We start from the raw sequence: 56756 nt of genomic DNA on the forward strand, positions 1-56756 counted from the left end.
GGATCTTCAGGAACAAATGGATCAGACGGAAGCAGTGTTTTAAATGGAGCAGGCGTTCCCTTAGCAGGACTTGGAATAGACGGTGATTTTTATATTGATACAACCAATAATACAATTTACGGAGCTAAAACGGCAGGAGCTTGGGGCGCAGCAACGAGCTTAGTAGGAGCCACTGGAGCTACCGGAGCTTCTGGCACGCTTACAGGTGTTATAGCTCCTAATGGAGCGGTTACAGGAGCTGCAGGGCAATTGTATACCAATACTTCTAATGGTAATTTGTACAAAACGGTTGATGGTACTACATGGGTTTTAGTAGATGAAGATGAACAAGATATTTCTTTAAGTGGTAATACAATTAGTATAACAAAATCTAGTTCAACTGTAGATTTAAGTACTTCTACTCTTGCAGGTAATGTAACAACAAATACTACTAATATTAATACGAATACAACTAATATTACAAATTTAAGTAGGTTAAATAATATACGCGTTTTGACTGATTCAGCTGTTACAACTACGATTGATAATACAGATGGGACGGTTATTTTTCAAAATACAAGTCTTATTGCTATAAGTATAGGTGATGTTGAGTTGCCTGTACCATTCTTGGGGAATAAAGGCAATAAGATTACTATAGTGTATAGAGGAGGGCTTTTGAATTTAGGTTTGAATATTGGAGTTGTTGGAGGCGGAAATCAAATAAAAGGATCCCTTTTAAATGCAGTTGGTCTTTCAATTCTAGGAGTTAATTCATCAGTAACTTATCAATGTGGTGAAGATCCAGATACAAACTTTTATTGGTATGTTATTGATGGTGATATATAATAAATAATTAAAATTTATAATTATGAAAAAAACTTATATATTATTAATAATAGCTATTTGTATTATACACAATTTAAATGCTCAATTTGTTAATGAAGGTGATATTTACATCAACCCAAATATAACAGTAAGTATATATGAAGATATAGTAAATAGTAATGGAGCTGAATTAGTGAATAACGGCGATTTATATTTATTTAATAACCTAACAAACAATGGTACAGTTAGTTTTACTACGGCACAAAATACAAGTGTTTTAAACTTTGTAGGAAATCAAGAGCAAACTATTAATGGAAACGGAGTAACTAATTGTTACGATATAGAGTTTAATAATACTTTTGGTTCGTTTGCTTTTTCTTTAGATAAAGAAATTAACATAAATGGGACTTCATTTTTTCAGCAAGGTATTGTACATGAAACTGCACAAGGAGTATTGAATTTTCAAGCCAATGCAGATTATGAAAACTTAGGTAATCAAAGTTATGCAAATAATAAATCTAGAAAAATAGGGAACACAGCTTTTGTGTTTCCTGTGGGAGATTATCAAGCAGATACTTTTATTGTACGACCAGCAGCAATTAGTGCGCCAGCCGATGTTACGGATCAGTTTTTTGTAGCTTTTAATTGGTCGAATTCTGATGTAAATTTTTCGCATAGCAACAAAGAAGATTCTATTGGTTTAATAGATATGAATGAGTTTTGGGAAATTAATAGAGAAGTTGGCAACTCGGATGTTGCGGTTACTTTAACATGGAATGATATTACAACTCCCAATTTTATAAGATCTAAGCCTAATGAAATTATTATTGTTAGATGGGATGGTGTAAAATGGATAAATGAAGGAGGTGAGATTGATATTTTAAATAAAGAAATTACAGCAACGGTAAATGAATTTGGTGTATTTACTTTAGCGAATAAATCAAATAGTGATATTGTACCTGATTTAGATTTTTCTGATTCTTTTTCTCCTGATGGAGATGGTGTTAATGATGTATTTATGATTCCAGGATTAGTAGATGAATATCCTAATTTTAAAATAAAAATATATAATAGGTATGGAAGTATTGTGTATGATTATAAAAATAATGGAAATTTAAATCCTTTATGGTGGAATGGTAAATCTGAAAAAGGAGTTTCAATATCTGGAAATAGTAAAACGGCGCCTGCTGCTACTTATTGGTATATTATTTACTTTAATGATGGTGTAACTAAACCTTATCAAGGTTGGTTGTATCTAAATAAATAAAACATATGAAGAAATATATAACTAATATAATAGTACTTATTTGTTTATCTATAAGTACAAAAAATTTAGCACAACAAGATCCTCAATATACACAGTATATGTACAATATGGCAATGGTTAACCCTGCTTATGCAGGTAGTAATGAGGCCATAAATGTAGGTTTTTTAGCTAGAGCACAATGGGTAGGTGTTAATGGAGCTCCGAAATCTTTTTCAGCTTTTGTTCATAGTCCAATAGGAAACAATCTGGGAGCGGGAGTATCCTTAATTCATGATAAAACGGGGCCAGTTACCGAAACACATGCTTATGCTGATTTCTCTTTTACTATAAAAATGTCTCAAAAATCTAAATTAGCATTTGGTTTAAAAGCGGGCGCTACTTTTCAACAAATAGGATTGTTAAGTTTAACGCAGACCGAAGCCAATGACCCTAAGTTTAGTCAAAATGTAAATAAAACACATCCGAATTTTGGTTTTGGATTATTTTATTACAGAGAAAATTTTTACCTAGGCGCATCTATTCCTAATTTATTAGAGTCTTTACATTTTAAAAAATCAGCAAGAACAATTTCTAGAGCATCTGAAGAAATGCATAGTTTTTTAACAACAGGATACGTATTTAATCTAAAAAATCAATTTAAATTAAAGCCATCTATTTTAGCAAAATATGTAAATCAATCACCACTTTCGTTAGATGTTTCATTGAATGTATTATGGAAAAATAAATTTGAGGTTGGAGTTTCTCATCGTATAGAAGATTCATGGAGTGGTATTCTTAATTTTAGAGTAAACGATAGTTTACGAATTGGATATGCATATGATCATACAATATCTAATCTTAGCGAATTTAATTCAGGTTCGCATGAACTAATACTTCTTTTTGATTTTCAGTTAATTGAGAAAAAATATTTATCACCTAGATACTTTTAAATATGAATTTTATAAATAATAAAAAATATCCTATACTGTTTTTTACTTTATTGTTAACCATAATGGTTAAATCTCAAGACAGAAAATTTGATTCTATTGAGGTAAAAAACCTAGCTATTAATTCTAAATATTCAGATTTTGGAGCTTTAAAATATGATGATAGTACATTATTATTTACAAGTTCTAAAAAAACAAAAAGAAATCAAAAAATTTGGAAAGATAATATGCAGCCTTTTTTAAAAGTTTACACAATTAAGAATAAAGTAAAAGATGTTTACACTAACGAAGAATTATTTAATACTAACAACAAAATACAGCACCATATAAGTTCGGTTTCTTTTAATGCTAATAAAACTATAATGTACTTTACAACCAATAATTTAAGTACATCAACTAGTAAAAAAATAAAGCAATTAATAATATTAAAATTATATAGTGCTAAATTGATAGCAAATAAATGGAGTAATATAAAAGAATTACCTTTTAATTCATCAAAATATTCTACAGGACATCCTTGGCTTAGTAAAGATCAAAAAAAACTATACTTTATATCAGATATGCCTGGTGGTTATGGTTTAACAGATATCTATATGGTTAATATTTTACCAGATGGGTCTTTTTCTCCTGTTAAAAATTTAGGTCCAGAAGTAAATACAAATGGAAAAGAAATGTTTCCTTTTGTAGATGAAAATAATATTTTGTATTATTCCTCAAACGGATTTAAAGAAGGTATTGGGGGGTTAGATATTTATTATACTAATTTGAATAAGGATACCCTTATTGTAAAAAATATAGGTGCTCCAATAAATAGTGAATCTGATGATTTTGCTTTTTATAAAACGAAAGGATTCAATAAAGGTTATTTTTCATCAAATCGGTTAGGGGGTAAGGGAGGTGATGATATTTATTCGTTTAAGGCTTCGGGAGAGAAAAAAACATGCCAAGACTCTATTCAAATTGTATTTAAAGATATTAAAACTTTAGAGCCTTTAAATAATGTTAAAGCATTTTTAAAACCAGATAATGAAAAACTATTAAGAGCTGAAATAACTAAAAGTACAGGTGCTTTTATGTTTGTTAAAAAATGCAATTTAAAAAAGTTTGAACTTTCAGCATTTAAAAAAGGATATTCTGAGCTAAAAAAGGTTTTTAAAACAAGCGAAGGGGAAAGCAAATATGAGTTTTTTCTAGAAAAAGATATTTTATCAGAAAAAATAGTGAAAATTATAGATAATAAATTACAAATAATTGTAGGTAATATTTATTTTGGCTACAATAATTATAAAGTTAGTGAAGATAGTAAGAGTAAGTTAGATAAGTTGGTAGATATAATGTTAAGGTACCCTCAAATAAAAGTTAAAGTTAATTCACATACTGATAGTAGAGGAACGGATTTGTATAATTTGCAACTTTCTAAAAAGAGAGCCTTATCGATTAAGAATTATATTGTAAAAAAAGGTGTGTCAATTAAAAGAGTTTTCTATGAAGGTTACGGGGAAAACGCAATAGAAAACAAATGTTTAAATACTGTTAAATGTACTAGAGAAGAACATTTAATGAACAGGAGAACAAATTTTTTAATAATTAAATAAATTTTAACTGCAATAGAAACAGCAAGAAAGTTTCTATTGCAGTTAAAAAAAAATTATTTTTTACGATACCAATATGAAGTTCTACCAAAGGCAGCAAAACCAAGATAACCACGTACCTTTAATTTATTACTAGTTTCTAGCTGAATATAACACTTATATTCTTTTCCGTTTTTAGGATCTAGTATTTTTCCACCGCTCCATTCATCACCATCTTTTTCTAAACCAGTTAAAATATTCATTCCTAAAATAGGAGTATTTTTACGTTTACCACTACATTCAGTGCACAAAACATCTTGTTTATCTATATCGGTAATTTCTATAATTTTAGCAAAAGCCTTGCCGCCTTTTTCATAAACTTCAATTACCGAATCTACCTTATTGGTTTCTTCATCACGGTTTTCCCATTTACCAAAAATAGTTTGAGCACTTATAGAAGAGCTAATAATTAATAAAAAAATTAAAATAGTGTTTTTCATTTTTATTGTGTTTTTAAGATAATAATTAGTTTTCAAAAATTGTTCCATTTAATCGTACTGAGCATCAAAATTGTTGTTCCATTTTTCTTGAACCTTTAATACTTGTTCTATAATATCGCGAGCACAGCCATCTCCGCCATTTTTATCAGAGATATATTTAGATACTTGTTGAATTTCTCTAGCAGCATCATTAGGGCAACATGGCATTCCAACTAGTTTCATAACCGGATAATCAGGAATATCATCACCCATGTATAACACGTTTTCTGATTTTAAATTATACTTTTCTATAAGTTCGTTAAACTGTTTAACTTTATCATGCGCGCCTAAATAAATATCAGTAATACCTAAGTTAGCTAATCGAGTACGAACTCCTTCATTCTTTCCTCCAGAAATAATACAAACCTTAAAACCTGCTTTTACAGCTGCTTTTAAAGCATATCCATCTTTAATATTCATTTGGCGGACTAATTGTCCGTCAGGAAAAACGGTTACGATTCCGTTTGTTAAAACACCGTCCACGTCAAAAATTAAAGTATCTATTTGAGGTAATATTTCTTTATAGCTTTTTTCCATTATTTTGGATTGATTTTGTAATAAGTTGATACATTTCTTGTTGTTCTTTATTGAGTAATGCTAAATGATTCTGAATCGTTTTTTGATCGTTTCTCTTTGCGGGTCCAGTTTGAGCTTCTTCTGGATTTAAGGAAATGATTTTCTTGGCTGTTTCCTGAATTAAAGGTTGTAAAATTTCAAAAGGAACTTGATGTTCTTTGCAGATATCTTCACCAATTTTATAAAAGTGGTTTGTAAAGTTGTTTACAAAAACAGCGGCTACATGTATTGTTTTACGCTGTTCGGAATTAATAGCGTATATTTTTTTTCCGATAGCCTTGGCAATTGTTTTTAGCGTAGTTAAATCTTCTTCGTTTTCAGCCTCTAGGCAAAACGGAATTTCACTAAAATCAACAGCCTTGTCTTTAGAGAAACTTTGCAATAGGTAAAAAACACCTTTTCTACCTTTGTTTTTTAGTGAGTCTAATGAAGCGCTTCCAGAGGTGTGAACAATTAGGCTATCTTTTTTGTTAATTTTTGATGAAACTTCAGTTATAGCATCATCAGAAACAGCAATGATATAAACATCGGCATCTTTTAATAAGTCTAAGTTATCTGTTACGCTAACTTCTTGCTTTAAAAACGCAATTTGCTCAATATTTCTAGCATACACTTGTACTAAAGAAACTTCTTTAGTTTTATTAAAAGCACTCGCTAAGTGTGTTGCTACATTTCCGCCTCCAATAATGGCAATTCTAATCATAAGTACGAAGATATCGATATTTTATTTCAAAACGAAAATGGATTTAGTAAATTAGCTGCTAAATTTTGTAAAGATGAAAAAAACCGGTGAACTAGGTATAAATACTATATGTACGCATGTAGGAGAAATAAAAGACGAGCAATTTAAAGGAGCCATTTCGCCTATATTCATGTCTACATCTTATGAATTTGATGCGGTAGATGTAAAAAGATATCCACGTTCATTTAATACGCCTAATCAAGAGTATTTATGTAAGAAGATAGCAGCTCTAGAGAAAACAGAAGGAGCTTTAATTTTTGGATCAGGAATGGCAGCAATAAGCACAACAATGCTTGCTTTTTTACAAAAAGGAGATCATGTTATTTTGCAAGAAACATTATACGGCGGTACATATAATTTTGTTGTTGAGGAGTTTGATAAATTCGGAATTGAATATTCATTTACGAGTAGTTTAGATATAGCGGCGTTTAAAAAAGAAGTTAAACCTAATACAAAGGTTATTTTTATTGAAACTCCGTCAAACCCGTTATTAAAAATTGTTGATATAAAAGCAGTGGCTGATTTAGCTAAGAAGCATAATATTATATCAATGATTGATAATACATTTGCATCGCCAATAAACCAAACACCTGCTGATTTTGATATTGATATTATGCTGCATTCGGCAACCAAATATATGGGAGGACATTCTGATATTTTAGCAGGAGCCGTAGCTGCATCAGATAAGCATATTGATAGAATTTGGAATCTTGCCAAAAACTTAGGAGGAAGTTTAAGTGATTTTACAGTTTGGATGTTAGAACGTAGTTTAAAAACGTTAAATTTAAGGGTAAAGCATCAAAGTGAAAATGCTTTAAAAATGGCGACTTATTTAGAGAGTAATAAGCAAGTATCAAAAGTGTATTATCCGGGTTTAAAATCTCATGAAAATCATGAGCTAGCAGTTTCTCAAATGAAATACTACGGAGGGATGCTTTCTTTTGAGTTAAATGAAAATTTAAACGCGATAGATTTTATGAATAAATTACAATTAATAAAGCCATCAATGAGTTTAGCGGGTATTGAAAGCACGATGTTAAGTCCTTCTGAAACTTCTCACTCTTTATTATCATCCGAAGAAAGATCAAATCAAGGAATAAAGGATGGTTTAATTCGTTTTTCAGTAGGTATAGAAGAAACAGAAGATTTAATAGAAGATATAGAGCAAGCTTTAAAATAATAAAATAGATGAAATTAAATATATTGGCGTTCGGAGCGCATCCAGATGATGTTGAATTAGGTTGTGGCGCTACGATTGCGAAAGAAATATCATTAGGTAAAAAAGTAGGTATTGTAGATTTAACTAGGGGAGAACTTGGTACAAGAGGTTCTGCTGATATTAGAGATATAGAAGCTGCAAATTCTGCTGAGATTCTAGGAGTTTCCGTTCGTGAAAATTTAGGCTTTGCTGATGGTTTTTTTATTAATGATAAAGAGCATCAATTGGCAATTATAAAGATGATTCGCAAGTACAAGCCAGATATTGTATTATGCAATGCAATTGATGATAGACATATTGATCATCCGAAAGGAAGTAAAGTTGTTTCAGATGCTTGTTTTTTAAGTGGTTTAATGAAGATTGAAACTGAATTAGATGGTGAGCTACAAGAAAAGTGGCGACCGAAACAAGTGTATCATTACATACAATGGAAAAATATTGAGCCAGATTTTGTAGTTGATGTAACTGGATTTATGGATAAAAAAGAAGCTTCAGTTTTAGCATACAGTTCTCAGTTCTTTGATCCGACAAGTAATGAGCCAGAAACGCCAATAACAAGTAAGAATTTTACGGATAGTATAAATTATAGAGCAAAAGATTTAGGAAGATTAATAGGTGTAGATTATGCAGAAGGTTTTACCTCAGAGCGTTACGTTGCTGTTGAAAATTTAAGTAAATTAATTTAAAAAAAAGTTTTGCAGAAGTTAGAAACTGTTGTATATTTGCACCCGCAAGTTACATGGTGGTTGTAGCTCAGTTGGTTAGAGTATCGGTTTGTGGTACCGAGGGTCGCGGGTTCGAATCCCGTCTTCCACCCAAAAAGTCTTCTCATTTGAGAAGACTTTTTTAATTTACAGCAAAAAAAACTTCTCAATTATTTTTGAGAAGTTTTTCTGATTTTTAACCATTCGTCGTATTTGTCTTTATGTTTAAAGCGTTTGTGTGTCCATAAATAACACTCAGGTTGTTTATTTATATTTCTTTCTGTTATTTCTATAAATTTATCCGTTATTTCAAAATCATTAAAATCTTTAGGAGAATCTGTAATTAATTCAAATTCAGTCTCAAAATACCCTCGTTTAATCTTAGTCGTGTTCATGTTAACGACTATTAAATCGTATTTTTTAGCTAAGATTTCGGCACCAGTATGAACTGGAACTTTTTCATTTAAAAAATGAGACCAATATCTAGTTTTACGTACTTTAGGTGATTGGTCACTAAGTAAAATATAAAGAGTTTGTATCTTTTTTGCTTCTCTGCTACTAATAGTTTTATTAAATTCAATTGTAGGAACTCCTTCGAAACCAAATTTGGTTCTTGAGGCTTTTATCTTTTTTTCGAAATAAGGATTTTGTATTTTAGTATAGGCTCCGTAGCAATTAATATCTAAGAGTTTAGGCATTGCAAAAGCCCATTCCCAATTTGCTTGGTGGGCACCAACTAATGCGATGCTTTTTCCTTGTTTTGTTAATTCGTTTATAAGTTCAGGGTTTTTGTACTTATATCTTTTAAGTATTTCTTTTTCGCTAATAGTAAAAGATTTTATGCTTTCAAAAATTAAATCAACAAAGTGTCTAGTAAATTTTCTTGATAATTTATTTATCTCTTTTCTTTTTTTATTAGGGAAAGCTGTATTTAAATTACCTACAATAGTTTTTTTTCTGTAACCTATAATATGGTATAGAAAAAAAAAGAAAAAGTCAGAAATTAAATATAAGATCCCCATAGGTAATCTTGATAGTAACCATATAAAAGGGTAGGTAATAGCAAAAGTGAAAAACTTCATATTATAAATTTAAAAATGCAAATATCGTATTAAATTATCAATCATTAACTTTATTAACTTTTGATTATTTTTGTGACAATAAATATAAAATATGAGTCAAATTATTTTAATACTAATAGTCGCAAATGTTTTAATCTCTTATAAAGGTTTTAATGATCTTATTTTTTTTGATAGATATAAATTTCAAGTACAAAAAATACTAAGCGGAGAGAAATTACGAATGTTAACATCTGGTTTTTTACATGTAGATTGGATGCATTTGGGGTTTAACATGTATGCTTTGTATCTTTTTGGCAAAGTAGTGGTTGTTAATTTTGGAATTCCTTATTTCTTGTTGATTTACGTTGTTAGTTTGGTTGCAGGAAGTATGTATTCATTATATCAACATAAAAAAGAATTGTATTACAGTGCTGTGGGTGCTTCGGGAGCTGTATCTGGTGTTATTTTTTCATCAATAATGCTGTATCCAGGCATGGAGTTAATCATGTTGCCAATTCCTATTCCTCTACCAGGTTATATTTTTGGTATTGGGTATTTATTGTATTCAATATACGGTATGAAAAATCAATTAGGTAACGTAGGGCACTCTGCGCATTTAGGTGGTGCAATAGGAGGTTATGTATTAACAATATTATTAAAGCCGAGTGTGGTGGGGAATAATACTTTAATGATCGGAATTATCGGGGTGATTATAGTAGGCTTATTTTTGTTTGGAGATAAATTAAAGAAGTAAATAAAAAAAGCCGAAACAAATGTTTCGGCTTTTTGAGCGAAAGACCAGGTTCGAACTGGCGACATTCAGCTTGGAAGGCTGACGCTCTACCAACTGAGCTACTTTCGCATTGGTAAAGATTGTTGCAATTACTTGCTGTGCTTTTAAATAAAAACAAGTTCTATTGTAAAGCGGTTGCAAATATAAAATAGTTTCTAGAATTTACAATGGTTTTTTACATAAAATTAATAAAATTTTTGATCTTCTCTCATAACTTTCACGAAATGAAAACCATAGATATCAAATTTTTCATTATAATAAAATTTATGCGACTTTCTATTGCTTGTATAAGTGTTTAATTCGGCTGCTTCACATCCTTTAGCTTTTGTATATTCGTAAATCAATTCAAAAAAAGCTTTCCTAAATTTTTACCGCGGTATGTTTCATAAATTGAAACATGACCTGGTTCTATACTTTTTTCGAGATAATGACGCATACTATATCAAAGTCCAGAAATACCAATTAATAAATCATTATCAAAAATACCAACACACTCATAGGTGTTATAAGTAGCCATTTCTAACACACGTTCTTTTAAAACATGAGTAGGGGTAGTTTTATTTATCTTTTTTAGTAACGGAAGAATACTTAGTCTATCTTTTTTATCAATAGGTTTAAAGCTGATATTGATTAATAGTTTAAAATTTTATAGAATATAAATAAGAGTTTTGTTTTTTATAATTATATGGTAACTTACTTCTTGTAATTGCAAAGTGCGAAGTCCGTTAATAGTTGTGTATTTAAAATCAAAATCATGAAATTTAAAAAAGTAATAGTAGTAAGTTTATTAGGTGTATTTAGTTTAGGTGTTTTTTCTCAAAAAAAAGAAGTGAAAATTACTTCTGAAAAAATAACAGAAAATATTTATATGTTGCAAGGTCAAGGTGGAAATATCGGGATTTTTGTAGGAAAGGAAGGTGTTTTTATGATTGATGATCAGTTTGCGCCCTTAACAAATAAAATTATCAGTAAAATTAAAGAAATTACAAATAAACCAATAAAATATTTAGTTAACACACATTGGCATGGAGATCATACAGGAGGAAATGAAAATCTAAAAAAAGAAGGCGTTTTAATATTTTCGCAGGAAAATGTTAGGAAAAGAATGAGTATTGATCAAGTTATAAACGGAAAAAACAAAAAAGCAGTACCAAAAGAAGCATTACCTGTAATAACCTTTTCTAAAGATATGATGTTTCATATAGATGATGAAGAGATTTTAGTATCTCATGTTCATAACGCACATACCGATGGGGATTCTCATGTATACTTTTTGAATAGTAATGTAATACATATGGGAGATACTTATTTTCAAGGAAAATTTCCTTTTATCGACATAGAAACGGGTGGAAGTATTGATGGTTATATAGCGTCTATAAATAAGGTTTTGATGCTTGCAGATGATAAAACAAAAATTATTCCTGGGCATAGAAGTGTTTCTAGTAAAAAAGAGTTAAAAATTTATAAAAGCATGTTGGTTACCTTAAGAAATCGTGTGCAAAAAGCGGTAAATGAAGGAAAATCGTTTGATGAAGTATCTAACGATAATAATATTACCAAAGAGTATAAGGAGGAATACGGAGCGTGGTTTATCTCTGCTAAAAAAATTAGAGAAACTATTTATAAGAGTTTAAAAGAGAAGAAATGATTAATATTAAAGAAATAAAAGCAGAAGAAACATATGAAATTAGATTAGCTATTTTGCGAAATGAAATTGATTTACCTTATAAATTTAAAGAAGACTTTGATGAGAGTACTTTTCATTTGGGCGCCTATTATAAAAATGAGTTAGTGGGAGTTGCTACTTTTATTCAGAATAAAATGAATGGTTTTGAAGAAAATCAATATCAATTAAGAGGAATGGCAACAATCTTAAAAGTAAGAGGTAAAGGTTGTGGAAAAAAGATAATTAATGAAGTGAAAAATATTTTAAGAAAAAAAAATACACTTGTTTTATGGTGTAATGCTCGAAAAGAGGCAGTTTGTTTTTATGAAAAGCAATCTTTTAGTAAAATAGGAGCAGCGTTTAATGTTGATAAAGTAGGTGTGCATTTTAAAATGTTTACTAAAATTTAGGTAAAAAAAAACTCAAACCGTTAAGTTTGAGTTTAGTAGCGAGAAGCAGATTTTATAATACCTCTTTTTGTAAATATTTAGCACTGATATTCAATTGGTTACAGTTTTTATTTTTATGAAATCGATATCCTAATGGTGAGTTTTTGACACGCGTAAACCTCAAAAAAAACCTTTAAAATTAAAGGTTACAGGATATTTAGTTTTACTTTTTTATTGAAAAATCACATAGTTTATTATTTAAATCTACAGTTAAAACTCCTAATAATTTCAAGTATTATCAGTAAGCTATCACGAAAGTATCACTTTTTTATCATTTGCGACAAACGTCCACAATTTTAATTATTCCAAACATATATATTTGTGAAAATTAATTGAAGAAGAATGAAATTATTTTTAGTAGATGATCATCCAGTAGTTATAGAAGGCTATAAGGCAATGATGAATGCTGAAGGGATTAATGTTGTTGGTTCCTCCACTAACGGACTTGGTTTAATTGATTGGTTAGATAATAATTATTGTGATGTTTTGTTGTTAGATATTTCAATGCCGTATTATAATGGATTTGATGTTTTAAAACACCTAAAAAAAACAAAAAGCTCTATAAAAACAATAATGGTAACAAGTTATTGTGATTCAGAATCTATTGGCACATCAATTGAATTAGGAGCTAAAGGCTATATTTTAAAAGAAGAGGCTGGCTTTTGTATTACAGAGGCAGTAAAAGCGGTATATAATGGTAAAACTTACTTTTCTGAAGTCGTTAGAGATACTGTTATAGATATGAAATTAGAAAACCCGAATCAATTATTAATTACTGATGTGCTTTCTAAAAAAGAAACAGAAGTTTTAAAGTTTTTAGTTGAAGGTTTTGATCAGGACCATATTTGTGAAGAAATGGAAATAAAAGCTACAACATTTAGAAGTTACACTGAAAGATTGCGAAGAAATTTAGGAGTTAAAACAAACATACAGCTTGCTTTATTAGCTGTAAAACATAAAACCGAATTATTCTTAAAGAGGTAAAATTTAGACATATTAATTGCTAATATTTTAATTGTATTTTTAAAGCTTAATTTTTAAAGATATATAGGATATGAAAAATTTAGTTAGAGTAGTAGCATTAGTGTTTTTTTTAGGTTTTATCTCTTGTACAGATAACGATAAACTAGTACCAGAAAATGAAAAACAAGAGTTACACTCAATCACCAAAGACGGAGATACGCACGTTGGAGGCGACGATGAAGAAGAAGGGAACAACGACCTTTAAAGAATATTTTGTTTACATAGTTATTGTACTATGTGCAGTATCTTTTTATACACATCAGTTTATTGATAAGCGGAGTGAAGGTTATGATATTGCCTTAAATTTGCATAAATCTGCAAAAAATGAAAGAACAAAAATAAATAAAGAGATAATTAAAAACTCAGAAGGAACTGAATTATTTAACCAGTTTCAAGCTCAAGACAAAAAAACTAATTTGTTATGGGATGATTTTATGAAAGTGAAAAAAAATGAAAAAATTTTTGGATTTAAATCGTTAAGGTATTTTGTTGAACGATTTGGTTTAATATTTTGTTTTTTCATATACGCTTTATATAACTTGATTAAGTCTATTTATAATAACAAAGAAAACCCTGGTCATAAATTCACTCATGTATTTATTTTATCGGTTTGCTTTTTCTATTTTTTTTGGATCTTCCAGCAGTTCCAAGATTTTAGCAAATTTGCATATATATTTATGACATTACTTTCTGCATGTTTAGTTTTCATTGCGTTGTATTTTTTATTTAAAGATAAAAAGACAAAAGAGGAACGGTTAAAGACTAACTTAATGGAAGTAGCTGAATTTACCTTTAAAAATACTAAACCCGAAAAAAGAGAAGAAATGCTTGATTTAATTAAGCAGATTGCTAAAAACAAATAAGCTAACCCAGCTGGTACTTAAATTCCTTTATACACTTTTAATACTATACGATGTATTCGTATAAGATTACTATTACCTAAAATTAAGATGGATTTAAAAAAGTTGATTGAAATTAATAAAGAAATTAATAAAATAGAACAGAACCCAGCGCTAAATGACTTTGAAAAATATTACGAGCTACTTACCTTAAAAAATGAATTAGAAGAGTTAAAAGCAAAAAAAAATACCCAGAAAAAATCAGGGTACAATTTATTATTTGGGTTGAATTAAGTTTTAATTTTTATTTTTAATTGCATTCTCTAATTTCTCTGAAACCAGCTCTAAAAACTCATGTTTAAGTGTTGTAAAATTGTTACTAAGATTCTCTACTTTGGTATCTATAGAAGACAACTTAATGTTTTGGTATTTAGCTCCTTCAGTAGTAAGCAACATTTCTCCTTCATTATAAACCAACCAATCCATATTTAAATCCGTGCAGGTTTTTTTTATAGCAGGTAAGAAATCAACATTAAAACCACCATCACTTTTTAAAAAACTATCTGAAGCATTGATTAGTTTGTGAAGCTTTCTTTGCGAATACCCTTTATGTATTGTGTATTCTCGCAATCGTTGTTTAATTTCTGAGGTTTTAGAAGCCATTCACTTATTCTTTATCTTTAATAATTCTCTTTACTTTTTTATCTATTTATTAGTAACCATATACTAAACTATATTATTTTGAAGGGTTTGTCTATAGGCTCATCCGAATTCATTTCTAAGTTAATTATAAAATTGTTCCAAAAGTATTCACCTTTTTGAGTGAATTTATATGTATAATTTCCATTAACGAAATTATCTATACCTACTATATCATGTGCAATATATTTTTCTTTAACAATACTGTTTGTATGTCTTGGGAATTCTTGAATTTCTCTAATAGAAATACCTATATCTTGGAAATACTTATATATTGGAGAAGTTATAAATTCGATATAATCTGCTTTATATTTTTCAGCTTCTGATTGATTTTTTTTTTCTTTTAAGGTATTTAGATCATCTTTTATTTTCAGTGAAAGGTTTTTATGACTAATAATATTATTATTATTATTATTATTATCTGAACCTATTATATTGTCATCCAGAGCTCTGTTGTTAATTTCTAAAAATTCTTTTAATTGCTCTTCAAGATTAGACACTTCTTTTTGATATATAAGTTTAGATTTTCTCTCTTCTTCAATTTTTTTTATTAACGTTTCTTTTTCTTCTTCAAGTATTTTGTAATCACTTTTTAAAACTATACTACTCTTATTCGTTACCTTAGAAACTATTGGAGTAATAATGTTTTTGTAAAAGTCAGAAATTAATTTACTTAAAGCTAGGAGTATATATGTTGCTATTAATACACCAAACGTTATAGCAATACATTCTAAAAGGTTTAGTATAAATACGCTGGGATATAAGTAGTCATTTATAAAGGATACTTTATTATTTAAAGTTTTGTGGGATTCAAAATTAAAAATGGTGTAAACGAACTCCCAGTTATGTATAATCCAAACAATTATTAAAGCACCGAAAAATGGATTTGTTGATTTTTGTTTTATATTTTCTTTAACAGATAGAAAAACTTCTTTTAATTGCATATTCTAAATTTCTTTTTTCTTAATAGCTTGCACTAACTTTTCTTCAATCAATTCTAAAAACTCCCTTTTAAACGTTTTAAAATCTTTATCAAGGTTATCAACTTTTGTGTTAACGGCGAATAATGAAAGCTCGAAAAGCTTTTTTTCTTTCTCAGATTTAGTAGGGTTTTTATCTAATAATGTTTTTTCTTCAGGTGAAACAATCATTTCTCCTTCATCAAAAAGTAACCAATCGATGTTTAGATCTGGACAAATATTCCTTATTAGGATTAATTTATCCGCTCCTACTGCTCCGTTTCCTTTCAAAAAACCATCCGAAAGGTTAGCTTCTGTAGTAAATTTTCTTTTGGAAATCCCTTTAAAAACGAGGTATTGACGTATTTTTTCCTTTATGGTCATAAAAATAATGGATATATTTTCCTTTTAATGGATATATTTGTCTTATGTTTGTGTCACTAAACTATCACTAAAGTATCATAAAACTTTAGATAAAAAAATAGGGGGTTTATATGATTTCAAAAGGAGACAAAAACAGAATTATAAAGTTAATAGGAACTCGTTATGTGAGTGATGTTAAAAAGCATTTACGAGCAAACAAAAATTTTAATAGAAACGGCAATGAGCATTCAGCAAGTATGATAACTAATGTTATGAATGGTAAACCACATGAAGTTATTGAAGCAGCTATTTATGAAGTAGCAATCGAGAAAAAAGCTGCTAAAGATGCACGAAAAGCATTATTAAAACAATAAAAACAAATTACTGGCGAGTAAACAACCACGTGTTTCATAGTAAATTTTCTTCTCCGTTTTGGGGAACGGAGAAGTTTTAAAAAAACCATATAAGATGCAAGAACAATTATTAATGAAATTCAAGTTGCCTTTGATTGAAGACTTACATATAGTAAGCGCTATTTGTTCAATAGGTTATAGGGAAACCGGAAACAAGTTCAGTGTGAATTTTAATGGCTCTAAAGGCTATTTATCTAATATTGAAATTACATGTGAGGGATTTCAGACAGACAGAAATAATGTTATTTGGGTTGATAACCAAAGAACGCAAAAAGGAAAATTAAGAAGTAAAATGGTACATGTTTATCATAGTGATAAAAATGGCGTTAGAATCTCTATTTAAATATATCAAGAATGCAAAAACTTATAGATAGCCATAACGAATTACTAACCATAGTACAGGCATATGCCGCGGTTAATGATAGCGATTTGTCTAAATCAGTTTATTTAAAAAATAAAATAACAAATGCCATAAGTACTGGTATAAAAACAAAAAAATCCGCAGCTGTAACTACGGACTCTTAATTTTTTTTATTAATCACTAAATCTTACACCAATGATTAACAGTAGCAAATTTACAACATTTAACCAATTACCACAAATTGCAGGCGTAATGCCAAACGATAACAATATAGAGTTTGTTGGCGTACGAAAAACAAAACAAGTATTGTGGATTCAGAACGGATCTACCAGATACTTCACCGATTTACCTGTTCGTTTTTTCGAATTATTAAAAGAAGCTTATTTAGCAGATGCTAAAGCTATCGAGTTCTTATCAGCAATTACCAATAAGCTACACCATCAAATAGAATTATACACTTACTATATGTATGGCGAATTAGATTGTACTCCAGATATTGAAAATGGGAAACTTGCTTCTTCAGAAAATTTTAGAGATCAACAAAATTGCCCTTCTCTTTTATGGAATTCTAAAAACATAAATATTAACGAGCATATTTTAACGCCTCGTCAATTAATAATTATCGATTTAATTGGTAACAACGAACCAGATAAAGCAATTGCTTCTTTCTTAAATATATCGCAGAAAACTTTCGACTTTCATAAAGCCAAACTTTTTAAAGCTGTGGGAGCAGAAAGTAAGATGGACCTTCTTAAACTATCATTAAAACACAAAATTATAGCCTAATGAATACAGAACAACTATTAAATTATTTACAAAGAATATACGATCAGAAGGCTGTTTTAATTAAAAAGAAAGACACGCCCGAATACAACGAAGAGCAGTACAATAGCTTAATGACTTTTTACAATGGAAAAATCGAAGAACTTAGAGCCCGCGCACAAAAAGAAAATCCAGAAAGATTACTACAGTTCGACACAGATAGAGCAAATGAGAGTGAACTTACAGATGGAGTTGTGCTTATCTCAAAAGGGACAATTGTATAATGTTATTCCTATAGACATAAGGAGAAAGGCAGATAGGTATTTGTTAGAAATATTAAACACTCCGGTAAAGTCAGCAGTAAACAACAAAATTAAAACCGTACAAGATTATTATGAACAACGCATTAAGCCCAACGGAAACAATAAAAGATTTAAAGATTGTACAGCAATGTTCTCGTTGTAAAAAAACTGTTTGCAAGGCGCATAAAATTGTAACGGTTAATACTAATTTTTCAATATCAGATTTATCAAAACAAGTAACTGAAGATTTTAAAAAAGCTACTTGTAAACAACATCCTACTGCTAATTTAGTAGCTACTTATTCATTTTATCACGAAGAGAAAATAACTCCTAACAACAGTCGCAATTAATGTACACAAGACAATCTATTGACAGAGTAAGAGAAGCAGATATTGTAACAGTTGTTGATTCTTTTTGTAAAGACGGTAAGAAAAAAGGATCTAATTGGTTTTACAAATCTCCTTTTAAAGAAGAGAATACAGCAAGTATGTCTGTTTCTCCATCAAAAGAAATATTTAAGTGTTTTGGTACTGGTATTGGCGGTAACGTTATATCGTTTGTAATAGAACATGAAAAATGTGATTTTATAGAAGCGGTTAAAATTATTGCAGGTATTTGTAATATTCACTTAGAAGAAGAAAAACAAACTGCAGAAGTAAAACAGGCTCGTAAAGAAGAACTCTCTTTAACTGCTTTAACCAATAACATTGCAAAAAAGTACCATCAAAATTTTAGAGCGTTACCAGAAACACATTGGGCAAAAAAACACATTGCTACTTTAGGTTATGATGCCGATACTATTTTAGAGTTTAATATTGGCTTTTCTAATTTAAATAATGAGGTTACAAAAACACTTATAGAGCATGCAAAGTTAGCTTCAGGTGTTAAAATAGGTGTTTGTAAAGCTGCCGATAATAAGACTTACGATTTTTACAAAGAAAGAATAATGTTTCCTATTTGTAATAAAAACGGAGATACCATTTCATTTGGCGGACGTAGACAAAATGGTGAAGATTTTGAAAAATACGCAAAGTATTTAAATGGCCCTGAAACAGAAATCTATAAAAAAGAAGAAAATCTTTATGGATTTCATTTAGCAAAAAGAAGTATTGCTAAAAGTGGTTTTGCAATTTTATGTGAAGGTTATACTGATGTTATTACGATGCATCAAAAAGAATGCACACAAACTATTGCCACCTGCGGAACTGCACTTACCCAAATACAAGCAAAAAAATTAAAACGTATTTGCGAGCATGTTGTTTTGTTTAGAGATGGTGATTCTGCAGGAGTAAAAGCTTCGATAAGAGATTTAGATATTTTATTAAAACATGGCTTTAGAGTTTCAATAGTTCCGTTACCAGAAGATACAGATCCTGATGATTGTGCCAGAGGTCAATTAGATATGCCAACTTTTATTGAAAGCAATAGGATTGATGCTATAGAATGGTTTTTAACTAAGTTACATAAAGAGACTGCGGGAGATCCGTTTGGAATTGCAAAAGTGGTTTCCGAAACTTCTAAATTGTTATTTAAAATAACGAATGAAGTTGTACAGGCTAGTTATGTTAAAGTAGCTGCTAAAATTTTAAATCAAAAGCAAGCAACAATAAAGCATCAGATTTCAGAATTAAGAATAGCACGACAAAATGAAATTGAAAAAGAGTCTGGAGGCAAAGGAATAAGTAAATCAACATTAGGTTTACCAGATGGTGCAGATCACGAACAATTTTTATCAGACCGTTTCTGTATTATTGGTAATGCGTATCACTTTACTAAAGGAGATGGGTTTTTTCAAGGCACTCAATTTAAAATTACACCGCTTTTTCATATTAAAGGAAAAAAGGAAAACAAACGACTTTGTGAGGTTGTAAATACCAACAACCAAAAGCAATTAATAGATTTAGAATCTGATTCTTTTGTAAACTTCTCAGATTTTAAAAAGCAATTAATACGTTTAGGATACTATATTTTTCTTTCTGGCTCAACAACCACACAGTTTGATTTATTAGCTCAAAAAATATTAAGAGAATTCAATACCGCATTAGAACTGCAAAATATGGGATGGAACAGTAAAGGTTTTTTTGCTTTTGCTAACGGTGTGTATTGGAAAGATAAATTTAGAGAAGTTAATAAATACGGAATTATTCATTTAGATGGAGTTGATACTTCAGAAGAAGATGATTATAATGAAAAAGTAGAGTATTACTATTCGCCAGCATATTCTGCAATGCATATAAAAAATCAAGATGGAGATGATCCTTATGAAAATGACCGAAAGTTTATTTATAAAAAAGCTCCTATTACCTTACAAAGTTGGATGCAACAGTTTCTAACTGTTTTTGAAGAAAAGGGCAGAATTGGCATCCTTTTCAACTTTGCAACCTTGTTTAGAGATTTGTTTTTAACCAACTACGATTTCTTTCCTTTATTAGGTGGTTTTGGCGAAAAAGGTTCTGGTAAATCTGCCTTTGGTAAAGTATTGCAAAATTTCTTTTTCTATAATTTAGATGCTCTAGAGTTAAACACATCAACTTTAGTTGGTTTCTCAAGAAGATTATCAAGAACAAAAAACACCACCGTTTTTTTAGATGAATATCATGATCGTTTAGACGAAAAGATGTTCCAAGCAATGAAAGGAGCGCATCAAGGAATGGGTAGGGAAAAAGGTATGGCCACTAATGACAATAGAACAAAAACCGATAAGATAAATTCTTCTATTTATATAGCTGGTCAATACCTACCTACTAGAGATGATAATTCATTACAAAGTAGATTAATTTCATTGCAATTTCCTTTAGGAAACAGAACGAGTGAACAAAGAGAAAACTTTACAAAATTGATGAACGCCAGTTCACAAGGTTTGAGCTCTTTAATTTTAGAAGTTGTAGAACACAGGCAACTTTTTGAAGATTCGATAGGGAGAACTTATAATGAAGTTGTAAGAGAAATTAAGGCTGTTTTTGATACACCAGGGCAAGAGCAAGAATACGAAGAAAGAATACTTGGTAATTATGCTGTTTTACTAATTACTTATAAGATTTTAGAAAACAGAATTACATTTCCATTTACATACGAAAGCATTTTTAAACAAGCAATTGCGGGTATTATAGAAAATAGTGAAGCAATACAAGATAGTAATGGTTTAACTGAGTTCTGGAGCATTTTACAATGGATGTATGAGCATAAAGTAATTGCTGAAGGTTTTCAATTTGTAATTGATTCTAAAGTAGATATTAAAATTGCTGCAGCACAAAAGAAAGTTGAGATTTACAAAAATGCAGAACAAGAGGAAATATTGTATTTACGTTTAAATTCTGTTCACCAAGATTATACTAAAGAATGTACTAAAAGAGAAGGTGTGCAACCAATTGGTGAAACTACTTTACGAAACTACTTTAAAAGTAGAACCTACTTTATAGGCCTTGTAAAAGGGAAACGATTTAAAAACGGTGTGCATAGTTGTTACGCTTTTAATATAACAGCAATGAGACGTAATAATATTATTTCATTAGAAAGATTTACTCCAGAACCAGAACCTGCAAAAGAACCAGAAGAAAAAGACGATTTACCATTTTAAAACCTAATAATTATGTGTGTACTTCCATTAGAATTAGAAACAACGACTATACAATTAGAATTGGTAGTTGCAACTCCAGCTGATTTAAAAGAGATAGATTTTTATAAAGATCTTCCAGATTATGAAAAAGAGGCAATCTATAAACGAAGACTGCATTTACCCTTTTGGTTAAAAAGTTTTAAAACCGATGAAGTAGAGCAAAAATGTTACTTCATTAAGGAAACTACAAACATGGAAGACATAAATATTTTCTTAAAAGATAATAGGGTGTTTATTCACAAAAGTTTTAAAATTCAATAAAATATGACAAAATTCAAAAAACCAATAATATGAAATTTGGATATGCTAGAGTTAGCACAGCTTCACAAAATTTAGAAATGCAAATAGATGCATTAGAAGCTTTCGGAATACATTCTAATAACATTCTTACCGATGTCGCTTCAGGTGCAAAAGAAGATAGAAAAGGTTTAGATAAGTTACTTATGAAGTTAAGAGAAGGGGATCATGTAGTTGTGTATAAATCTTGTCGACTTGCTAGAAACGTAAAACACATGCTATCGATGATGGAATTCTTTGAGTCAAATAATATTGAGTTTAAAAGTATTCAAGAGCCATTTTTAGACACCAAATCTCCTCATGGTAAATTTATTTTTAATGTATTCACTTCTTTAAATCAGATGGATAGAGAGATTTCTAGAGAAAGAGTCATTACAGGGTTAGCTTCGGCTAGAAAAAGAAATAGAATAGGAGGCAGGCCTAAAGGATTATCTAAAAGGTTAAGAAAAATTGCTCCGGGCGTAACCAGTATGTGGAAAGATGAGACCAACTCAATTAAAGATATTAAAGTAACATTTGGAATTGCACAAGGCTCTGTTTATAGATGCTTAAAGCACGAAGGAATAGATATTAAAACCTTTGTGCATAAAAATACTGGTAATAAAAACGCAAAATTTAAACTGTAGGTTTTCACTTACGCAAACAAAACGCAAAAATTAACGCAAAAACGCAAACTATGTATTTAGTAAAAGAAAATGAAGTTTACAAAAGAGAAAGAAAAGAGCAGTTTACCAACGAGGAAACGATCACTTTTAAACAACCTGAAAATGTTGTTTATGAAAAAGCTGCTTATGACTGGTACATGACCGTTGCTTTAGAAAAAGTAGATAAAGTTACTGAAGATAGGCATTTACTTACTGCTGAATTAATACTAGGTTATAGATGGGCTATAAGAGAGGGATTTGGGCATCAACTAGATTCTGCGCTTCAAAATGCTTACGATTACCCAAGAAACCGAAACACGGTTAAAGGTATTCAATCTTACATTAAAAGAATTGAGGATAAACAGAAGCAGATTAGAAAGGAAAACGGATTTGAAGATTAAAAAATAACTGTAGAAATAATGGAAAGTAAAAATTATAGAGAAATAGAAATTTGGGGTGTAACTACAATAGAATCTGCGATAGAAGAATTAAAAAAACACGAAGATTTAGTTTGTATCAAATTTAACGGTAAAATACTTTACTCTGATATTGACGATTTAGATTCTGCTTTTAAAAAGATAACTGGAAAAACTAAATCTGAATTTGACGAAGCAGAACGAAAAAGGCAAGATAAATATAAACGACAGGAGGAAGAACACAAGTTAGCAATACCAAAACTCACAAAAGAATGGATTGAAAAGGGCAGTAAAATACTTGATAAAAAGCATCATAAACTATGGGCTAAAATAGTACCGATTAGATTGAATGACCTCTATAAAGGATTTGAATTAGGAGCTTGTCTTGATATTGTGGAAAAGCTAAATAATGACTGTGAATTAAAAGAAGTAAAAGCAGTTATTGAAGAACAAGGACACTCTGGAATGTCATTTGGTTTAGTTTGCTCTATGATTAAAGAATTTTCTGATAGAGGTAATGAATTTGTTCAATATGCGAGAGCGTAATTAAATAACTGTAGGTTATATAACAGACACTCTCACAGTTGAACTGTTGAAATGTAGAATACTAAAATGACCAGAAGATTAATTCTTCTGGTCGTTTTGCGTTTATTCCCCTCAACCCCTAATTTAAAAAAAAATTTAAGCTAGAAAAGTGTAAGATATTGCGTTCAACAGTTCAACAGTTCCAACAATATAGATTTTATTTATAGTATGTATCTAATTACTAGTCACTTATCTTTATTTAATCTATATTATATTACTGTTTATTTGTTGGAACTTGTTGAATTACAAAAACACTGTTCCAACAAAAAGAGGTGTTATTCAACAAGTTCCAACATGTTTTTAATATGGTCCAATAAATATTCATCTAAAAATCAGTTAGTTAGGGTGGTTGTTGTACTGTTGAACTATTTCTGTTGAAATATTAGGGTCCAACAGTACAACAACCTTTTTTTTATTGCTAAAAAACATAATTAGATAAAAAAGACTAATATTTTAGTTGTTTTTATCTAATTTATTTATTTTTACAAAAAACACTCATGACTTCTTCTGATTATTCAATTACTGAAACGATTCCTGTTTCAGATCATGTTTACAAATATATTCTTCATAAAAATGGCTCTGAAGTAATAAACGCAGATCGCTCTGATATTTTTGGGATTATAATTTTATCGTCCTTAAATAGAAATATGGATTTAAAAATTGGTAAATCTAATTTTAATAAAACCTTGAAAATAATAATTAAAGAAGAGCAGTATCTACGTAATGGTGTTTTTGTAGGTATTAAGAGAGGGCAGGTTTTTAATAAAATATTTGATAAAATGTTTCGTAATGAATTATACGCTCACTGCAGGCGCATAAAAGAAGTACATAAAGAGGGTTATTTTAAAATAATAAAATCTTTTTTAGATATATACGGAATAACTGAAGAAGAGTTAAAATTAGAAACAATTTACAGAGATTTTAAACGTAAAAACCCTAAGCAAGTCGCTTAAAAACAGTACTGTACAAAATACCCAAAAGGGAAATTTGTCCTGTTAAAAACCTAGAAAAATGATACAAGAAATTCACAATCATATTGACGATCATCACATAGATACTTTTTATAAAATTGCAGTTTTCGAAAAAAGTTATTTACCTAATTTCACACATTTAACTCCAGATGCTGTTATTGAAGAGTATATAACAAATATTACTGATTCTTCACAGGTAATGCTTTTAAATTTATTGCAAAATAATATAAAAGTAAACCATTCATCAAGTGCAAAATCATCCGGTAAGCTATATAAAACAAAAATTTCGTTTACAGTTACGCCACAAGATAAAAATGTACAACAATTATTAGAAACCTATAATAATAAAGAAGTAGTTGTTTTGGTGTCAAAAAGAGAAACAAATCATTTGTATGGCACAACGGCACAGCCTTTACTGTTTAGTTTTAGCGAGTTAAACAATGCAAAACCTAATGTAATAAAAGGCTATAGTGTTCAGTTAACAGGAACCGGGTATGGCGGTACTAAATTATTTGAAGAAGTTACTTTTAATGTTTTTTCTAGAGGCTTGGCACTTCAATTAGCTACCTCACTGTAATGTCCTTTTTTTAGATTACTGCTAATCATATACTTGTACTTTAAAGTTATAATACTTAAAAAAGTACAATTTGAAAAACAAAAAAACATTAGCTTCAGTAATAGGTAATCCTTGGTTTGTTTCTCCTCAGTTTATAGGAGAATATTTACCAATGCTTTCAGGCTTTATGCAAAATAAAGAGTTAAGTACTTTATTTGATACTGATACACCTGTGTTTTCTATACAATCTTTTAATAGTGAAAATTCCGCACCTACTTTAAGTAATAAAGTAGGTGTTATAAATTTATCAGGCATTGTTTTTAAGAACGATCAACTTTGTGGTCCTGTAGGAACTAGCTCTATGATTTCTAAGATGAAAGAATGGCAGTCTGAAAAATTGGTGAGTTCAGTTTTATTTTATACTTCATCACCAGGAGGAGAAGCTTCAGGAACTAGACGATTTGCAAAATTTATAAAAAAATATAGCTTACCTACAGCGTCATATATTGATGGTATTGCAGGTTCTGCTGCTTATTATATAATAAGTGCTACAGATAAAGTTTTTATGGAGCCTGATGCAGATTTCGTTGGTTCTATAGGAGCTATGACAAGTTATAAAAACATAGATAAGTATTTAGAAAATCAAGGAATTGAGTTAAATGATATTTATGCAGATTCTAGTTATGATAAAAATTTAGTCTCAAGAAAAGCAAAAGAAGGAGATTTTACAATGTTAAAAGAAGCATTGAATCCTTTAGCTGAAAAGTTTGAAAACGATGTGAAATTATTTAGACCAATTTTAAAAGATGAAGCTTGCCATGGTAAAGTATATGAGCCAGAAGAAGCTTTAAAAGTAGGATTAATAGATGCTTTAGGTTCTTTTGATGATGCTATTAATTACTTACAATTAAATTCTAAAACCACACCAACACCAAAAAAAACCGTACCAATGAATAAATCATACAAAGCTATTGAAGCTGTTTTAGGGACTGCTTTTGAAGTAGATGAAAACCGAACAGGTTTATTGCTTACCGAAGAAGAAGCTGGTAAAGTAGAAGGTAAGTTAGCCTCTTTACAAACCGCAAACAATACAGTTACTCAAGCAAACACAACAATTGTAGATGAAGTAAATACTTCTTTACAGTTAGAAGGCGATGCTAAAGTAACAGATGTAGCAGGTGCATTTGCAGCCTTAAACACCAAATTATCAAACACTGCAATTGTAGATGAAGTAAATACATCTCTTCAATTAGAAGGAGATGCTAAAGTAACAGATGTTGCTACTGCATTTACTGCAATGAAAAACAAAATTGCAATGCTTGGTGAACAACCAGGAGCTATACACACCAATTTAGGTGCACAAAACACGGGAGAGAAAAAGCACGATTATGTAGACTTTAAATCCTCTATTTACGAACAAAAATAAAATATAATTATTATGGCAGACATGGTTATTGATGATGTAATTAAGGAGGTGAATACTTACTTAACTGCAAATCCAGATTTAATTTCAGCATCTATTAATAGAGCTGAAAGTATCTTAGACAAACACACAAAACCTTTAACAAAGGTAAAAGGTAAATTTCCGCAAGGAAGCACACTTTTATCTAATGTAGTACAAGGATTTGATTCTGTTTGGAATGAATTAGGTGCTTTGCAAATTGCACACAAAATTTTAGTAAACTACCAACAAAAAGTGAATTTCGCTTTAGTTCCTGCTGATATTTTAAGTTCTTATTGGGCCCATTTATATGCTGAGGATTTATCTATTGAAGATATGCCGATTTCTAAATATATCATTGAGAAAGAACTATTACCAAAGGTTATTGATGATTTAGCTCATTTAGAAATTAAAGGTGTTTATGATGCTGGAGATTTAGGAACATTTGGTAAATCTATGAATGGTATTGAAAAGATTCTTTTAAATCTTTTTGCAGAAGTACCAGGAACAGGTCACACTCCTTTTAAAAATCCTATCTCTGCATTAACTGATACAAATATTGTAGATCAGGTTACTGTCTGGGAAAGAAACCTTCCTTCTAAGTTAAAGGGAAAGATAAAAAAGATTTTTATGTCCGAAAATAACGCAGAACGTTATCAATTGCAATATGAAGAGCAATTCGGTCAAAATAAATTTCAGAACGATGTGATGAAAACTCGTTTAGGAAAACGTGAAATCATTGCTTTACCAGGAATGGAAACTGATGATGTTTTTGGTACGATTGAAAACAACTTCAGAAGGTTGATTGATGTTTTTGATGGTAAACCAGGAGTAACTGATATTCAGAAACAAGATTACAAGATGAAAATCTTTATGGAGTTCTGGAAAGGATATGATTTCTTAATCAATGAATTAGTTGTAGTAGCTAACTACACTGATGCAGAATATGGTTTAGGATCTACAGCGTTAAACCAAAAATACTACGGTATTGATGGTGTAACTGTAGTATAATCTTTAAAACTCTAGAAATTATGGCAAATAATAATAATAATGTAGATACTTTGGCAGCTGAAAAGGCTGCTGAAGTAAAAGCATCAGAAGAAGCTAAAGCATTGGTAGATAAAGAAGCTGCTGATAAGAAAGCAGCAGAACTAAAAGCATTAGATGATACTCCTGTTTTAAATGCAACTCAATTAAGGCAACAAGAAGCTAATAAATTAAGAGCTGCTAATAAATCAGCTTCAGATAAAAAGGCTAAAGCTGCAGAAAACAAAAAAGCAGACGAGCAGGCAACTGCTGTAAAAGATGCTAAAAACTCTGTAAAGGATGTAAGAAAAGTATTTAAAGACGATAGAGGGCAACGATTTAGATTTAAAAAATCGGCTCCAATCTCTTTAAATATCGATGGTGTTAGTACTTATATCAATGAAATTATTGAAGATGAAGAAATAATGCTTGAGCTAGTAAACGGAAATAGTAACTATTTAGAACAAATTCATTAATATGAGCACAGATACAATTGTAACCGATAATTTAGATTTTTGCGCCAACGCCGAAAACGTACCAGGAGTTTCTCCTATTGATGTTTTTGCATGCCCTGTTAGTGATTTTGAAACTATAGTAGCCTTACCAACCAAAGATGCAGTTACTACTTTAGAAGCAGCAGCTACTATTGAAGGACCTCATACTTTTCCTGTTGGTAAAGGATTTTTTAAAATGGGTATTTTACCTGAAACAGGAATGGTAGAAACTGCTGCAGAAGGAGAGAAAGGAAGTAAATCGATTACCAATACATTCTCGGCAACGTTACCAAATATTTCGGCAAAGAGTAAAGGTTTTATTCGTAAATACCAAAATGTACCAATGATCTTTATTATTCCTCAATTAAACGGAGATAATGTACAGTTAGGTAGTGCCAAGTCACCCGCTTTTATGACCGAAGCAACACCAAGTACAGGTGGAAAAGCAGGAGATTTAGTAGGTATACCTCTTAAATTTTCAGATGTGCAAGGTTGCCCGGCACCAGTTTATACCGGAACAATTACTGAGTTTACTCCTGCCTAATGTTTACTGTAAGAGAAGGAATATATCATGTGCCAAATTTTGGTAGATTAGATACTAGAGAGGAGTTGTCTAACTCTAAATATTTGGCTTTGTACGAAAATAAAGCGTTTCCTTTTATAACCATTACCGAAGAGGCAATTGGTTTTTTAAAGAAGGAAAAACTATCAGAAAAAAGAATAGCAAAATTAATTTTGCAAGCCGTTTCAGAGCAAGAAGTTAACTATTTGTTAGAAGTAAAGTCTAACAAAAACCTAAAGCAAATTGCCGAAACCAAAATAAATACTTTTTAATACGTTGTTAGTTGATTTTTATTAATTAAGAAAACCCACTCGTTATTGAGTGGGTTTTTTTATGTCCTTTTTTAACTCTTGCCATTTTGGGTTCTTTACCGTATGGAAGCTATTGTTAACTGGTTTAAAAACTCTAAAGATTACCACCAAGGTGTTGCTATTTACGCAACATTGCCTGTAAAAAAAACACGCATATTAAAGTTACTTAACAAAGGTAAAAACAACCGAAATATGGCTACACTGGTAGCCGAACTGCGTAAATACAAAAATGGTACGACTAAGGTTAAACCAACTGTAAAAGAATCCTTGACAGTTCAAGAACCTAAAAAACCAATTACTCAAGAAACTATTAATGTTCAGGTAACCAGAACTGCTTTAAAGCAAGAAAGTTTACAGCAAGAGTTTTCCATGGTGCGTATTGGCGATTTACCTGCCGAGTTGCGTATTAGATACTCTAGAGCAAGAAACATTTTTTTTGAAATGATAGAACTTAAGTTTTTGCTTAATGATTTACCTGCCAATGCCGAAGAAAAGGCGTTAAAAATAATGCTAACTATTGATGATTTAGAAGAAGAACGCGATTTAATATGGAAAGAGCTACATCATTGGAATACGTTTAAAACAATATTGCCATCAAAAAATAAAGACTACTCAAAAATGAGTGAATTACAGTTAGACAAAATCCGCAGAAATTTAGAAAGTAGCAAGTCTAAACAACAAAAGCGTGTTGATGTTTGGTACACTGATTTAGCAAAAGAAACCGATAAGCATAAGCAACACTTAATAGAAAATAAGATTAATAAAGGTGAAAAAGAAATCCACCAAAAAAACATAAATATTAAAACAATAAAAAATCTTTTATGAGTAAAAGAAAAATGGCATTAGCTCGAAAAGATAACTCTATAGAAAACATACTCGCTTCTTTTTTTAATGAAAGAGAAATTGAATTAACTGAATTTGAACAGGAACGAAAAAAACGAATAGAATTTACTTTTGATAGAATGGTAGCCTCTGACAGCTTGTTTGACCCTGTAAATATGATTATGCGAAAATATGAAATGAGTTTATCGTCTGCTTATCGATTGATAAATGATACAGAAATAATTTTCGGAAGCATTAGAAAATTTAATAGAGAAGCTTGGAAATTCATTCAAATTGAACGCAAAAGAAAAATAATAGGCTTAGCATTAAAAGAAAAGAATTTAGAATTAGCAGCTAAGTTAGAACGAGATATTGATAATATTCTAGACTTCAGAAAAGAAGATGCAATTTTTGATATTGATAAAATTAAAACGCAAAACTATGATGTTGTAATTAGTAATAAACAGGATGCTTTAATTCAGCACTTTTTAAATCAAAAGGAGCGTATTAACATGAATCTTCCAGATACTATTGATGTTAATTTTACTTATGTAGAAGAAGAAGATGAGAAAGCAAATTAAACTTAACCTTGCTCAGTTAGTTGCTGTTCTTGCAAAACAAAAAATAAAATATTTAGAATGGGGTCGTGGAACAGGTAAATCTACAATACTCGCTTATTTTATGATTATGATGTGTAAATACATGCCTAGAGCTACTTTTGTACTTGTTGGTAATACGTACGCTCAAATACTTTCAAATACTTTAAAATCAACTAAAAAAGGGTTGACTTTTTTCGGTATTTATGAAGGTGTTGATTATGTAGTTGGTTCAAGTGAAGGTAAAAGAATGGGGTATCGAATGCCTTATGAAAAGCCTAACCAATGGAATAATATAATCCATTTTTCTAATGGCACCGTTTTTCAATTAGTAGGCTTAGATTCTCCAAATAGTTCTAATAGTGGTAGAGGAATTAATTCTTCTGGTTTTTTAGTTGATGAAGCAGCTTTAATTGACCAAGAGAAATTAGCGGTTAATGTTAAGAATACAAATAGAGCCGTCGCTAAAACCATTTATGGAGATAACCCTTATATGTTTTCTGAAACATACATTTCTTCTACACCGGTAACTAAAAAGGGTAAGTGGTTTACAGAAGCTGAAAAGTTAATGATTGAAAAACCTAATGAATACTTTTTTCATAGCGCAACTGCGCATTGGAATTTAGACAATGTTAGACCTGATTACTTTGAGTACATGAAAGAAGGTTATGGTAATAACACAGTTCTTTATAATGCTGAAATGCTAAACATTCGACCTAAAGAAATAACCGATGGTTATTATGCCCAATTAAACCCTGATATTCATTATTACACCAAACATAACAACGCTTACTTAGAAACTTTAGATTTAAAGAAATTAGATGGCACCAGTTTTAATTGTAAACAAGATGCTGATTTAGATGCCTCACAGCCTTTATTGATATCGGTAGATTGGGGTGCTAATATTAATACCTTAACAGTGTCGCAGCTGCAAGGCAATGAATATAAAGTTTTAAAGGAGTTTTATGTAAAGTCTCCAAAGATATTAGATCACCTATTCTTAGAAGAGTTTATACCGTACTATGCAAGTTACCCGGTTAAGACAATACGTTTTTACGGAGATAGGCAAGGTAATAGTAGGGTAGCCAATAGTAAGCTAACCTTTGCCGAGCAGGCAGCACAACTATTACGCAATGCAGGTTGGAAGGTGCACCTGATGACGGTGGGTAATAATCCACATTATATGGATAAGTTTAGACTTATTAATGTAATGCTTCGGGAAGATGGGCGTGGTAAATTACCTAAGATTAGAATCAACTCATCTAATTGTCCTAACTTAATTATATCGTTAGAGCGTGCCGAGATTATAGATACATCATCAGGTTTAAAGAAAGACAAACGACCAGAGCAGCGCAAGAGCGAGGAGCAACAACACACCACCCACTTCTCTGATACGTTTGACTATCCAATCTTCTCAATGTTTAGTGAACTGTTTGGTAATCAATTAAAAACAACAGAAGATTTGCCAAACTCAACAGTGTAAATTTAAAATAGGCTTTCATATTACCTTAACTTTTTAAATGGCAAGAGTCATTTATTCGTAGGCCACGGCGGTGTATTAGAGCGCAAAATGATAAATAAAATATTAAAAAATTAGTTTATTTTATTGATTTTCAATTAATTAACTATTTTAAAATGAGAATAGTATGCAGTCAGATTACACCCAAGAGATAGAAAGGCTAATAGCAAATACTTTTACACCTTCAACCTCACAAGAAAAATCCGCTTTACCTAAAACTTTAGAAGAGTTTCACACAATGGTTATAAATGTATTGCCAGCAAAGTGGATTTATGAAACAGATGTTTATGAATCGTTAAAAAAATTAGGGTTTAAAGTTTCCTACGGAGAAAAAGATGCTGTAGCAGGTTTATTTTATTTTGTTACAGTTAATTAAAAAATAACTGTCCTTTTTTGAGAGTTCTAAAAATTACAAATTGCAGCTAAATGAAAGAAATAAAACTAACCATACCAACAACTTGGAACGAACTATCTAAAAAGCAATTAGAAAATATTGCTTTTCAAATAGAGTGTTACCATTTTGAAATTAGAGATAACAAAGAAGCTGAGTTAGAAAATAGAACTCGTTTATATATTGCTGTAGCTAAAGAGTTTTTACGAGGTAACAAATACCAATATATAAGAATAGCTTTAAAAGAAATTCAGCCAAAAGAATACGCAGAACTTACAAAGTTCATATTCGAAAAAAATACTAGAACAGTATTTGAAGAAACCCTAAAAATAAAAAGCACTATTTATTATGGTCCTGCAGCACGTTTACGAAATATTACTATTGGCGAGTTTTCTTTAGCAGATTCTTTATTTTATAACTGGAAACAATCTTTTAACGTAGGCTATTTAAACGCTTTATGTGCTACTTTATACCGAGTAACGGATAGGACTGCCACAGAAGTAGATAACCGACAAGCCTTTAATAAATTATTAGTAGACAACAACGCTAAGAGCTTTGTAAATGTAAATTACAAAACAAAACTAGCAATAGCTTATACCTATGAAGGCTGCCGAAATAATTTTATAGACACCTATAAAAACATATTTCCTAAAAGAGAAATAACCCAACCAACACTAAGTAGTAAATACACACCGTTTGGAGAAATTATACTTGACAAAATAAAAGGCGATCCATCAAAATTAAAAACCACACAAAATTTATTGGCAACCGATTTTTTAGCCATTTACGATAAAGATATAAGAGACTTAAAATAAAACCTATGGCAACAATATCACACAGTATAATTATAGCATATTTTAAAAATTTACAAGAAAAATTAATAGGCGTAGAAGATTTTTTTCGCATGGATTTAGCCGAAATACAAGGTTCCTTCAGAAGTTCGGCAAACCTACCATGTTTAACAGCCGAGAGCCACGAAAGCGATTTTAGTAATAGCCGTACCAATCAATCAGTACACAACCGAAACTTTGCATTTACAGTTTGGTACAAGCCAGAACTAGGCAATTTTAACGAGCAAAACCAAATGCTAGACGAAAGCGAAGCCATGGGGTTAAAGATAATAGCACGTATGCGCCAAGATGCTACGGACAAAAACCACTTTCTTTTTAATAAGTTTAAAGTAGAAAATGTAAAAAATCAAAAAGTAGGCCCTACGTTTAACGAGGAACTATATGGGTACCGATTTACAGGTGAAATATCAGGCACACAACCACTAATAGTTTCTGCCGATGATTGGACAGATATAGATACCGTTTGTAGTTAATGGATTTTTGTACTTTGTGAGTAAAAAATGAAATTTTTATTTAATTTATTCAGAAGTAAAAAACCCCTTACTAAAAAAGAAAAACCTATTAATAAAATTACTCAATCTGGTAACGAAAAATATAAAACCTTATCTGATTTAGATATTCTTCCTAACTTCAAAGCAGGTATTGCCATAAGAGAAATGTATCAAGAAGACCCGGACTATTTTGATAGAGGGTTTTATGAAAAACTAAAAAAAGAAACAAGAGAAACTAAATACGATGATATATCTATTAGTGTCATAAATACTTCTAACCCTTTTGAGTTAATTAAAGCTTATAGTAAATGGAAATATAACAAAGCTTTTTTTTCTGATGAAGTTTATAATGCCATTAAAAATAAACTTAATGCAGTTCAAATAGAAGAATCTCAGTTAGATGAATTATATTCATTTTTTAAATTAGTAAAGTTTTATAAGTTTTATTTATTTGAAGATACTTACCGAGAATTAATAAGTAAAATACATCTATTACAAGAGGATTTATTCATTCCAGGAACATATAATTTAACACCAAAGAAAGCTTCAATATTTTTAAATTCAAAAATTTATAATTATAAATTATGCTTTTCACCAAGGTTAATTAGGGCTATTAATGATTTAAAAAATCTTGATGGTTTTGATGATTTACAAAAGAAAAAAAACAACCTAGCAACACGAATTTCTAAAGTAAAAAAAACTGATAATACAGATAAAATTATTGCTCTAGAAGAAGAACACAAAATCGTTAAGGAAGAGATTTCAGATTTAATTAAAAATTATTTTATATATTTGTAATGCGAAACAATATTACCAATGACATTACAATTCAAAAAACACAATCAAATCCCACGTGAGTTAAACTTCGGTTTAAGTATCTGCATTTTTAATGTCTGTATTGTTTCGCAACCTTGCGTGGGTATTTATAAATCTATATTATGCGAAACAATACAGAAGCAACAGCAGTTCTACCAAACGGGGTTTTTACTTTATTAAGTAAAACCCATCAGTTAACAAATCAACCAAAAATCACAGAACATTTACACGATTTTTATTCGTGCAATAATATGTTATCGATTTTAAACACATTAACCGAAGCCCATAGTGCTTTGTTAGAAGTGAATGATACTGAACTCAGTAAGACCCACGACGACAATATTCACAAGCTCGTTAATTTCGTGTCTGTTTTAACTCATTTTCAAATCTTAAAAAGCTAATGTTATGGATTTGAATAAATTAATAAAGATAAATAGGGCAATAAACGAGATAAACGAAAATATTCTTTTAAAAGAATATCAGAAACAAGAAGAGTTAATCAAGTTAAAACACGAATTGAATCAAATAAAAAATCCGCAACCAATTATTCCAATACCAATAATGAGCAATTCTTTATTCTCGTTAAATTAAAATCAAAACCACTCAAACCGAGTGGTTTTTTTATGTCCTTTTTTTAGATGCAATGTTTCTCCATCTTGCCTATATGTTAGCCGAAAATATATATTTAAAAGATGTGTTACAGCAAATGAAAACCCCCGATAAAGATGGGCAAGCTGTTCCTTTTTCTATTAAAGTACGTACGCTTAACAGATATTCTAAAAAAGGTGGTAAGTTAAATTCATATACCGAAGCTCGTTTGGTAATGAAAGAAAAACAAGAGCGTATAACCTCGGTTGAAGCATTAAGAGCAATGCAACCAAAAGTTTTAAAAGAACGCAAAAATCCGCATCATTTTCAGAACAAAACAAGAAACATACGGCTGCCAAATGGCGAGCGAAAAAAAATACACATTCGGTTTATAATCGAGTTTAACAATAAAAAAGTAATCTATTAATGGGTAAATTTATAAGTCACGGCGATGTAGCTTTCGGAGTAGGCTCTAAGGCTATGTTTTCTTTTGGTAGCGATACCAAGTCAAAGCACACCGTTGTAAATCCAAATACCAAAAACACCAAGGCATTTGTTCCTTGGGGAGTCGACAATAAATACCCAGATAATTTTTTACAAGCATTACGATTAAATGGATCAGGTAGTGCAGGGTTACGCTTCTTAAAATCTACCCATTATGGGCAAGGCTTTTATTTATATAAAAATGAAGTTGATGATAACGATAAATTAAAAAAGAAAATAATCACCTTAAAAGATGCAGGTAAAGAAATACAAGTCTTTTTTAAACGCAACCGATTAGAGCGATTTTGGAACGAGCATATTGCCGATTTAGAAACTTTTTATCTATCGCAACCCGAATTTATTTTATCTAAAGATTATAATAAAATATACAGCACTCGTAGGTTACAAGCATCTAAATGCAGATACCAACCAATAAATCCAAAAACAGGATTAATAGAAAATATTTACTACTGCCATAATTGGGAAGCGAATACTGATGTTACAAGTGAGTTTGTAGAAAAAATACCAGTAATAGACTCTTATTGGTCTGCCGATCAAATAAAAGAATACTGTAAAAAGAAAAAAATTCACAAATTTGTGATGCCTACTTTTTATCCGTTAATGAATGAAACCTATTATCCAGAAGCCGATTGGCATGCGGTGTATCATAATGGTTGGATGGACGTTGCAAACTCAATACCAGAGTTTAAAAAAGCATTGTTTACCAATCAAATTAACGTAAAATATATCGTTCACATATCCGAAGAATATTTTAAAAGAACCTATGGTTCAGATTGGTTAGAATACACACCAGAAAAACGCAAGGAAATTAGAGATCAGTTAACAAATGCTATTGATAGCCATTTGTCTGGGAATAAAAACGCTGGTAAATCTATCCAATCTGTAACCTATTTAGATCAAAACCAAAATTGGGTGAAAGGTATCGAGGTCGAAGCTGTAGATAATAAATTAAAAGACGGTGCCTACTTACCAGAAGCCTCTGCAGCCAATTCCGAAATTATGTTTGCATTAGGTGTAGATCCATCTTTATTAGGTGCAGGAATACCTGGTGGAAAAATGAACACAGGTTCAGGTTCCGATAAGCGAGAAGCATTTTCAATACTAACCTCATTATTTAAAAGCAAAAGAGAAATCAGTTTATATCCGTGGCAATTTATAAGAGATTATAATGGTTGGGATGAAGATTTAGAAGGTGGTTTTGGCAATATAGAATTAACAACGTTGGATAAAAACCCAACAGGAACTCAAAATATTTTATAAATGACAACACTTTTAAAAACAATCGATGATGTTAAAAAATACGTTTCCGTTAATAAAAATATTAAGTGGGAATCTTTAGAGCCTTACGTAAAACAAGCCGACAGAAAGTATATTAAAAATTTAGTAGGCGATATAATTTACAACGATTACGCCACTACAATACCAACCGATATAGTTGAAGCTAAAGTATTTGAATTATTAAGAGAAGCATCTGCAAACTTAGCGTGGTTTATATACCTACCATTGGCTAACGTACAAGTTTCAGATAGTGGTATTGCTGTAGTAAATAGCAACAACTCTAAGGCTGCCGAATGGTGGCAAATAAGAGATTTAAGACGATCGCTTTTAGATGCAGGTTTGCAAGCAATAGATGAAGCCTTAAAAATAATGGAAGCCAACACCAATACTTTTATTACTTGGACGGCCACAGAAAGCTACACCATATTTAACGAGTTGTTTGTAAATCAAACAGAAACATTTAACAGGTGGTTTGGTATTGCTAACAGCCGTCAAACATTTTTAGCCTTACGCCATTATATGTTAGAAACCCACCACCAATACTTTGCTAATGTTTTAAATGCAGCTACAATAGCTACAGTTAAAACAGCTGCAGATACTACAACAAAACAAGTGTTAGAGTTTTTGCAAGCCAGCCAAGTACATTATACCGTTGCAAAAGCGGTAGAAAGTGGTGCTTTTTTATTAACAGCATCAGGTATGTACAAGCAGTTTGATGAATTACCGGGTTACAAAACAAATCCGTTAACAGAAGTGCAATTATCTAATTTAAAACAAGAACGCATTGTTGCTGCCGAAGAATACTTTAAAAAAGCAATTAATTTAATAAACGCTAACCCTGTTTTATTTACTAATTATCAGCCAAAGTTAGTAGGCACAGTAGTTAGTTTTAAAAATACAAAAAGCACATTTAGTTTATAAAAATAATAGGTATGGCAGCAGATAGATTAAATGATTTAACAAAAAATAAAACCAATATTCGCCCTGTAGTTGATAGAAGCACAGAGGTTACAGCCGAAGATTTTGAAGATATTGGTAGAGTTACCGAAAACCATGCAACTATTTTAGATAGTTTAACAGGTGCAGCATCACCAAATAAAAACTTTGGCGTATATACGTCTTTATCTTTATTAGAAGCGGCACACCCTGATGGCGAGCCAAACTCGTATGCAATTATAGATTTAGGCTCTGGCACTACACCACAAATAGCAATTTGGAATGATACTACCAATCAGTGGGTAATAGGTACTGCAAACGAATATGTTATTTACGTAGCAAGTTTTTCAGCCTTACCAGCTCCTGGAGTATCAAATAAAATATACATCACCTTAAATGATTTTAAATCATATATATGGCAAAACAGTAGGTATAATATTTTAAATACCCCACCTGCACCATCCATACCAATAAAAACACGCCAATACCAATTACACAAACACTTAAACAACAACGATCCTACCAAGCTATCAACCCGTCAAAACAACGATATCGTTTACAACGTGCAATGGAGTGCAACGGAGGTTTGGCAAATGGCAATGTGTGTAGATGCAACAAAAAGTGCTGATGATAAAACAGCCTGGAATGTGATTAACCCAATAGAAGATATATCATTAATTTAAAACAAATATATGTCAACATTAACAGAAAGAGTAGCTGCTTTAGAAGCGCAAATTCAACCGCACAAAATTACGCTTACACACGCAGATAATCCAAATTTAACTGCTATTATCGAGCTTAAAGAAACAGGCGATGTAGTTGTAAAGTACAACACAACAACATCAACCGAAACACCATTTTTAACATTTGAAAAAGAATAAATTATGAAACAAAAAATAACAATTTTAGCATTACTATTTACGATTTTAACATTTGCGCAAACCACTGTGCATAACACCAAGGTTAAACTTAAAAATGTAAATACAGGAGTTGTATCAGATAGTTTACTGGTTATAGCCCCAAACGATGAAATTCGCAAAATTCCGAGGTCGGTTTTTTTGCAGGGCGTAGAAGTAGATTTAAGCGATTATTACACCCAAACCGAAATTAGTAATTTATTAGGCAACTACGCTATTGGCGACCACACAGTTGATACCAATACGCAATTATCAGAAACGCAAGTAGATGCTTTTACCGCTAATAACGGCTACCTAACAAGTTTGCCAAGTAATATTAACGCTGATAAAATTGCTGACGGTTCTGTTTCCAATGATGAGTTTCAGTATATTAATTCTCTTACTTCTAACGCTCAATCGCAATTAAACACTAATTCTGACAACATTAATTTATTGGACGAAGCTACTATTGCACGTAAAAATGAAAATAATAATTTTACTGAAAAACAAAGAATAGTTGCAAAATCTAATGAAGATAACGTATCTGTATTTAGTGACGCACACCTTAAACTAAAAGCAAACTCCACTCCAACTAATAATATTGGGATAACATCAATAGCATTATCAACAAGTAGTGCGGAAAATTATGGTATAACATTAAATGGTGCAAGAAAAGGAACTACTGGCGCACCATCATTTTCAATTAGAACACATAATAATGAAGATGTTGGTATTGAAAGATTTGTGATTAATACTAATGGTGATTTTGATTTTAAAGATGGGGACTTAAAAACAAACGGTTCATTAACAGGTACTGAATTTAAAACTACAAACTGGACGTTTAAACAAGTAGGTAATAACATAGAACTGCAATTTAACGGAGCTACTAAAATGAGGTTTAAAAGCGACGGAACTATTGAGGCAACAGATTTTAAAATAGGCCTATAAGATGAAGAAATTACTATTAATACTAATAATTCATATTTCGGCATTTGCACAAGTGCCGAATACAAACACGTTTAAACAAAGCGATGTAGAAGCTGAGATAGGCGGAAATTATAAACTACTATCAGAGTTGTTTACGAACTCAATAGATGGAGGCTTTGATGCGACCTACAAAGGCAATAAAGACAGATTATCTAACTTTAGAAATTATAGTCACGCCACTATTGGTACACTAGAATTTAGCACGACAAGCACGTCTACTTTCAATTTAACGTCAATAATTAAAACAGGATTTACAAGTTTTGATTATGTTGTTACAGGCGGTTTAACAACGTCAGGAACAGGTACGAGTATTGATTTTAGCGCAAATACTGGAACGGCTAATGTAGTTGTTAGTTTTTTTCCTAGTAGTGAGTTTGATCGGTTAGAGATTACGAATAAAAACATATCATCATTAGACGTAACGAACAGTGTTAATTTAACTCTTTTAGCCTGCCAATTTAACGACTTAACAGCATTAGACGTAACCAACAATGTTAATTTAACTTATTTAAACTTACAACTAAACAACTTAACATCATTAGACGTAACGAACAATGTTAATTTAACTCATTTAGACTTAAAGTCAAACGGTATATCATCATTAGACGTAACGAACAATGTTAATTTAACTCTTTTAGCCTGCCAATTTAACGACTTAACAGCAACGGCAAGCGATAACATTGCAATAGCTTTAGATAATCACGGAAATTTAAACGGGATATTACATATTGACAATAATTTCACGGCAGTAAGTGCATCAGCTAGAGCGAATTTATCTGCAAAAGGTTGGTCAATAACACTGTATTAAAATGTTAGAAAGAATTATAAACTATCAGCAGCATATAACGCCAAAAAGAAAGTGGTTAATTGTGTTTTATTTTACGGTAATACTACTTTTTTCTACAGCAATATTTGGTGCTTTAGGCTTTGTTTTAGCAGCTTTATTTTGCTTTTTAAACCATAAGTTAAACCTAACGCCAGCCACCGATAAACTAGCACACTTTTTTTGGGGTTCTATTTATTCTTTACCGGGTATCTTGATAGACAGCTTACTAAACATAAACTTTTTTGTATTGCTTTTTCCTGCAATGCCCGCATCGTATAAAGAAATAAAAGATTATTGTGGCGATGGAACTCCAGAAATAATGGATTTTATTTTTACAATAGCAACAGGATTAACTTTTTTAATAATTAATTTAAAATGAATTTAATAAATCAAATATTAGGCGATCAGCCATTTGCAGTTTGGTTAGCGGGTATCTTATGGTCGTTTATAGGTATAATGGCAGTAAAACTCTATTATTTAAAACCGCAAACAAAATTTAATCTAACCTATTGGTTAAACGATAATTTGCTAGATGTTTTAAAAGGCTTGTTTTGGGCGTTAATTATATTAAGATTAAGCGATTACGGAGTTAATTTATTAAGAGCTAAAACCGAATTAAACCTACCAGAAACACCCGATTTTGTTATTTATATGATAATTATAAGCGGAATCATACAAGTACGGTTGCATGGTAAACGCAAACCAATAAGCAAATCGTATAAAGAGCATATACAATAAAAACCCCCTTTAATTCCCTTAATAAATGAATATTGAAGTTACCGAAATTGGCGACTATTTAGTAAAAATAATAGGAGGAGCAGTGCCTTTTTTATTTTTGGTTTACAAGTATAGAACAGACCGTAAAGATAAATTACAGCTTCGCCAAATTTCGGAACTAAAGGAACAAAAGAACGCGCATCAGTTTAATAAAAATCTGTTATCTAATTTAATGAAACTAAGGCTGTATAGCAATTTAGAAATTATTAAAAATAGAATCTTCAAAAAAACGAGAGTAAACCGATTTATAATTTTTGTAGCAATAAACGGAACAACACAACCGAGAAGGGTTTTTGCATTATATGGCGATAAATCAGATAATCCTGATATCGAAAGGGAATTTAAATCTGTAGAAATTGACGATACGTATCGTTCGATGCTTAAAAAGTTTGAGCAAAGAGGGTCTATGTTAATTGATGTTTTTCGCATGCCAAAAGGAATGTTACGTAACATATATTTTAATGAAGAATGCAGTTATAGTTATGGTGTTTTTTTAAAGCGTTATTCATTAGATGAAAATAATGATGCATTAGTTTACGCATCGTTAGTTACAGATCACCCTGATATTTATCCGCCAACAGAGTTAACGCAATTAGATATAGAAGTAAGTAGTAATATTAAGCCATTAATTGAACAAATAATAAATAATGCACCAACCATTACATAAAATAATTGATAGAGGAAACGACCCAACAGGCTTTGGGCATTTCGGAGCAAAACGAGGTTTTGATAAAAATGGAAACCCAAAATTTCATAGAGGTCACGATATAATTTCCGTACCTGGTGAAAGTGTTGTTTCAATGATTAGTGGAACTGTTACAAAAGTAGGTTATATGTACAATAGTTCTAAGGCAAAACATTTGCGATACGTAGAAGTAACGAATGCTGTTTTTAGAATTAGATTATCATATTTAGAACATTCTGTTTTAGAGGGTGATATTGTTTGCTTTGGAGATAGAGTTGGTTACGCTGAAAATGTAGCTGCTTATCACAACGTTAAGAAAAAGAAGTATCAAGCAAAAATGATAAACCATATTCATATAGAGATATACAAAAATGGTGTTTTAGTAGATCCTAAACCTTATTTAAAATGAAAAACACAATACAAATAGCCCTTATAATTCTGTTATCGGTATTGCTATTTAATCAGTGCAGACAAACTGCGCAGTTTAAAACTACGCTAAATAACAACGAGTTAGCAAAATTAGATACAATTGAGTATTATATTAATGCAATTGGTTTAGAAGTAGCAGAAAAACACACCTACAAAGGTACATCAGAAGATTTGCAGCGATATTTAGAACTGCAAAAAAAGGAATCTTCACAGTTTAAAGAAGCATCCAAAAAATGGGAAAAACTATACAATGCAATGCAAATAAAATTACAGTTTGTGTTAGATAGTATTGATGTTCCTTTTAATATTCCGGTACCTTATAATTTTGAGAGAACATTTGAGAAACTTACTAAAGACTTTTCAATAAAAGGAATCGTAAACCAAAATGGTTTAAGTATCGATTTCAGAGCTAGAGCAACTATAACTCCGTTTACAGGATTAAAACCAACAGGTTTCTTTGAGAACCAACTGCAAACAGAAATAACAAGCTCAACAAATCACTTACGAATAACCGATTTTGATTCGTTTCATTTTGTAGAGAAGAAAAAAAGATGGAGTTTAAATTCTTCAATTTTTGTAAATACAAAAGGCGAAATTAATTTAGGCTTGGGTTTGGGTTATAATTGGTGGTCTTTTTAAATTAAATATCTCTAAAAATCCAAAAACCACTCAAAACGAGTGGTTTTTTTATGTCCTTTTTTCAACAGTATTATTGTGCCAAATTGCTATAAATTAAGGTAAAATGAGTGGTGAAAATTCAATTTTAAATTATGAAGATTTAGAAAAAAAGGCAGGGCAAAAAGCTGCCAGAACTTTACAGCGTAATTTTAAAAATATTTTAAGCACCGCAACTGTAAAACAATCTGGCACACTTCTTAAAAATTCACATGTAAAAGCACAAATGAAATTTGGCGAACTAGATTCATTAACAATACACACCACTTCTGTAGGAATGAAATTAAACTATGGTTTTGAGGGTATAAAAGCCAACGGAATAGCAATGTCTTTAAAACCACTAAATAACATACAAACCTTATTTGATAAATCACAAGCAACTATAGAAAAACTCGCACAAGAACTTGCCGAAATTAAAGGGCATGAAGTAGCCACAAAAATAATTAGTTAATGAGCAAGCCAGTTACACAACGTATAAAACTTTACATAAATGGTAAAGAGATAGATAATACTTTAACCAGTATTCGTAAAAACTTAATAAAATACCGTAACGCTGCCAACAAAGCAACCGAAGGTACCGAAGATTGGAAAAAATACAACAAAGCCGTTGCCGAGTTAGAAACCGAGTACGACAATGCACGTAACGCCCAAAAAGCCTTTAGGCAAGACACTAAGCTTACAACCGCAGGTATTTCTGAAGGGCAAAAAGAACTTGCTAATTTTTCTAGTAGTTTTTCAACTTTATTTTCAGGGTTAAAACAAGGAGATTTTTTACAAATACAAGATGGTTTTACAGGGGTTAAAACAGGTATAAAAGGCGCAATAAAAGCGGGTTTAGCTTTTATTGCTACACCAATTGGTGCTGCAATAGCTGTGTTGGCAGGTATTGGTTTAGCTACAAAAGAATGGTTTAATTATAATGAAGCAGCTGCAGAAGCAAATAAAACCACTGCAGAGATAACACAACTAACAGGAAATCAGTTAGATTATGCTCGTGTGCGTGCAGAAGCACTTTCTAAAAGTTTTGAAAACACTTCTTTTACTAAAAACCTTGAAACTGCAAAGAAATTAGTAGTTCAATTCGGTGTTTCTTATGCCGAAGCTTTTGATATTATTGAAGATGGTTTGGTTAGAGGGCAATCTAAAAATCAGGAGTATTTTGATTCATTAAATGAATACGGAGTATTCTTTAACAAAGCTGGGTTTTCTGCAAAAGAATTTAAAGATATAATATCTACTGGTTATAATCTTGGTATTTATAAAGACAAATTACCAGACGCTTTAAAAGAGGCAGATTTAGCAATAAAAGAACAAACAAAAACCACTAAAGACGCATTGGTTAATGCGTTTGGTATCGCTTTTACTGAGGATTTACTTAAAAAAGTAAGAACAGGAGAAGTAACAACCAAACAAGCATTACAAAGTATAGCTAAAGAGTCTGATAAAACAGGAATTAACGTACAGCAAAACGCACAGTTAACCGCAGATTTATTCAAAGGAGCAGGAGAAGATGCTGGAGGTTTTAAAACAGTTATGCAAGCCGTTAACACGGCTCTATCTGAACAAACAAAACCTTTAACCGATGTTCAAAAAGAAACAAAAAGACTTACAGATGCGCATAAAGAAATGAAGTTTGCTCAAGACAATGCGTTAAAATCTGATAGTTATTACAAGTTTGCTAATGATATTAGTGTTGTTTGGGCAAAAACAAAAACATTTTTTTACAATTTTATTGGTGCTTTAGTTTATAAATTTCAATTACTTCAATTAGGTATAGAAGTGGCAATAAGTAATATTAAAATTACATTAACATCGCTTCCTCTTAAATTTATTAAAATAAAAGATGCAATTGTAAATACTTCAAAAGGTATATTTAAAGCCTTTTCTCATTTAGGTGATGCTTTTAATAATCTTAAATCTTTAAATTTTTCCGCAGCTAAACAAAATTTTTCAGATTTCACATCTGATGTAAAATCATCTACTTCTGCGGCTTTTAAAGAAGTTGATAATCTCGGTAACACTATAGATACTTTAAAGAAGAAAGCTGCTGGTAAAATTGTTACAGAATTTTTTAATAGTCAAAATTCAGCAAAGGAAGCTAATGAGATTGTAAACACACCAACAGCCGATACTCCAACAGGCGATACCCCAAAAGGTGATGGAGAAATGACTGCCGAAGACAAAAAAATAATAGCTTCTAAACAAAAATTAAAAGAATGGCTAGATCAGTGGGAAGCTGATACTAAGTTTCAAAAGGAAATTAAAGATATTGAAGAAGACTTACAGAAACAGGCAATTGAAGAAGAAGAATTAAATAATAAATATGCCAAACTAGAGCTAGAAGCTGCTGGAGAAACAGAACTATTAAAGAGGTTAGAAAACGCAAAGCAAGCCGATTTACAAGCAATAAAAGATAAATGGGCTAAAGTAGCTTTAGCTAAACTAGATTTAAAAGCAAAGAAAGAAGAAGAGCTAGAAAAGAAAAAAACAGCAGCGCAAAAGAAATCTGCTGAAGCTGAAAAGCTACTTCAAAAACAACGTGTTGCTGGATATGCTAATATGTTTGGAGGTATCGCTCAGTTATTGGGTAAAAATACCGCAGCAGGTAAAGCGGCGGCAACAGCTCAAGCAACAATAAATACATATCAAGGTGTTTCAGAAGTTTGGTCAGCAAAATCGGTATTACCAGAGCCTTTTGCTACAGCCTCAAAGGTTGTAAGTACAGGTGTAGTTTTAGCTAGTGGTTTACAAACCGTAAAGCAAATTAATGCAACTAAAACACCTTCTTTAGACAAAGGTGGTTATACATTCGGTGGTTCTTATACTGGTGGTATGGATGGTATTGGTGGGCAATTAGCAATGATTCACCCAGATGAATACATGATACCAAAACCAGTAATGCAAATGCCAGAAACACCACGAATAGTAGAATATTTAGAGGCAAAAAGAACCGGTAAGCCAATAGCTTCTTTGGCAGAAGGTGGCGCAACAACCGAATTGCCTTTACCAGAAGAAACCACCACGCAACCAACAAGTATTTTTTTAATAAATGTTTTAGAGAAATTGTTAGAAGAAATACAAGGCGGTTTTGTATTAAACTACACCATAGATGATGAACGAAAACGAAGGGCTTTAGCCAAAAAATTAGACGATACTATTAACGCTTCAAAAAATTAAAAAATGTCAACATTTACACCAAGTACGTTTCATTTTCAATATAAAAAATATGTTACACCGTTAGAAACAATTCATTTTGTTTATAATCATGATATTTTACAGCATCCAGCATTCATGGTATATGATATTCGTTTTGATAATATTGCTCCCTGGTTAGAGGTTTTAAACTTAACTCATAATAAGACATCAAATAACCTAGGTGAATCAATAGAGTTTGATATTAGAATTAAAGAACATTATATAAACTCGATGTCTCCCGGAGATTACAAAGCAGAATTAAATTTAACCTTTACGTATTTAGATATTTTTAATTTAGATGTTAACTGGTTCGTCAATAACTTTACTAAATCAAAACCTTCAGCTCTATTATCTTTAACAATAATAGATTCTACTTTGTTAGAGATAACACCGACTAATTTATTATTTAATTATACTATTGGCGAAACGTTACCTGCTAATAAAATAGCACAAATAGCAGCTGAAAATAATTGGTCGGTTAACGCTGCGCAATCATGGGTTACATTGTCAGCAACTAATGGAGTAGGTAATAGTAGTTTGGTAATAGGAGTAGATCCTAGTAGTTTAACTGTTGGTACCTACGAATCGCAGGTGTTTATTACAGACGGTAGAGGGCAAGAAACTATTATAGTAACTCTTGTTATTGATGAAGGAGATACACCTACTAGTTTTTTATATGTAAACCCACGAAATTTAGAGTTTGTATCAGAGTTAAATGAGGTTAACAATAAAGAATTTAATTTAAATTTAGAAACTTCAACCAATTGGTCTACAGTTATATCTCAACCATGGCTTTCTTTATCTGCCACAAGCGGTATTAGTGGTGTTCATAATTTGCAAATAAGTGTAAATTCGGTTGATTTATCTGTAGGCGTTTATACAGGTTTTGTAGAATTTAGGGCAAACGATATTATAAAAAAAGTATATGTTTCTTTAAAAGTTGTTGTTTTTTTAGAAACTGGTATTACTAGTGAAACCTTATATTTTGCCGAAGATTTAAATGAGTTACAAGTTACTAATGTAGCCGATAATACATTTTTAGTATTAGATTTTATTACAGCAACGGCTACTAATAATTTACCGTATCAAAAAGAAGCCCCATTTTATAAAGGTGTTGCTGCTGTTTTAATAGGTAATGAAACGCCTGATTTATTACAATCAACCAATCCTACCGATGTTTTTACAAGCCGAATTATAAACAATATTGCACCTTTAAATATTTCTTTTACATCAGCAATAGAAAACAAAATATCTGGCGCAATTACACCATTAGGGCAATATAGCAATGTTCGTTTTTTAAATGGCCACACACCAACTATTCAAAATAAGTTGTGCTATACACCAAATACTATTTATGTAACAAATAAGGCAGTTTTATCGCTTTCTATATTATCACTTTCGTTGCCAGATGCAATAGAAATAACTGGCGATGCTACTGCAACAATTAGCGCTGCCATTGCAAGTAATTTATATGTTTACAATGCTATTATAAACATAGCTTCTTTAAATCTCGTAACAGGTAATACGATAGCTATAAACTTCGGTAACATTATAACCAATGTAATTGTAAAAGAACCTGCATTAGAGCATACCTTGTTGGCTTTTGAAAATGAATGGAATAATTTTGAAATATTTGAATGTACAGGCTTTTTTACAGAAACTATTGATGTAAAAAAACAAACAAACGCTGTACAGGTAGCAAATAAAGAGCACACAAAAATAACAAAGTTATCTGTTGGCTATATATACACTGTTAACACTGGTAATATGTACTCTCAGCAAGAAAAAGAGTGGTTATCAGAATTTTTAAAATCTAAAAAAACCTTTATTTTTTTAAAAGGTGTTTGGGTAGCAATAATAATGACTACCAAAACATTAGAAATTTATAAGACCAGAGAACATGATAAATCTTATGATTTAAAATTTACAAAAGCCATCGTATGATAAAATTTCAAACACTTAATTTTGAGTTAGATTTAACCAATAAAGGCATTTCTTTACAAGAAAATAGCAATTATTTTTCAGATAGTATTTCTAAATCATTCTCAATGCCTTTTAGCATTTCATTAACTGGCGAAGTAGCTGAGAAATTAGGCTTGGTAAATATTAATAATGTTAGTTCTTATACCAATAAAATATATGGTAATGTTATTGTAGATAATAGCTTTTACGAAGGCTATATTTCTATTAATGAAATAGAAGATACTATTGCCGAACTAACCTTATTTTACGGTAAAGAAGTTTTAGCCGTTTTTGATAAGAAATTAATTCAGTTACCATTTCCTGTTGTTTTGGCACAAGGTGGCTTGCCTACTTTTGCTAAAAATCAATTAACAAAGCAATGGCCAACCGCTACACATAATTTCGTTAAAATATTTAGGCCTAAACTAAAAGAAGAAACTAATTACGAGGCTTTTGATAATTATTTAAACAACTATCAGTTTAACGCTACTACTTCACAATGGGAGTTTCCTACCAATAGTATAGAAAATATAGAGGGAGTAAACACTGCTTTAAATAAAAATGTAATGTGCCCAATGCCTTATTTACTAGAGGTTTTACGTGTAGGTTTTGCATCTGAAGGTTTAGAAATGCGCGGTGATTTTGTAAACAATAAATTAAATAAAAAGTTGTTATTAGTGCCTAAGTTATTTTTTCAGCAGTATTCAGCATCGCAATTTTCTGATTATAGTTTTTCAGACTTTACATTTCAAGAAACAATTAAAGGTAATACAGTAAATGTTTATAAACGAACGCATACGCCAACTGATATTGGCTCTTTTACTTTAAAAATGCGTTTAAATATGTCTAGCGCAATTGCACAATATTTTCATTTAAAAGTAAAACAGAATGGCGTGGTTTTGTACGAAGCAAAGTCAACAGGTAAACAAGTAATTATAAACGAAACTTTAGATATTAACATCGTAAATACTACTATATTTTATGATATTGAGGTAGAACTGCGTTTGTCTTATCAAAATTTATCTATCGCCCCTTATAATAATTTTAAATATGAGTATAAAGAAGGGCAATTAAATATATTTCCTACTACCTATTCATTAGCCGATTATTTGCCAAATATTACTTTTAGAGAGTTGGTAAATAGGGTTAAAAACTGGCAAAATTTAAGGTTTGATTATACTGATAATGCCGTTTATATTAATTATTTAGAAAACATTACAGATGATTTAATTTATGTAGATAAATCTCATTTAGAAGATCCTGATAAAAAACGAACATTAAGCAAACAAAATTTATTTGTTTTAAAATACTCAGGTAAAGATGATAATGAGATTATGGTTGATAAAACTGGGCAAATTTATGATAAAACCGATTTTGTTGATGCCGAAACCGAAGAGTTAACTTTAAATGTAACACCATTAGAGGTAAAAGAAAATTTAGGAATTGTTACAGGTGTTTACCCAGAAGAAGAAACCGATATAATGCTAACTTTATATGATGGTTTAATAGCTGATGAGCCTTTATCTGTAGATAATATTGATAATGTTAAGTTAAGTGTTCAGGATATATTTTTAAATTTTTGGCAAAAATGGTTAAAATTCAGAGCCAATTCAGAAACTTATAAAGACACTTTTACCTTAGCGGTATCAGAACTATTAAATATTAAGCAAGGTGTTTTTAAGTACAATAAAAAGCACTTAATAAAATCGATTCGTAAAAGAAGAATATCAAAGAATTTGTGGGAAGTAAATACAGAATCAGAAACTTTTTAAGAGGTTTCTGATTCTGCTTTTTTTATTAAAAATTCAATTTTGCTGATTGAATATTGCCAATTGCTTTAAAAATATTTTTAGGTAAGTATTCTTCTGTTTGCTGAATAGAATAATGTCTGGCTTGATTTTTTACATCAATTGTTGGTATACCTAACTGTAAATAATTTGTTATACCAGTATCTTTTAAAGAATACCATTGATATGTATCGGCTAGTTTTATCGTTTTTCTTAGTTTATCCCAAGTGTAAGATATTTTACGAGGTGTTAATTGTTCTTTACCTGGTTTATAATCATTGCAAGAAAATAAATAATCATCATTATTAGCGGTGCTAAGATGTGTCGCTAAAGAATTTATTATATCTAAAGGAATAGTTACTATTTGCGATTTCCTGTTTTTACTAGCTTCTGCAGGCACGTTAATAATTCCGTTAGAGAGTATAACATCTTTTACTTTAAGCTTAGTAAACTCAGTTCTACGGATTAAACAATAAAAAGCAGCTTGGCAAAGTACACCATAATTAAAATTATTTTTTTCTAGATAATTAAAAATACGAACTCTTTCTTGCTGTGGTATTATGGTCCTCTTTTTGTCGCCTTGTTTTATTTTTGATAAAAGACTCGTGAAATCTACATTAATATATCTTCTTTTTATCAGCCACCTTGTAAAAACACCTATAAACCCTAAATAATTATTGTGAGTTCGTGCTGAATTTTCACGGTCGTAAAAAATTACATCTAAAAACCGTCTGCTATAATCTTCATTAAAATCGGTTACAAAACAATCTTCTTTTCCTTCGGATTCATAAAAACCTTTTATATTTTTAATGTAGCTATTGTAAGCACGTAAGGTGTCTTTACGTAGCGCATCTTTTTCAATTTTCTGTTCTAATTGTTTTGTAAAAATATCAAAAACATCAAAAAGCTTGGTGTATACTTTTGCGTTTTGTTCATGCAAAAAGGGAGTCCACCCTTTTGCTAGTTTTTCATTCAAATTGGCTATTATTCTTTTCGCAAACTTTCTTCTTTCTATAATATTTGTTATTGGCTTTACTCTGTTTCTTTTGCGTTTCAAACGTTTAAAAGTATCAGTTTCTAAAGGATCAATAGCATAATAGACGATTTCCCAAGTTTTATTTTCTTTTAATTCTGCAGGAATGTAATCTATAAAAGGAATAAGTTTTTTTGAATTCTGAGATTTAGACATTTTTTTTTTACATCAAATTGATAATTTGACTGTAAATTAAATGATAATCAATGGCAAGTTTTTGACACGCTGTTTTAAAAAAAATACTCTGAGAACCCTATTTGAATAGGGTTTCAGAGTATCAGTAGCGAGAAGCAGATTTGAACTGCCGACCTCAGGGTTATGAATCCTGCGCTCTAACCAACTGAGCTATCTCGCCATTTGCGGCTGCAAATATACAAGATATTTACTTTTAACCAACAAAAAATGAAATTTTTTTTTAAAAAATAAAGATATATATTGCCACCTTAAGAAAAAAAAAATGAGTAAAGTAAAGTTCGAATTAGAGTTCCCTATACATGCGTCACCAAGTATGTTATATAATAGTTTAGCAACTCCTTCAGGATTAGAGGAGTGGTTTGCTGATAGAGTTAATTCTCGAGGAAAATTAATCACTTTTATGTGGGATGATTCTGAAGAAGAGGCTAAAATTTTAGCTAAAAAAAATAATGAACGCATTAAATTTAAGTGGGAAGAAAGTGAAGATGATGAAAGTTATTTTGAATTTAGAATAGAAGTAGACCCTTTAACTAAAGATGTAGTGGTAATTGTTACCGACTTTGCAGATGATGAAGAAGCTGTAGAAGAAGCAAAAATGTTATGGGAAAGCCAAATAGAAAGTCTTAAAAATAGTATAGGAGCGTAATCTTTTATAGTAGATATTAAAAACTCGACATTTTGTCGAGTTTTTTTATGGCTACTAATTACCTAAGCTGTAAATTTGCAATCAAAATTTTTTAGAGATGCTAAATTTTAACGGGAAAATAATATCAGAAAAAGAACTACAGTTATCTAATAATAATAGAGCCTTTAAGTATGGTGATGCTATTTTTGAGACGGTAAGAGTACTTAACACTAAAGTTGTTTTTTTTGAGGATCATTATTTTAGGTTAATGGCATCGATGAGAATGCTGCGTATGAAAATACCAATGAATTTTACGCTAGAGTTCTTACAAGAAGAAATTTTAAAAACTACAAAAGAACTTCCCGAGGCAAACAATTACAGAGTAAGATTAACTGTTTACCGAAAGGATGGAGGATTGTATAAACCAGCGTCAAACGAAATTGATTATTTAATAGAAGCATCTGATTTTACTTATATAGAAAAATCTATTTATAAAGTAGATCTGTTTAAAGATTTTTATAACTATTCAGGATTGTTATCAACCATAAAAACTTCTAACAGAATGCTAAATACATTGTCTGCTATTTTTGCAGATGAAAATGATTTAGATAATTGTATATTATTAAATGAAAGAAAAGGGGTTGTTGAAGCAACCAACGGAAATATTTTTATAATAAAAGATAACGTAATAAAAACTCCGGCTTTAACAGAAGGATGTATAAAGGGAATTGTTAGAAAGAAAGTAATTGAAATTCTAGAGAAAAATCCAGAATATACTATTGCAGAAACTACAATTTCTCCGTTCGAATTACAAAAAGCAGATGAGGTTTTTATAACCAATGCGATTATTGGTATTCAATCAGTAACTAATTACCGTAAAAAAGAATTTACTTCTAGCATAACTGATAAAATTAAAAGTAGTCTTAAATTAATAACAATAACAGGTTAATTCATTTGAATATCACTTGGTGCATTCGCCCATATTTTATACCTACCTCCTTTTTGAAGTAGTTTTTCTTTCCATAAATTTTTGTCATTTGTAGTTAAGATATTTGTGTAATCATTTTCCGAAATAAACCAAGAATCGGTATTTAATTCATCTTCTAGTTGATTTGTATCCCAACCAGAATATCCTAGAAAGAAGCGTATATCTGTTGATTTTAATTTATTACTGGTTAAAAGCTCTTTTAAAAGCTCAAAATTACCTCCCCAATAAATACCATTTGCAACTTCAATGCTGTTTGGTATTAAGTCAGGTGCTTTGTGTATAAAGTATAAGTTATCTTCCTCTACAGGACCACCTTGATATATTGTGAAATCACAATCTATTTCTGGTACTAAATCACTTAGCACGTAATTTAAAGGTCTGTTTAATATAAAGCCAACAGAGCTTTTTGGTGTGTGTTCTGTTAATAAGATAATAGTTCTCTTAAAAGAACAATCATTTAAAATAGTAGGCTCTGCAATTAACAATCTGCCTTTTTCGAGTTTAAGTGCAACCATATACTTAGTTATTTATATTACTAAAATAGGTAAAATTTTAATAAAAATTTAACATAGTTGTTAAAATATGTAATAAAAAGTAAAAAAAGTTTATATTTTTTCTAAAATCTGAATAACTTCATTTCGTTTTCTAACAGAAACTGGTATTGTAATTTTATTTTTTAAAACCAAATATCCTCCATCAGATTTAATGAACTCTTTGATATACTGTATGTTAATTAGGTGACTTTGGTGTACTCTAATAAATTCAAATTCTTTTAGCATGTCTGAAAAGTACTTAAGTGTTTTACCGACTAAAATTTTTTGATTATCTATTAAAAAGAATTCCGTATAGTTATTATCGGACTTACAACGCACAATATCATCTAAATTTACCACAATAATTTTATCAGAAGTGCTTAAAGAAATCTTTTTTGGGCGCAAATTAGGTTGCTTTATAGATTCTTGTAAAATGGTTAATTGTTCTTTATCTGGTTTAATTTGATTTTTAGCTTTATCAATTGCGTTAGATAAATCTTCATTTGTATATGGTTTTAATATATAATCGATTGCAGCAAACTTAAAAGCTTTAATAGCATACTCATCACTTGCGGTAACAAAAATTATTTTTGATGATAAATTAGGGTGAATTTCAAGAACATCAAAACCAGTACCGTCACCAAGCATAATATCTAAAAATAAAATATCTGGCTGTTTTTTTCTTAATAATATAGATGCTTCTACAACGCTTTTTGCGGTACCGATTATTTCTATTTCTTTGTGATGTTTTAAAATGTCGTTTTGTAACATTTTTAAAGCAGATGGCATATCATCAACAATAATAGCAGTTAATTTATTCATGTTAAAAATCAGTTTTTAAAGGAATTTTAAAAGACACTTTTGTTCCGGTTATCTCGTTTCTATCGATGATTTCATCAATATAAAAAAAACTTTTTTTAGACAAGGCTCTAATACGTTCTTCAGTGATTTTAATAGCAACTGAATTATGAGAATTAGCGTTGGTGTCTTTTTTTGATTGATGAATTCCGACGCCGTTATCAATAATAGTACATACTAAAAACTGATTATTAATAGAGAAATAAATCGTGATTTTACCTTCTGATGTTGTTTTAAAAGCATGTTTAATACTGTTTTCAATAAAAGGTTGAATTAACATTGGCGGAATTAATATTTCTTCAGGATCTAGTTTTAAATCGGTAATGATTTCATATTTAAAAGTATTTGAACTCATCTGTTGTTCTAGCTCTATATAATTTTTTAAGACTGATATTTCTTCAGTTAAACTAATTTCTTCTTGTCTAGAATTATGCAGAATTCCGCGTAAAAGCGTTGCAAATTTACTTATTGTTGTATTGAGATCTGCTGATTTTCCGTTAGTACCTAAAGCTTTAATTCCGTTTAAAACATTAAAAATAAAATGCGGATTCATTTGCAACTGCAACGCTTTTTGCTCTAACGACAATAAATGATTTTTTAACTGTAGTTTTTTAACTTTAGCTTTATTTTTAGCTTTAATTTTTCGAATATAAAGTAAAGTTACCGCCGTTAAAAAAAAGAGTATAAAAGAGATACTTGCCCATATAAACCAACTTTTTTGATGAATAGGTGTATCAATAAAAAAATGAAAATGTATTGGTTTGCTTATTTTTTTAGCACTTTTAGATTGTACTGTAAAAGTATAGTTTCCGTAGTTTAAATAAGGAAGGTCAACGGTGTTTTTAGAAGTCCAATTACTAAATTCATCATTTAATTTATAACGGTATAAAACATCTTTCGGATTGTTGATATTAACCGTTTTATAAGTAAATGAAATATGATTTTTAGTAGGTTTTAATTGTAATATTTTTTGATAGTTGTTAATATCAATGCTGTCTAACGATTTATAAACTACGTCAATATTTTGAAAGGTAATTACAGGAGTTTTTTCTGTAACATTCTTTCCTTTTAATTTATATACACCTTTGTTTTTTGTAGCAATCCAAATATTTTTTTGCTGATCCTGAAAAACAGTATTTATTTTATTTGTTGTTAATGTATTGTATTTATTGATGTTTTTTTCGAAGTTAAAATTTTCATTAAGTATTTCAATTCCGTCGTTTTGAGAAATAATCCAAAATTGATTGTTAATAAACTTAACATCAATTATGTTTTTTAAAGAGCTTGTAATTGTCTGAATTTGGTCGTTATTAATTAATTTAATTCCGTTGTTATAAGTAGCTGCAACAGTCTTTTTTTTATGAAAGATAATAGAAGTGTAATTACCTAAATCTATTCTTTTTAAAAGAGTCGGGTTAACTAATTTATCTAGTTTCCACAAAGCTTTGTTGGTTGCAATCCAATAAAAAGAACCATCAAACTTTAAATCGTTTATTATGTTTAAATCAATCTGAAAATTAGTCCGAATATTAGAAAGGAAATCCTCACGAACTCTTAATATACCTTTATCTGTACCTAAAAAAGTACCATGGTTTGTAGTTAGTATACAGTTGATTTTTTTTTCATCAAAAGAACTAAATGTACTATTACTTCGGATGCTTAGTCCGTTATTACTACCAATATAAAGAGTGTTTTTTGTAGTACTAACAACTGTTGATTTATCAGTTGTTAATCCGTCTTTTTTACTAAAGTTTATAAACTCATAACCGTCAAAACTAGAGATTCCTTTATTAGAAGTAAACCATAAATAACCACTTTCATCTTGTGTAATATCAGTAATAGTTAAACTAGGTAAGCCATCATTTAAATTATAGTTTTTTAGCGTGTTTAACTGTGCAACAGTACTTGTAACAGTTGATGAAAAAATAAAAATAAATACATATTTAAGTAACTTCATAGTAACAAACTTAACCAATTTAAACGTCATCGCGATAAAGTATAAGAAGTAATCTTTTTAAGATAATTACTGCTACTTTATTAGCGATGACGTTCCCCAAATATTAAATTATTTCATTGCGTATAAGCGCTTATTATTAGTGTCGGGTTTAATGTGCTCTAAGTCGCCAAAAGGTTTTGTAAGTGGCTTTAATACACACAGCACAGATGTTTTTCCTTTAATAAGTAATTTACTATCCTTTATTTTATAGGTCCATCTAAATTTTTCAACAGGAATATTTAACTTATCCATGTCTTTCATTAAATCTTCATCATTAGCAATAAAATCCATTAACTCTTCTTGCATTACAAAAGTTGGAATTTCTTCATCTGAATGTAAATAATCAACTTCTAAACTTACAGGTACACTAAACTGTTTTGTATATGGCTCTCCTATATAACGCTCTCTTTCGTTTGTTAAAGCAGCAAACCAATCTATTTCTCTTTCCTTCGGATATTTTTTAGCAATCTCTTTAGATAAATCTACTTTTCCTGGTGAGTTTGCTGTCGGATAAAATACGTAATACGGTTCTGCTAAATAGTGATTCGTAAACTCGCCAT

The 56756-nt window shown here is 30.5% G+C and carries 69 protein-coding genes, 3 tRNA genes and 1 pseudogene (1 of these 73 running past the window's edge); 59 read left to right on the forward strand and 14 right to left on the reverse strand.

Annotated features, from left to right (window positions below; all coding sequences use genetic code 11):
- The 4 genes and pseudogenes from AC28QF_RS12995 to AC28QF_RS13010 all read left to right on the forward strand — a co-directional run.
- Positions 1-825 (forward strand): annotated as a pseudogene (locus AC28QF_RS12995) (hypothetical protein); the annotation flags it as partial.
- Between the two features lie 22 nt (positions 826-847).
- On the forward strand, positions 848-2071 hold the full coding sequence (locus tag AC28QF_RS13000; protein ID WP_488202341.1) for a T9SS type B sorting domain-containing protein: 1224 nt from the start codon (positions 848-850) through the stop codon (positions 2069-2071).
- 5 nt (positions 2072-2076) lie between these two features.
- A complete protein-coding gene (locus AC28QF_RS13005; protein ID WP_488202340.1) occupies positions 2077-3000 on the forward strand; it encodes a PorP/SprF family type IX secretion system membrane protein in 924 nt (307 codons plus the stop codon).
- Positions 3001-3002: 2 nt separating this feature from the next.
- A complete protein-coding gene (locus AC28QF_RS13010; RefSeq protein ID WP_488202339.1) occupies positions 3003-4592 on the forward strand; it encodes an OmpA family protein in 1590 nt (529 codons plus the stop codon).
- Between the two features lie 53 nt (positions 4593-4645).
- Here AC28QF_RS13010 and AC28QF_RS13015 read toward each other — a convergent pair whose 3' ends face one another.
- Genes AC28QF_RS13015 through AC28QF_RS13025 form a run of 3 tightly spaced genes read right to left on the reverse strand, consistent with a single transcriptional unit; the run spans position 4646 to position 6386 of the window.
- Positions 4646-5068 carry a DUF2147 domain-containing protein gene (locus AC28QF_RS13015; protein ID WP_488202338.1) on the reverse strand — a complete coding sequence of 141 codons (423 nt, stop codon included), beginning with the start codon at positions 5066-5068 and terminating at the stop codon, positions 4646-4648.
- Positions 5069-5116: 48 nt separating this feature from the next.
- Positions 5117-5644, reverse strand: a complete 528-nt coding sequence (locus AC28QF_RS13020; protein WP_488202337.1) for a KdsC family phosphatase — start codon at positions 5642-5644, stop codon at positions 5117-5119.
- On the reverse strand, positions 5628-6386 hold the full coding sequence (locus tag AC28QF_RS13025) for a Rossmann-like and DUF2520 domain-containing protein (RefSeq protein WP_488202336.1): 759 nt from the start codon (positions 6384-6386) through the stop codon (positions 5628-5630). The genes AC28QF_RS13020 and AC28QF_RS13025 overlap by 17 nt, the downstream gene beginning before the upstream one ends.
- Positions 6387-6459: 73 nt before the next feature.
- Here AC28QF_RS13025 and AC28QF_RS13030 point away from each other — a divergent pair, with 73 nt between their 5' ends.
- From AC28QF_RS13030 to AC28QF_RS13040, 3 genes are all read left to right on the forward strand, one after another.
- Entirely contained in the window at positions 6460-7605 is a 1146-nt protein-coding gene (locus tag AC28QF_RS13030) for a trans-sulfuration enzyme family protein (protein ID WP_488202335.1), read from the forward strand.
- 8 nt (positions 7606-7613) lie between these two features.
- Positions 7614-8330 (forward strand): bacillithiol biosynthesis deacetylase BshB1, encoded by a 717-nt coding sequence (gene bshB1 / locus AC28QF_RS13035; RefSeq protein ID WP_488202334.1) that lies wholly within the window; start codon positions 7614-7616, stop codon positions 8328-8330.
- Between the two features lie 55 nt (positions 8331-8385).
- A tRNA-His gene (locus AC28QF_RS13040) sits at positions 8386-8461 on the forward strand.
- Between the two features lie 57 nt (positions 8462-8518).
- On the opposite strand, the gene AC28QF_RS13045 is transcribed toward AC28QF_RS13040, so the two are convergent.
- Complete coding sequence (locus AC28QF_RS13045; protein ID WP_488202333.1) at positions 8519-9430, reverse strand: lysophospholipid acyltransferase family protein; 912 nt, start codon at positions 9428-9430, stop codon at positions 8519-8521.
- A 91-nt stretch (positions 9431-9521) separates the two neighbouring features.
- On the opposite strand from AC28QF_RS13045, the gene AC28QF_RS13050 reads away from it, so the two are divergent.
- Entirely contained in the window at positions 9522-10163 is a 642-nt protein-coding gene (locus AC28QF_RS13050; protein ID WP_488202332.1) for a rhomboid family intramembrane serine protease, read from the forward strand.
- A 35-nt stretch (positions 10164-10198) separates the two neighbouring features.
- Here AC28QF_RS13050 and AC28QF_RS13055 read toward each other — a convergent pair.
- Positions 10199-10271, reverse strand: a tRNA-Gly gene (locus AC28QF_RS13055).
- 685 nt (positions 10272-10956) lie between these two features.
- On the opposite strand from AC28QF_RS13055, the gene AC28QF_RS13060 reads away from it, so the two are divergent.
- From AC28QF_RS13060 to AC28QF_RS13085, 6 genes are all read left to right on the forward strand, one after another.
- Positions 10957-11850 carry an MBL fold metallo-hydrolase gene (locus AC28QF_RS13060; RefSeq protein ID WP_488202331.1) on the forward strand — a complete coding sequence of 298 codons (894 nt, stop codon included), beginning with the start codon at positions 10957-10959 and terminating at the stop codon, positions 11848-11850.
- Positions 11847-12278: a GNAT family N-acetyltransferase gene (locus tag AC28QF_RS13065; protein ID WP_488202330.1), complete on the forward strand. Its 432-nt coding sequence runs from the start codon at positions 11847-11849 to the stop codon at positions 12276-12278. The genes AC28QF_RS13060 and AC28QF_RS13065 overlap by 4 nt, the downstream gene beginning before the upstream one ends.
- A gap of 381 nt (positions 12279-12659) precedes the next feature.
- Positions 12660-13301 (forward strand): response regulator, encoded by a 642-nt coding sequence (locus tag AC28QF_RS13070; RefSeq protein WP_488202329.1) that lies wholly within the window; start codon positions 12660-12662, stop codon positions 13299-13301.
- A 70-nt stretch (positions 13302-13371) separates the two neighbouring features.
- Positions 13372-13545, forward strand: coding sequence for a hypothetical protein (locus AC28QF_RS13075; RefSeq protein WP_488202328.1), 174 nt, complete (start codon positions 13372-13374; stop codon positions 13543-13545).
- A complete protein-coding gene (locus tag AC28QF_RS13080) occupies positions 13517-14203 on the forward strand; it encodes a hypothetical protein (RefSeq protein ID WP_488202327.1) in 687 nt (228 codons plus the stop codon). Before AC28QF_RS13075 ends, AC28QF_RS13080 begins: the two co-directional genes overlap by 29 nt.
- Before the next feature lie 87 nt (positions 14204-14290).
- Positions 14291-14473, forward strand: coding sequence for a hypothetical protein (locus AC28QF_RS13085; protein WP_488202326.1), 183 nt, complete (start codon positions 14291-14293; stop codon positions 14471-14473).
- A 3-nt stretch (positions 14474-14476) separates the two neighbouring features.
- On the opposite strand, the gene AC28QF_RS13090 is transcribed toward AC28QF_RS13085, so the two are convergent.
- The 3 genes from AC28QF_RS13090 to AC28QF_RS13100 all read right to left on the reverse strand — a co-directional run bounded on the left by AC28QF_RS13090 (position 14477) and on the right by AC28QF_RS13100 (position 16221).
- A complete protein-coding gene (locus AC28QF_RS13090; RefSeq protein WP_488202325.1) occupies positions 14477-14842 on the reverse strand; it encodes a hypothetical protein in 366 nt (121 codons plus the stop codon).
- A gap of 68 nt (positions 14843-14910) precedes the next feature.
- Positions 14911-15822: a hypothetical protein gene (locus tag AC28QF_RS13095; protein WP_488202324.1), complete on the reverse strand. Its 912-nt coding sequence runs from the start codon at positions 15820-15822 to the stop codon at positions 14911-14913.
- 3 nt (positions 15823-15825) lie between these two features.
- Positions 15826-16221 (reverse strand): hypothetical protein, encoded by a 396-nt coding sequence (locus AC28QF_RS13100; RefSeq protein ID WP_488202323.1) that lies wholly within the window; start codon positions 16219-16221, stop codon positions 15826-15828.
- A 110-nt stretch (positions 16222-16331) separates the two neighbouring features.
- Between AC28QF_RS13100 and AC28QF_RS13105 the strand changes: the two genes are divergently transcribed.
- The 43 genes from AC28QF_RS13105 (at position 16332) to AC28QF_RS13315 (ending at position 49953) form a co-directional block, all read left to right on the forward strand.
- Complete coding sequence (locus tag AC28QF_RS13105) at positions 16332-16574, forward strand: hypothetical protein (RefSeq protein ID WP_488202322.1); 243 nt, start codon at positions 16332-16334, stop codon at positions 16572-16574.
- Positions 16575-16632: 58 nt separating this feature from the next.
- Positions 16633-16956, forward strand: coding sequence for a hypothetical protein (locus AC28QF_RS13110; RefSeq protein WP_488202321.1), 324 nt, complete (start codon positions 16633-16635; stop codon positions 16954-16956).
- An 11-nt stretch (positions 16957-16967) separates the two neighbouring features.
- Positions 16968-17138: a hypothetical protein gene (locus AC28QF_RS13115; protein WP_488202320.1), complete on the forward strand. Its 171-nt coding sequence runs from the start codon at positions 16968-16970 to the stop codon at positions 17136-17138.
- A gap of 31 nt (positions 17139-17169) precedes the next feature.
- Positions 17170-17760, forward strand: a complete 591-nt coding sequence (locus AC28QF_RS13120; RefSeq protein WP_488202319.1) for a helix-turn-helix transcriptional regulator — start codon at positions 17170-17172, stop codon at positions 17758-17760.
- Positions 17760-18020: a hypothetical protein gene (locus tag AC28QF_RS13125; protein WP_488202318.1), complete on the forward strand. Its 261-nt coding sequence runs from the start codon at positions 17760-17762 to the stop codon at positions 18018-18020. The genes AC28QF_RS13120 and AC28QF_RS13125 overlap by 1 nt, the downstream gene beginning before the upstream one ends.
- A 110-nt stretch (positions 18021-18130) precedes the next feature.
- Positions 18131-18388 (forward strand): hypothetical protein, encoded by a 258-nt coding sequence (locus AC28QF_RS13130; RefSeq protein ID WP_488202317.1) that lies wholly within the window; start codon positions 18131-18133, stop codon positions 18386-18388.
- The gene (gene dnaG, locus AC28QF_RS13135; protein ID WP_488202316.1) at positions 18388-21615 is read left to right on the forward strand and encodes a DNA primase; all 3228 of its coding nucleotides are present in this window, start codon (positions 18388-18390) and stop codon (positions 21613-21615) included. Before AC28QF_RS13130 ends, dnaG begins: the two co-directional genes overlap by 1 nt.
- A gap of 12 nt (positions 21616-21627) precedes the next feature.
- Positions 21628-21915 (forward strand): hypothetical protein, encoded by a 288-nt coding sequence (locus tag AC28QF_RS13140; RefSeq protein ID WP_488202315.1) that lies wholly within the window; start codon positions 21628-21630, stop codon positions 21913-21915.
- A gap of 29 nt (positions 21916-21944) precedes the next feature.
- The gene (locus AC28QF_RS13145; protein WP_488202314.1) at positions 21945-22577 is read left to right on the forward strand and encodes a recombinase family protein; all 633 of its coding nucleotides are present in this window, start codon (positions 21945-21947) and stop codon (positions 22575-22577) included.
- Between the two features lie 50 nt (positions 22578-22627).
- Positions 22628-22996, forward strand: a complete 369-nt coding sequence (locus AC28QF_RS13150; protein ID WP_488202313.1) for a hypothetical protein — start codon at positions 22628-22630, stop codon at positions 22994-22996.
- 18 nt (positions 22997-23014) lie between these two features.
- The gene (locus AC28QF_RS13155; RefSeq protein WP_488202312.1) at positions 23015-23557 is read left to right on the forward strand and encodes a hypothetical protein; all 543 of its coding nucleotides are present in this window, start codon (positions 23015-23017) and stop codon (positions 23555-23557) included.
- Between the two features lie 536 nt (positions 23558-24093).
- Positions 24094-24549 (forward strand): hypothetical protein, encoded by a 456-nt coding sequence (locus tag AC28QF_RS13160; RefSeq protein ID WP_488202311.1) that lies wholly within the window; start codon positions 24094-24096, stop codon positions 24547-24549.
- 58 nt (positions 24550-24607) lie between these two features.
- Entirely contained in the window at positions 24608-25144 is a 537-nt protein-coding gene (locus tag AC28QF_RS13165) for a hypothetical protein (RefSeq protein ID WP_488202310.1), read from the forward strand.
- Positions 25145-25214: 70 nt separating this feature from the next.
- Positions 25215-26549, forward strand: coding sequence for a S49 family peptidase (locus AC28QF_RS13170; RefSeq protein ID WP_488202309.1), 1335 nt, complete (start codon positions 25215-25217; stop codon positions 26547-26549).
- A gap of 12 nt (positions 26550-26561) precedes the next feature.
- On the forward strand, positions 26562-27575 hold the full coding sequence (locus AC28QF_RS13175; RefSeq protein ID WP_488202308.1) for a hypothetical protein: 1014 nt from the start codon (positions 26562-26564) through the stop codon (positions 27573-27575).
- A gap of 20 nt (positions 27576-27595) precedes the next feature.
- The gene (locus AC28QF_RS13180; protein ID WP_488202307.1) at positions 27596-28066 is read left to right on the forward strand and encodes a hypothetical protein; all 471 of its coding nucleotides are present in this window, start codon (positions 27596-27598) and stop codon (positions 28064-28066) included.
- Position 28067: 1 nt separating this feature from the next.
- Positions 28068-28628, forward strand: a complete 561-nt coding sequence (locus AC28QF_RS13185) for a hypothetical protein (protein WP_488202306.1) — start codon at positions 28068-28070, stop codon at positions 28626-28628.
- On the forward strand, positions 28628-28918 hold the full coding sequence (locus tag AC28QF_RS13190; protein ID WP_488202305.1) for a hypothetical protein: 291 nt from the start codon (positions 28628-28630) through the stop codon (positions 28916-28918). Before AC28QF_RS13185 ends, AC28QF_RS13190 begins: the two co-directional genes overlap by 1 nt.
- 102 nt (positions 28919-29020) lie before the next feature.
- A complete protein-coding gene (locus tag AC28QF_RS13195; protein ID WP_488202304.1) occupies positions 29021-29782 on the forward strand; it encodes a hypothetical protein in 762 nt (253 codons plus the stop codon).
- Complete coding sequence (locus AC28QF_RS13200) at positions 29779-30360, forward strand: hypothetical protein (RefSeq protein WP_488202303.1); 582 nt, start codon at positions 29779-29781, stop codon at positions 30358-30360. The genes AC28QF_RS13195 and AC28QF_RS13200 overlap by 4 nt, the downstream gene beginning before the upstream one ends.
- Positions 30344-31858 (forward strand): terminase large subunit domain-containing protein, encoded by a 1515-nt coding sequence (locus tag AC28QF_RS13205; protein WP_488202302.1) that lies wholly within the window; start codon positions 30344-30346, stop codon positions 31856-31858. Before AC28QF_RS13200 ends, AC28QF_RS13205 begins: the two co-directional genes overlap by 17 nt.
- A gap of 163 nt (positions 31859-32021) precedes the next feature.
- Entirely contained in the window at positions 32022-32270 is a 249-nt protein-coding gene (locus AC28QF_RS13210; protein WP_488202301.1) for a hypothetical protein, read from the forward strand.
- Between the two features lie 50 nt (positions 32271-32320).
- Positions 32321-33100 (forward strand): hypothetical protein, encoded by a 780-nt coding sequence (locus AC28QF_RS13215; RefSeq protein WP_488202300.1) that lies wholly within the window; start codon positions 32321-32323, stop codon positions 33098-33100.
- Positions 33101-33105: 5 nt separating this feature from the next.
- A complete protein-coding gene (locus tag AC28QF_RS13220) occupies positions 33106-33609 on the forward strand; it encodes a hypothetical protein (protein WP_488202299.1) in 504 nt (167 codons plus the stop codon).
- Between the two features lie 27 nt (positions 33610-33636).
- Positions 33637-34425, forward strand: coding sequence for a hypothetical protein (locus AC28QF_RS13225; protein WP_488202298.1), 789 nt, complete (start codon positions 33637-33639; stop codon positions 34423-34425).
- A 140-nt stretch (positions 34426-34565) separates the two neighbouring features.
- Entirely contained in the window at positions 34566-34844 is a 279-nt protein-coding gene (locus AC28QF_RS13230; RefSeq protein ID WP_488202297.1) for a hypothetical protein, read from the forward strand.
- 4 nt (positions 34845-34848) lie between these two features.
- A complete protein-coding gene (locus AC28QF_RS13235) occupies positions 34849-35034 on the forward strand; it encodes a hypothetical protein (RefSeq protein WP_488202296.1) in 186 nt (61 codons plus the stop codon).
- Positions 35035-35149: 115 nt separating this feature from the next.
- Positions 35150-35458 carry a hypothetical protein gene (locus AC28QF_RS13240; protein ID WP_488202295.1) on the forward strand — a complete coding sequence of 103 codons (309 nt, stop codon included), beginning with the start codon at positions 35150-35152 and terminating at the stop codon, positions 35456-35458.
- Positions 35458-36795 (forward strand): hypothetical protein, encoded by a 1338-nt coding sequence (locus AC28QF_RS13245; RefSeq protein WP_488202294.1) that lies wholly within the window; start codon positions 35458-35460, stop codon positions 36793-36795. The genes AC28QF_RS13240 and AC28QF_RS13245 overlap by 1 nt, the downstream gene beginning before the upstream one ends.
- Positions 36796-37734: a DUF6712 family protein gene (locus AC28QF_RS13250; RefSeq protein WP_488202293.1), complete on the forward strand. Its 939-nt coding sequence runs from the start codon at positions 36796-36798 to the stop codon at positions 37732-37734.
- 11 nt (positions 37735-37745) lie between these two features.
- The gene (locus AC28QF_RS13255) at positions 37746-38432 is read left to right on the forward strand and encodes a hypothetical protein (protein WP_488202292.1); all 687 of its coding nucleotides are present in this window, start codon (positions 37746-37748) and stop codon (positions 38430-38432) included.
- Positions 38433-38441: 9 nt separating this feature from the next.
- Positions 38442-38630 (forward strand): hypothetical protein, encoded by a 189-nt coding sequence (locus AC28QF_RS13260; protein ID WP_488202291.1) that lies wholly within the window; start codon positions 38442-38444, stop codon positions 38628-38630.
- 3 nt (positions 38631-38633) lie between these two features.
- Positions 38634-39593 (forward strand): hypothetical protein, encoded by a 960-nt coding sequence (locus tag AC28QF_RS13265; protein WP_488202290.1) that lies wholly within the window; start codon positions 38634-38636, stop codon positions 39591-39593.
- 1 nt (position 39594) lies between these two features.
- Entirely contained in the window at positions 39595-40440 is an 846-nt protein-coding gene (locus AC28QF_RS13270) for a hypothetical protein (RefSeq protein ID WP_488202289.1), read from the forward strand.
- 1 nt (position 40441) lies between these two features.
- A complete protein-coding gene (locus tag AC28QF_RS13275; protein ID WP_488202288.1) occupies positions 40442-40837 on the forward strand; it encodes a hypothetical protein in 396 nt (131 codons plus the stop codon).
- Positions 40834-41196 (forward strand): hypothetical protein, encoded by a 363-nt coding sequence (locus AC28QF_RS13280; RefSeq protein ID WP_488202287.1) that lies wholly within the window; start codon positions 40834-40836, stop codon positions 41194-41196. Before AC28QF_RS13275 ends, AC28QF_RS13280 begins: the two co-directional genes overlap by 4 nt.
- A 25-nt stretch (positions 41197-41221) precedes the next feature.
- Entirely contained in the window at positions 41222-41902 is a 681-nt protein-coding gene (locus AC28QF_RS13285; protein ID WP_488202286.1) for a hypothetical protein, read from the forward strand.
- On the forward strand, positions 41883-42329 hold the full coding sequence (locus AC28QF_RS13290; protein ID WP_488202285.1) for a peptidoglycan DD-metalloendopeptidase family protein: 447 nt from the start codon (positions 41883-41885) through the stop codon (positions 42327-42329). The genes AC28QF_RS13285 and AC28QF_RS13290 overlap by 20 nt, the downstream gene beginning before the upstream one ends.
- Complete coding sequence (locus AC28QF_RS13295) at positions 42326-42988, forward strand: hypothetical protein (protein WP_488202284.1); 663 nt, start codon at positions 42326-42328, stop codon at positions 42986-42988. Before AC28QF_RS13290 ends, AC28QF_RS13295 begins: the two co-directional genes overlap by 4 nt.
- Positions 42989-43091: 103 nt before the next feature.
- Positions 43092-43475: a hypothetical protein gene (locus AC28QF_RS13300; protein WP_488202283.1), complete on the forward strand. Its 384-nt coding sequence runs from the start codon at positions 43092-43094 to the stop codon at positions 43473-43475.
- Positions 43475-46201 carry a phage tail tape measure protein gene (locus AC28QF_RS13305; RefSeq protein ID WP_488202282.1) on the forward strand — a complete coding sequence of 909 codons (2727 nt, stop codon included), beginning with the start codon at positions 43475-43477 and terminating at the stop codon, positions 46199-46201. The genes AC28QF_RS13300 and AC28QF_RS13305 overlap by 1 nt, the downstream gene beginning before the upstream one ends.
- A 3-nt stretch (positions 46202-46204) precedes the next feature.
- Positions 46205-48163 (forward strand): BACON domain-containing protein, encoded by a 1959-nt coding sequence (locus AC28QF_RS13310; RefSeq protein ID WP_488202281.1) that lies wholly within the window; start codon positions 46205-46207, stop codon positions 48161-48163.
- A complete protein-coding gene (locus tag AC28QF_RS13315; RefSeq protein WP_488202280.1) occupies positions 48160-49953 on the forward strand; it encodes a hypothetical protein in 1794 nt (597 codons plus the stop codon). The genes AC28QF_RS13310 and AC28QF_RS13315 overlap by 4 nt, the downstream gene beginning before the upstream one ends.
- 25 nt (positions 49954-49978) lie before the next feature.
- Here AC28QF_RS13315 and AC28QF_RS13320 read toward each other — a convergent pair whose 3' ends face one another.
- Together AC28QF_RS13320 and AC28QF_RS13325 are read right to left on the reverse strand one after the other, a co-directional pair.
- Entirely contained in the window at positions 49979-51157 is a 1179-nt protein-coding gene (locus tag AC28QF_RS13320) for a tyrosine-type recombinase/integrase (RefSeq protein WP_488202279.1), read from the reverse strand.
- Between the two features lie 125 nt (positions 51158-51282).
- Positions 51283-51356, reverse strand: a tRNA-Met gene (locus AC28QF_RS13325).
- Positions 51357-51458: 102 nt separating this feature from the next.
- On the opposite strand from AC28QF_RS13325, the gene AC28QF_RS13330 reads away from it, so the two are divergent.
- The gene (locus tag AC28QF_RS13330) at positions 51459-51842 is read left to right on the forward strand and encodes an START-like domain-containing protein (RefSeq protein WP_488202278.1); all 384 of its coding nucleotides are present in this window, start codon (positions 51459-51461) and stop codon (positions 51840-51842) included.
- Positions 51843-51939: 97 nt separating this feature from the next.
- Entirely contained in the window at positions 51940-52770 is an 831-nt protein-coding gene (locus AC28QF_RS13335) for an aminotransferase class IV (RefSeq protein ID WP_488202277.1), read from the forward strand.
- Here AC28QF_RS13335 and AC28QF_RS13340 read toward each other — a convergent pair.
- The 4 genes from AC28QF_RS13340 to AC28QF_RS13355 all read right to left on the reverse strand — a co-directional run.
- Positions 52767-53324: a YqgE/AlgH family protein gene (locus tag AC28QF_RS13340; protein WP_488202276.1), complete on the reverse strand. Its 558-nt coding sequence runs from the start codon at positions 53322-53324 to the stop codon at positions 52767-52769. The genes AC28QF_RS13335 and AC28QF_RS13340 overlap by 4 nt on opposite strands.
- Positions 53325-53414: 90 nt before the next feature.
- Positions 53415-54164, reverse strand: coding sequence for a LytR/AlgR family response regulator transcription factor (locus tag AC28QF_RS13345; RefSeq protein WP_488202275.1), 750 nt, complete (start codon positions 54162-54164; stop codon positions 53415-53417).
- Position 54165: 1 nt separating this feature from the next.
- Entirely contained in the window at positions 54166-56157 is a 1992-nt protein-coding gene (locus tag AC28QF_RS13350; protein WP_488202274.1) for a sensor histidine kinase, read from the reverse strand.
- Between the two features lie 108 nt (positions 56158-56265).
- On the reverse strand, positions 56266-56756 hold the end of the coding sequence (locus AC28QF_RS13355; protein ID WP_488202273.1) for a hypothetical protein. The gene runs 595 nt beyond the window's last position; 491 of the gene's 1086 nt are visible here — the last part of the coding sequence; its start codon lies beyond the right edge, outside the window; it ends in the stop codon at positions 56266-56268.

The organism is Tenacibaculum sp. M1.3A (genome assembly GCF_057732375.1).

Excerpts from the sequence above, each read along its gene's own strand:
- AC28QF_RS13000 (WP_488202341.1), top strand. The coding sequence starts at position 848 with ATGAAAAAAACTTATATATTATTAATAATAGCTATTTGTATTATACAC.
- AC28QF_RS13005 (WP_488202340.1), top strand. The coding sequence starts at position 2,077 with ATGAAGAAATATATAACTAATATAATAGTACTTATTTGTTTATCTATA.
- AC28QF_RS13010 (WP_488202339.1), top strand. The coding sequence starts at position 3,003 with ATGAATTTTATAAATAATAAAAAATATCCTATACTGTTTTTTACTTTA.
- AC28QF_RS13015 (WP_488202338.1), bottom strand. The coding sequence starts at position 5,068 with ATGAAAAACACTATTTTAATTTTTTTATTAATTATTAGCTCTTCTATA.
- AC28QF_RS13020 (WP_488202337.1), bottom strand. The coding sequence starts at position 5,644 with ATGGAAAAAAGCTATAAAGAAATATTACCTCAAATAGATACTTTAATT.
- AC28QF_RS13025 (WP_488202336.1), bottom strand. The coding sequence starts at position 6,386 with ATGATTAGAATTGCCATTATTGGAGGCGGAAATGTAGCAACACACTTA.
- AC28QF_RS13030 (WP_488202335.1), top strand. The coding sequence starts at position 6,460 with ATGAAAAAAACCGGTGAACTAGGTATAAATACTATATGTACGCATGTA.
- bshB1 (WP_488202334.1), top strand. The coding sequence starts at position 7,614 with ATGAAATTAAATATATTGGCGTTCGGAGCGCATCCAGATGATGTTGAA.
- AC28QF_RS13045 (WP_488202333.1), bottom strand. The coding sequence starts at position 9,430 with ATGAAGTTTTTCACTTTTGCTATTACCTACCCTTTTATATGGTTACTA.
- AC28QF_RS13050 (WP_488202332.1), top strand. The coding sequence starts at position 9,522 with ATGAGTCAAATTATTTTAATACTAATAGTCGCAAATGTTTTAATCTCT.
- AC28QF_RS13060 (WP_488202331.1), top strand. The coding sequence starts at position 10,957 with ATGAAATTTAAAAAAGTAATAGTAGTAAGTTTATTAGGTGTATTTAGT.
- AC28QF_RS13065 (WP_488202330.1), top strand. The coding sequence starts at position 11,847 with ATGATTAATATTAAAGAAATAAAAGCAGAAGAAACATATGAAATTAGA.
- AC28QF_RS13070 (WP_488202329.1), top strand. The coding sequence starts at position 12,660 with ATGAAATTATTTTTAGTAGATGATCATCCAGTAGTTATAGAAGGCTAT.
- AC28QF_RS13075 (WP_488202328.1), top strand. The coding sequence starts at position 13,372 with ATGAAAAATTTAGTTAGAGTAGTAGCATTAGTGTTTTTTTTAGGTTTT.
- AC28QF_RS13080 (WP_488202327.1), top strand. The coding sequence starts at position 13,517 with ATGAAGAAGAAGGGAACAACGACCTTTAAAGAATATTTTGTTTACATA.
- AC28QF_RS13085 (WP_488202326.1), top strand. The coding sequence starts at position 14,291 with ATGGATTTAAAAAAGTTGATTGAAATTAATAAAGAAATTAATAAAATA.
- AC28QF_RS13090 (WP_488202325.1), bottom strand. The coding sequence starts at position 14,842 with ATGGCTTCTAAAACCTCAGAAATTAAACAACGATTGCGAGAATACACA.
- AC28QF_RS13095 (WP_488202324.1), bottom strand. The coding sequence starts at position 15,822 with ATGCAATTAAAAGAAGTTTTTCTATCTGTTAAAGAAAATATAAAACAA.
- AC28QF_RS13100 (WP_488202323.1), bottom strand. The coding sequence starts at position 16,221 with ATGACCATAAAGGAAAAAATACGTCAATACCTCGTTTTTAAAGGGATT.
- AC28QF_RS13105 (WP_488202322.1), top strand. The coding sequence starts at position 16,332 with ATGATTTCAAAAGGAGACAAAAACAGAATTATAAAGTTAATAGGAACT.
- AC28QF_RS13115 (WP_488202320.1), top strand. The coding sequence starts at position 16,968 with ATGCAAAAACTTATAGATAGCCATAACGAATTACTAACCATAGTACAG.
- AC28QF_RS13120 (WP_488202319.1), top strand. The coding sequence starts at position 17,170 with ATGATTAACAGTAGCAAATTTACAACATTTAACCAATTACCACAAATT.
- AC28QF_RS13125 (WP_488202318.1), top strand. The coding sequence starts at position 17,760 with ATGAATACAGAACAACTATTAAATTATTTACAAAGAATATACGATCAG.
- AC28QF_RS13130 (WP_488202317.1), top strand. The coding sequence starts at position 18,131 with ATGAACAACGCATTAAGCCCAACGGAAACAATAAAAGATTTAAAGATT.
- dnaG (WP_488202316.1), top strand. The coding sequence starts at position 18,388 with ATGTACACAAGACAATCTATTGACAGAGTAAGAGAAGCAGATATTGTA.
- AC28QF_RS13140 (WP_488202315.1), top strand. The coding sequence starts at position 21,628 with ATGTGTGTACTTCCATTAGAATTAGAAACAACGACTATACAATTAGAA.
- AC28QF_RS13145 (WP_488202314.1), top strand. The coding sequence starts at position 21,945 with ATGAAATTTGGATATGCTAGAGTTAGCACAGCTTCACAAAATTTAGAA.
- AC28QF_RS13150 (WP_488202313.1), top strand. The coding sequence starts at position 22,628 with ATGTATTTAGTAAAAGAAAATGAAGTTTACAAAAGAGAAAGAAAAGAG.
- AC28QF_RS13155 (WP_488202312.1), top strand. The coding sequence starts at position 23,015 with ATGGAAAGTAAAAATTATAGAGAAATAGAAATTTGGGGTGTAACTACA.
- AC28QF_RS13160 (WP_488202311.1), top strand. The coding sequence starts at position 24,094 with ATGACTTCTTCTGATTATTCAATTACTGAAACGATTCCTGTTTCAGAT.
- AC28QF_RS13165 (WP_488202310.1), top strand. The coding sequence starts at position 24,608 with ATGATACAAGAAATTCACAATCATATTGACGATCATCACATAGATACT.
- AC28QF_RS13175 (WP_488202308.1), top strand. The coding sequence starts at position 26,562 with ATGGCAGACATGGTTATTGATGATGTAATTAAGGAGGTGAATACTTAC.
- AC28QF_RS13180 (WP_488202307.1), top strand. The coding sequence starts at position 27,596 with ATGGCAAATAATAATAATAATGTAGATACTTTGGCAGCTGAAAAGGCT.
- AC28QF_RS13185 (WP_488202306.1), top strand. The coding sequence starts at position 28,068 with ATGAGCACAGATACAATTGTAACCGATAATTTAGATTTTTGCGCCAAC.
- AC28QF_RS13190 (WP_488202305.1), top strand. The coding sequence starts at position 28,628 with ATGTTTACTGTAAGAGAAGGAATATATCATGTGCCAAATTTTGGTAGA.
- AC28QF_RS13195 (WP_488202304.1), top strand. The coding sequence starts at position 29,021 with ATGGAAGCTATTGTTAACTGGTTTAAAAACTCTAAAGATTACCACCAA.
- AC28QF_RS13200 (WP_488202303.1), top strand. The coding sequence starts at position 29,779 with ATGAGTAAAAGAAAAATGGCATTAGCTCGAAAAGATAACTCTATAGAA.
- AC28QF_RS13205 (WP_488202302.1), top strand. The coding sequence starts at position 30,344 with ATGAGAAAGCAAATTAAACTTAACCTTGCTCAGTTAGTTGCTGTTCTT.
- AC28QF_RS13210 (WP_488202301.1), top strand. The coding sequence starts at position 32,022 with ATGCAGTCAGATTACACCCAAGAGATAGAAAGGCTAATAGCAAATACT.
- AC28QF_RS13215 (WP_488202300.1), top strand. The coding sequence starts at position 32,321 with ATGAAAGAAATAAAACTAACCATACCAACAACTTGGAACGAACTATCT.
- AC28QF_RS13220 (WP_488202299.1), top strand. The coding sequence starts at position 33,106 with ATGGCAACAATATCACACAGTATAATTATAGCATATTTTAAAAATTTA.
- AC28QF_RS13225 (WP_488202298.1), top strand. The coding sequence starts at position 33,637 with ATGAAATTTTTATTTAATTTATTCAGAAGTAAAAAACCCCTTACTAAA.
- AC28QF_RS13230 (WP_488202297.1), top strand. The coding sequence starts at position 34,566 with ATGCGAAACAATACAGAAGCAACAGCAGTTCTACCAAACGGGGTTTTT.
- AC28QF_RS13235 (WP_488202296.1), top strand. The coding sequence starts at position 34,849 with ATGGATTTGAATAAATTAATAAAGATAAATAGGGCAATAAACGAGATA.
- AC28QF_RS13240 (WP_488202295.1), top strand. The coding sequence starts at position 35,150 with ATGAAAACCCCCGATAAAGATGGGCAAGCTGTTCCTTTTTCTATTAAA.
- AC28QF_RS13245 (WP_488202294.1), top strand. The coding sequence starts at position 35,458 with ATGGGTAAATTTATAAGTCACGGCGATGTAGCTTTCGGAGTAGGCTCT.
- AC28QF_RS13250 (WP_488202293.1), top strand. The coding sequence starts at position 36,796 with ATGACAACACTTTTAAAAACAATCGATGATGTTAAAAAATACGTTTCC.
- AC28QF_RS13255 (WP_488202292.1), top strand. The coding sequence starts at position 37,746 with ATGGCAGCAGATAGATTAAATGATTTAACAAAAAATAAAACCAATATT.
- AC28QF_RS13260 (WP_488202291.1), top strand. The coding sequence starts at position 38,442 with ATGTCAACATTAACAGAAAGAGTAGCTGCTTTAGAAGCGCAAATTCAA.
- AC28QF_RS13265 (WP_488202290.1), top strand. The coding sequence starts at position 38,634 with ATGAAACAAAAAATAACAATTTTAGCATTACTATTTACGATTTTAACA.
- AC28QF_RS13270 (WP_488202289.1), top strand. The coding sequence starts at position 39,595 with ATGAAGAAATTACTATTAATACTAATAATTCATATTTCGGCATTTGCA.
- AC28QF_RS13275 (WP_488202288.1), top strand. The coding sequence starts at position 40,442 with ATGTTAGAAAGAATTATAAACTATCAGCAGCATATAACGCCAAAAAGA.
- AC28QF_RS13280 (WP_488202287.1), top strand. The coding sequence starts at position 40,834 with ATGAATTTAATAAATCAAATATTAGGCGATCAGCCATTTGCAGTTTGG.
- AC28QF_RS13285 (WP_488202286.1), top strand. The coding sequence starts at position 41,222 with ATGAATATTGAAGTTACCGAAATTGGCGACTATTTAGTAAAAATAATA.
- AC28QF_RS13290 (WP_488202285.1), top strand. The coding sequence starts at position 41,883 with ATGCACCAACCATTACATAAAATAATTGATAGAGGAAACGACCCAACA.
- AC28QF_RS13295 (WP_488202284.1), top strand. The coding sequence starts at position 42,326 with ATGAAAAACACAATACAAATAGCCCTTATAATTCTGTTATCGGTATTG.
- AC28QF_RS13300 (WP_488202283.1), top strand. The coding sequence starts at position 43,092 with ATGAGTGGTGAAAATTCAATTTTAAATTATGAAGATTTAGAAAAAAAG.
- AC28QF_RS13305 (WP_488202282.1), top strand. The coding sequence starts at position 43,475 with ATGAGCAAGCCAGTTACACAACGTATAAAACTTTACATAAATGGTAAA.
- AC28QF_RS13310 (WP_488202281.1), top strand. The coding sequence starts at position 46,205 with ATGTCAACATTTACACCAAGTACGTTTCATTTTCAATATAAAAAATAT.
- AC28QF_RS13315 (WP_488202280.1), top strand. The coding sequence starts at position 48,160 with ATGATAAAATTTCAAACACTTAATTTTGAGTTAGATTTAACCAATAAA.
- AC28QF_RS13320 (WP_488202279.1), bottom strand. The coding sequence starts at position 51,157 with ATGTCTAAATCTCAGAATTCAAAAAAACTTATTCCTTTTATAGATTAC.
- AC28QF_RS13330 (WP_488202278.1), top strand. The coding sequence starts at position 51,459 with ATGAGTAAAGTAAAGTTCGAATTAGAGTTCCCTATACATGCGTCACCA.
- AC28QF_RS13335 (WP_488202277.1), top strand. The coding sequence starts at position 51,940 with ATGCTAAATTTTAACGGGAAAATAATATCAGAAAAAGAACTACAGTTA.
- AC28QF_RS13340 (WP_488202276.1), bottom strand. The coding sequence starts at position 53,324 with ATGGTTGCACTTAAACTCGAAAAAGGCAGATTGTTAATTGCAGAGCCT.
- AC28QF_RS13345 (WP_488202275.1), bottom strand. The coding sequence starts at position 54,164 with ATGAATAAATTAACTGCTATTATTGTTGATGATATGCCATCTGCTTTA.
- AC28QF_RS13350 (WP_488202274.1), bottom strand. The coding sequence starts at position 56,157 with ATGAAGTTACTTAAATATGTATTTATTTTTATTTTTTCATCAACTGTT.